Source organism: Sphingomonas sp. P2_B6 (assembly GCF_056404755.1).
This window is the reverse complement of record NZ_JBFUDK010000003.1, coordinates 274,271-318,869: the sequence shown is the minus strand read 5'-3', so window position 1 is coordinate 318,869 and position 44,599 is coordinate 274,271. Positions and strand designations below refer to the sequence as shown.

45 protein-coding genes (1 of these 45 only partly in view) are annotated in these 44,599 nt (G+C 66.6%); 16 read left to right on the top strand and 29 right to left on the bottom strand.

Annotated features, from left to right (window positions below):
- Window positions 1–412: 412 nt before the first annotated feature.
- A complete protein-coding gene (locus AC1DX5_RS06160) occupies window positions 413–808 on the top strand; it encodes a hypothetical protein (protein WP_478014569.1) in 396 nt (131 codons plus the stop codon).
- 375 nt (window positions 809–1,183) lie between these two features.
- Here the strand turns inward: AC1DX5_RS06160 and AC1DX5_RS06155 are convergent, their stop codons facing one another.
- Both AC1DX5_RS06155 and AC1DX5_RS06150 read right to left on the bottom strand, forming a co-directional pair.
- Window positions 1,184–2,002: an alpha/beta fold hydrolase gene (locus tag AC1DX5_RS06155; RefSeq protein ID WP_465171032.1), complete on the bottom strand. Its 819-nt coding sequence runs from the start codon at window positions 2,000–2,002 to the stop codon at window positions 1,184–1,186.
- Window positions 2,003–2,116: 114 nt separating this feature from the next.
- On the bottom strand, window positions 2,117–2,647 hold the full coding sequence (locus tag AC1DX5_RS06150) for a TetR/AcrR family transcriptional regulator (protein WP_478014568.1): 531 nt from the start codon (window positions 2,645–2,647) through the stop codon (window positions 2,117–2,119).
- 498 nt (window positions 2,648–3,145) lie between these two features.
- Here AC1DX5_RS06150 and AC1DX5_RS06145 point away from each other — a divergent pair, with 498 nt between their 5' ends.
- The gene (locus AC1DX5_RS06145) at window positions 3,146–3,424 is read left to right on the top strand and encodes a hypothetical protein (protein WP_478014567.1); all 279 of its coding nucleotides are present in this window, start codon (window positions 3,146–3,148) and stop codon (window positions 3,422–3,424) included.
- A gap of 68 nt (window positions 3,425–3,492) precedes the next feature.
- On the opposite strand, the gene AC1DX5_RS06140 is transcribed toward AC1DX5_RS06145, so the two are convergent.
- Window positions 3,493–4,440, bottom strand: coding sequence for an oxygenase MpaB family protein (locus AC1DX5_RS06140; protein ID WP_478014566.1), 948 nt, complete (start codon window positions 4,438–4,440; stop codon window positions 3,493–3,495).
- A 129-nt stretch (window positions 4,441–4,569) separates the two neighbouring features.
- On the opposite strand from AC1DX5_RS06140, the gene AC1DX5_RS06135 reads away from it, so the two are divergent.
- The 3 genes from AC1DX5_RS06135 (at window position 4,570) to AC1DX5_RS06125 (ending at window position 6,976) form a co-directional block, all read left to right on the top strand.
- Window positions 4,570–4,863 carry a plasmid stabilization protein gene (locus AC1DX5_RS06135; RefSeq protein ID WP_478014565.1) on the top strand — a complete coding sequence of 98 codons (294 nt, stop codon included), beginning with the start codon at window positions 4,570–4,572 and terminating at the stop codon, window positions 4,861–4,863.
- 47 nt (window positions 4,864–4,910) lie between these two features.
- Entirely contained in the window at window positions 4,911–5,606 is a 696-nt protein-coding gene (locus tag AC1DX5_RS06130; RefSeq protein WP_478014564.1) for a hypothetical protein, read from the top strand.
- Window positions 5,607–5,680: 74 nt separating this feature from the next.
- Window positions 5,681–6,976 (top strand): glycoside hydrolase family 130 protein, encoded by a 1,296-nt coding sequence (locus tag AC1DX5_RS06125; RefSeq protein WP_478014563.1) that lies wholly within the window; start codon window positions 5,681–5,683, stop codon window positions 6,974–6,976.
- A 301-nt stretch (window positions 6,977–7,277) separates the two neighbouring features.
- Here the strand turns inward: AC1DX5_RS06125 and AC1DX5_RS06120 are convergent, their stop codons facing one another.
- The 3 genes from AC1DX5_RS06120 to AC1DX5_RS06110 form a co-directional block, all read right to left on the bottom strand.
- Window positions 7,278–8,834: a PAS domain-containing sensor histidine kinase gene (locus AC1DX5_RS06120; RefSeq protein ID WP_465171024.1), complete on the bottom strand. Its 1,557-nt coding sequence runs from the start codon at window positions 8,832–8,834 to the stop codon at window positions 7,278–7,280.
- A gap of 24 nt (window positions 8,835–8,858) precedes the next feature.
- On the bottom strand, window positions 8,859–9,230 hold the full coding sequence (locus AC1DX5_RS06115; RefSeq protein WP_465171023.1) for a response regulator transcription factor: 372 nt from the start codon (window positions 9,228–9,230) through the stop codon (window positions 8,859–8,861).
- A 104-nt stretch (window positions 9,231–9,334) separates the two neighbouring features.
- A complete protein-coding gene (locus tag AC1DX5_RS06110) occupies window positions 9,335–9,976 on the bottom strand; it encodes a response regulator transcription factor (RefSeq protein WP_478014562.1) in 642 nt (213 codons plus the stop codon).
- A 116-nt stretch (window positions 9,977–10,092) separates the two neighbouring features.
- Here AC1DX5_RS06110 and AC1DX5_RS06105 point away from each other — a divergent pair, with 116 nt between their 5' ends.
- The gene (locus tag AC1DX5_RS06105; protein WP_465175153.1) at window positions 10,093–10,887 is read left to right on the top strand and encodes an alpha/beta fold hydrolase; all 795 of its coding nucleotides are present in this window, start codon (window positions 10,093–10,095) and stop codon (window positions 10,885–10,887) included.
- Window positions 10,888–10,914: 27 nt separating this feature from the next.
- Here AC1DX5_RS06105 and AC1DX5_RS06100 read toward each other — a convergent pair whose 3' ends face one another.
- The 5 genes from AC1DX5_RS06100 to AC1DX5_RS06080 all read right to left on the bottom strand — a co-directional run bounded on the left by AC1DX5_RS06100 (window position 10,915) and on the right by AC1DX5_RS06080 (window position 18,004).
- Window positions 10,915–13,023, bottom strand: a complete 2,109-nt coding sequence (locus AC1DX5_RS06100; protein WP_478014561.1) for a PQQ-dependent dehydrogenase, methanol/ethanol family — start codon at window positions 13,021–13,023, stop codon at window positions 10,915–10,917.
- A 38-nt stretch (window positions 13,024–13,061) separates the two neighbouring features.
- Window positions 13,062–13,946, bottom strand: a complete 885-nt coding sequence (locus tag AC1DX5_RS06095; RefSeq protein WP_478014560.1) for a helix-turn-helix transcriptional regulator — start codon at window positions 13,944–13,946, stop codon at window positions 13,062–13,064.
- A complete protein-coding gene (locus AC1DX5_RS06090) occupies window positions 13,943–15,127 on the bottom strand; it encodes an alpha/beta hydrolase (protein WP_478014559.1) in 1,185 nt (394 codons plus the stop codon). Before AC1DX5_RS06090 ends, AC1DX5_RS06095 begins: the two co-directional genes overlap by 4 nt.
- Window positions 15,128–15,141: 14 nt before the next feature.
- Window positions 15,142–16,362, bottom strand: coding sequence for an FAD-dependent monooxygenase (locus tag AC1DX5_RS06085; RefSeq protein WP_465171016.1), 1,221 nt, complete (start codon window positions 16,360–16,362; stop codon window positions 15,142–15,144).
- A 133-nt stretch (window positions 16,363–16,495) separates the two neighbouring features.
- Window positions 16,496–18,004 carry an aldehyde dehydrogenase family protein gene (locus AC1DX5_RS06080; RefSeq protein WP_478014558.1) on the bottom strand — a complete coding sequence of 503 codons (1,509 nt, stop codon included), beginning with the start codon at window positions 18,002–18,004 and terminating at the stop codon, window positions 16,496–16,498.
- Window positions 18,005–18,198: 194 nt separating this feature from the next.
- On the opposite strand from AC1DX5_RS06080, the gene AC1DX5_RS06075 reads away from it, so the two are divergent.
- The gene (locus AC1DX5_RS06075) at window positions 18,199–19,815 is read left to right on the top strand and encodes a GMC family oxidoreductase (RefSeq protein ID WP_478014557.1); all 1,617 of its coding nucleotides are present in this window, start codon (window positions 18,199–18,201) and stop codon (window positions 19,813–19,815) included.
- Window positions 19,816–19,826: 11 nt separating this feature from the next.
- On the opposite strand, the gene AC1DX5_RS06070 is transcribed toward AC1DX5_RS06075, so the two are convergent.
- The 3 genes from AC1DX5_RS06070 to AC1DX5_RS06060 are packed head-to-tail and all read right to left on the bottom strand — an operon-like array spanning window position 19,827 to window position 23,164.
- On the bottom strand, window positions 19,827–20,153 hold the full coding sequence (locus AC1DX5_RS06070) for a carboxymuconolactone decarboxylase family protein (protein WP_465175148.1): 327 nt from the start codon (window positions 20,151–20,153) through the stop codon (window positions 19,827–19,829).
- Window positions 20,154–20,158: 5 nt separating this feature from the next.
- The gene (locus AC1DX5_RS06065; RefSeq protein WP_478014556.1) at window positions 20,159–21,016 is read right to left on the bottom strand and encodes a p-hydroxycinnamoyl CoA hydratase/lyase; all 858 of its coding nucleotides are present in this window, start codon (window positions 21,014–21,016) and stop codon (window positions 20,159–20,161) included.
- Between the two features lie 21 nt (window positions 21,017–21,037).
- A complete protein-coding gene (locus tag AC1DX5_RS06060) occupies window positions 21,038–23,164 on the bottom strand; it encodes an acetate--CoA ligase family protein (RefSeq protein ID WP_478014555.1) in 2,127 nt (708 codons plus the stop codon).
- Window positions 23,165–23,451: 287 nt separating this feature from the next.
- Here AC1DX5_RS06060 and AC1DX5_RS06055 point away from each other — a divergent pair, with 287 nt between their 5' ends.
- The 3 genes from AC1DX5_RS06055 to AC1DX5_RS06045 are packed head-to-tail and all read left to right on the top strand — an operon-like array spanning window position 23,452 to window position 26,725.
- Window positions 23,452–24,384 carry a cupin domain-containing protein gene (locus AC1DX5_RS06055; RefSeq protein WP_478014554.1) on the top strand — a complete coding sequence of 311 codons (933 nt, stop codon included), beginning with the start codon at window positions 23,452–23,454 and terminating at the stop codon, window positions 24,382–24,384.
- A complete protein-coding gene (locus AC1DX5_RS06050) occupies window positions 24,381–25,307 on the top strand; it encodes a DUF6282 family protein (RefSeq protein ID WP_465171009.1) in 927 nt (308 codons plus the stop codon). The genes AC1DX5_RS06055 and AC1DX5_RS06050 overlap by 4 nt, the downstream gene beginning before the upstream one ends.
- Window positions 25,307–26,725: an aldehyde dehydrogenase family protein gene (locus AC1DX5_RS06045; RefSeq protein WP_465175144.1), complete on the top strand. Its 1,419-nt coding sequence runs from the start codon at window positions 25,307–25,309 to the stop codon at window positions 26,723–26,725. The genes AC1DX5_RS06050 and AC1DX5_RS06045 overlap by 1 nt, the downstream gene beginning before the upstream one ends.
- 181 nt (window positions 26,726–26,906) lie before the next feature.
- Here AC1DX5_RS06045 and AC1DX5_RS06040 read toward each other — a convergent pair whose 3' ends face one another.
- The 5 genes from AC1DX5_RS06040 to AC1DX5_RS06020 all read right to left on the bottom strand — a co-directional run bounded on the left by AC1DX5_RS06040 (window position 26,907) and on the right by AC1DX5_RS06020 (window position 31,445).
- Complete coding sequence (locus AC1DX5_RS06040) at window positions 26,907–27,725, bottom strand: amidohydrolase family protein (RefSeq protein WP_478014553.1); 819 nt, start codon at window positions 27,723–27,725, stop codon at window positions 26,907–26,909.
- A complete protein-coding gene (locus AC1DX5_RS06035; protein WP_465171006.1) occupies window positions 27,722–28,618 on the bottom strand; it encodes an amidohydrolase family protein in 897 nt (298 codons plus the stop codon). The genes AC1DX5_RS06040 and AC1DX5_RS06035 overlap by 4 nt, the downstream gene beginning before the upstream one ends.
- Window positions 28,599–29,972 carry an MFS transporter gene (locus AC1DX5_RS06030; protein WP_465171005.1) on the bottom strand — a complete coding sequence of 458 codons (1,374 nt, stop codon included), beginning with the start codon at window positions 29,970–29,972 and terminating at the stop codon, window positions 28,599–28,601. Before AC1DX5_RS06030 ends, AC1DX5_RS06035 begins: the two co-directional genes overlap by 20 nt.
- A 139-nt stretch (window positions 29,973–30,111) precedes the next feature.
- Window positions 30,112–30,501, bottom strand: a complete 390-nt coding sequence (locus AC1DX5_RS06025) for a carboxymuconolactone decarboxylase family protein (RefSeq protein ID WP_465171004.1) — start codon at window positions 30,499–30,501, stop codon at window positions 30,112–30,114.
- Complete coding sequence (locus AC1DX5_RS06020) at window positions 30,498–31,445, bottom strand: alpha/beta hydrolase (RefSeq protein ID WP_478014552.1); 948 nt, start codon at window positions 31,443–31,445, stop codon at window positions 30,498–30,500. Before AC1DX5_RS06020 ends, AC1DX5_RS06025 begins: the two co-directional genes overlap by 4 nt.
- A 193-nt stretch (window positions 31,446–31,638) precedes the next feature.
- Here AC1DX5_RS06020 and AC1DX5_RS06015 point away from each other — a divergent pair, with 193 nt between their 5' ends.
- Together AC1DX5_RS06015 and AC1DX5_RS06010 are read left to right on the top strand one after the other, a co-directional pair.
- On the top strand, window positions 31,639–32,418 hold the full coding sequence (locus AC1DX5_RS06015) for an HpcH/HpaI aldolase family protein (protein ID WP_478014551.1): 780 nt from the start codon (window positions 31,639–31,641) through the stop codon (window positions 32,416–32,418).
- Window positions 32,415–32,741, top strand: coding sequence for a carboxymuconolactone decarboxylase family protein (locus tag AC1DX5_RS06010; protein ID WP_465171001.1), 327 nt, complete (start codon window positions 32,415–32,417; stop codon window positions 32,739–32,741). The genes AC1DX5_RS06015 and AC1DX5_RS06010 overlap by 4 nt, the downstream gene beginning before the upstream one ends.
- An 82-nt stretch (window positions 32,742–32,823) precedes the next feature.
- Here AC1DX5_RS06010 and AC1DX5_RS06005 read toward each other — a convergent pair whose 3' ends face one another.
- Window positions 32,824–33,552: an SDR family oxidoreductase gene (locus tag AC1DX5_RS06005; protein ID WP_478014550.1), complete on the bottom strand. Its 729-nt coding sequence runs from the start codon at window positions 33,550–33,552 to the stop codon at window positions 32,824–32,826.
- A gap of 37 nt (window positions 33,553–33,589) precedes the next feature.
- Window positions 33,590–34,900, bottom strand: a complete 1,311-nt coding sequence (locus AC1DX5_RS06000; RefSeq protein WP_478014549.1) for an LLM class flavin-dependent oxidoreductase — start codon at window positions 34,898–34,900, stop codon at window positions 33,590–33,592.
- Between the two features lie 315 nt (window positions 34,901–35,215).
- On the opposite strand from AC1DX5_RS06000, the gene AC1DX5_RS05995 reads away from it, so the two are divergent.
- Entirely contained in the window at window positions 35,216–35,929 is a 714-nt protein-coding gene (locus AC1DX5_RS05995) for a DNA helicase (RefSeq protein WP_465175136.1), read from the top strand.
- 54 nt (window positions 35,930–35,983) lie between these two features.
- Here the strand turns inward: AC1DX5_RS05995 and AC1DX5_RS05990 are convergent, their stop codons facing one another.
- The 6 genes from AC1DX5_RS05990 to AC1DX5_RS05965 are packed head-to-tail and all read right to left on the bottom strand — an operon-like array spanning window position 35,984 to window position 40,986.
- A complete protein-coding gene (locus tag AC1DX5_RS05990; RefSeq protein ID WP_465170997.1) occupies window positions 35,984–36,499 on the bottom strand; it encodes a flavin reductase family protein in 516 nt (171 codons plus the stop codon).
- Window positions 36,492–37,637: a 3,4-dihydroxy-2-butanone-4-phosphate synthase gene (gene ribB / locus AC1DX5_RS05985; protein WP_478014548.1), complete on the bottom strand. Its 1,146-nt coding sequence runs from the start codon at window positions 37,635–37,637 to the stop codon at window positions 36,492–36,494. The genes AC1DX5_RS05990 and ribB overlap by 8 nt, the downstream gene beginning before the upstream one ends.
- Window positions 37,627–38,010: a carboxymuconolactone decarboxylase family protein gene (locus tag AC1DX5_RS05980; RefSeq protein WP_465181573.1), complete on the bottom strand. Its 384-nt coding sequence runs from the start codon at window positions 38,008–38,010 to the stop codon at window positions 37,627–37,629. The genes ribB and AC1DX5_RS05980 overlap by 11 nt, the downstream gene beginning before the upstream one ends.
- 8 nt (window positions 38,011–38,018) lie before the next feature.
- Complete coding sequence (locus AC1DX5_RS05975; RefSeq protein WP_478014547.1) at window positions 38,019–38,951, bottom strand: alpha/beta hydrolase fold domain-containing protein; 933 nt, start codon at window positions 38,949–38,951, stop codon at window positions 38,019–38,021.
- 7 nt (window positions 38,952–38,958) lie between these two features.
- On the bottom strand, window positions 38,959–40,149 hold the full coding sequence (locus AC1DX5_RS05970) for an LLM class flavin-dependent oxidoreductase (RefSeq protein WP_465170993.1): 1,191 nt from the start codon (window positions 40,147–40,149) through the stop codon (window positions 38,959–38,961).
- Window positions 40,150–40,170: 21 nt separating this feature from the next.
- Window positions 40,171–40,986 (bottom strand): alpha/beta fold hydrolase, encoded by an 816-nt coding sequence (locus AC1DX5_RS05965; protein WP_465170992.1) that lies wholly within the window; start codon window positions 40,984–40,986, stop codon window positions 40,171–40,173.
- A gap of 105 nt (window positions 40,987–41,091) precedes the next feature.
- Between AC1DX5_RS05965 and AC1DX5_RS05960 the strand changes: the two genes are divergently transcribed.
- The 3 genes from AC1DX5_RS05960 to AC1DX5_RS05950 all read left to right on the top strand — a co-directional run bounded on the left by AC1DX5_RS05960 (window position 41,092) and on the right by AC1DX5_RS05950 (window position 43,495).
- Window positions 41,092–41,997 carry a LysR family transcriptional regulator gene (locus tag AC1DX5_RS05960; RefSeq protein WP_478014546.1) on the top strand — a complete coding sequence of 302 codons (906 nt, stop codon included), beginning with the start codon at window positions 41,092–41,094 and terminating at the stop codon, window positions 41,995–41,997.
- A gap of 86 nt (window positions 41,998–42,083) precedes the next feature.
- The gene (locus tag AC1DX5_RS05955; protein ID WP_478014545.1) at window positions 42,084–42,590 is read left to right on the top strand and encodes a VOC family protein; all 507 of its coding nucleotides are present in this window, start codon (window positions 42,084–42,086) and stop codon (window positions 42,588–42,590) included.
- Between the two features lie 113 nt (window positions 42,591–42,703).
- On the top strand, window positions 42,704–43,495 hold the full coding sequence (locus tag AC1DX5_RS05950) for an IclR family transcriptional regulator (RefSeq protein WP_478014544.1): 792 nt from the start codon (window positions 42,704–42,706) through the stop codon (window positions 43,493–43,495).
- 4 nt (window positions 43,496–43,499) lie between these two features.
- On the opposite strand, the gene AC1DX5_RS05945 is transcribed toward AC1DX5_RS05950, so the two are convergent.
- Complete coding sequence (locus AC1DX5_RS05945; protein WP_478014543.1) at window positions 43,500–44,441, bottom strand: VOC family protein; 942 nt, start codon at window positions 44,439–44,441, stop codon at window positions 43,500–43,502.
- 80 nt (window positions 44,442–44,521) lie between these two features.
- Window positions 44,522–44,599 carry the final stretch of a MarR family winged helix-turn-helix transcriptional regulator gene (locus tag AC1DX5_RS05940; RefSeq protein ID WP_465170987.1) on the bottom strand. The gene runs 447 nt beyond the window's last position, so 78 of the gene's 525 nt are visible here — the last part of the coding sequence; its start codon lies beyond the right edge, outside the window; the stop codon is at window positions 44,522–44,524.

The following is a 44,599-nucleotide window of genomic DNA, read 5'->3' as shown; positions in this document are numbered from 1 at the left end:
CCCGCTCCGGTGCCTGGTGAAACGGTTCTTTTGAGCGCGCAGACGCGCGCCCCACCCCTCAACCCCTCCCCTTCAGGGAGGGCAATCACCTATGGCGCGGCACGGTGGGGAAGGGGGCAGAGCATGAGTTCACGCGAAGGCGCGAAGACGCAAAGATGTTCGAATGCGGTCAAGCGGACCGCTTATCACGGACAGACTATCTAAACTTCGCGTCTTCGCGCCTTCGCGTGAACCCGCTTTTCCTTCCTCCAAGCCGAAACAAACGTGATGCGCTGATAGGCGATTGCCCTGCCCTTCAGGGGAGGGGCTGTTCAGACCGGTCGGATTCGACTCTTCTGTGCTGAAGGTCGTTTGATGAATATTTGAATGCCGTCATGGAACGAACGTCCGGTTCGGGACACTGGAGCATGAGGTGTGGGGAGAATCCGGCGTGAATGGGTGCCTGCGCATTGCGATCCCGATCATCGTTCTGATCGCGCTCGCAATATATTGTTCCTTCCCGCACCCTATTCATGACCAGACGAAATTGATGGCAATAAAGGCCGAATCCCAACGCCTGATCGCGGCTTATCCGCTCATTCGGCCCGAGCAATCTGTTGACGTTCCGAAAGACAAATGGCCGCCCGTCATCGCTGGCCTGAAGCCTTTTTCGGTGATCGTCCGCCACGGGATGGTGGATATCACGACGAAGCCATATTTCGACGGCGGCTGGGGATATGGCTTCGCCTTGGACAAGCGGGACCTGCCCATGCTTGTAGAATGCTGGTCGGCGTTAGGCCAAGGCATATATTGGCACGGCCCCTGCTGATCAGACATTGGTGCGTCCTGCGGGCCGGAGGGCGGGGGCATCAATGCGCATGACCGATGATGCCTCACTTGCGCACGTTACGAGCCCATGTCCGCATACTCGATTGCGGACATGCAGCGGCGACTTGGCAGCGTAGCCAATCCCACATGCCAAGGTTGCCCTTCAATTCCCCTGGGCGGGCAGGGAGCGAGGCGCGAAGCCGACGGTGGAGGGACCTCCCCGAGCAACGCTGCCACGGCCGGCGGGAGACCTTGGCCGACGAATTTCGAGGAGGGTTCGAGCTTCCTTTCGTTCCTTCGCACTACGACGAAACCCGAACCCTCCTCAGTTACAACCAGAAATGTTCACCATAGACGATGATGAATGGAGATGTCTTCAAGACCTGATGAACGAGAGCAGGTCAGGGTTGAGAACATCTGCATATGTGGTCAGCATGCCATGGGGGTAGCCGGGATAAGTCTTCAGCGACCCGTGCTTGAGCAGGTCGACCGCGCGCGGCACGGAACTGGCGAACGGGACGACTTGATCGGCCTCGCCATGCATCACCAGCACCGGCACGGTGATCTTCTTGAGGTCTTCGGTATAATCTTCGAGCCAGGAGTCGACCGTCGCGTAATGTGCGAGAGCACCGCCGGCCATGCCTTGGCGCCACCAGTTCGCAATGACTGCCTCCGAAGGCTTGGCCCCATCCAGGTTGTAGCCGTAGAACGGATTCTCGGGGACGAAACGGTAGAACTCCGCCCGGTTGCCCAGCACGCCTGCCCGGATCGCGTCGAACCACTCCGGCGGTTGACCGGACGGGTTGTCCTCGCTCCGGTACATGTTTGGCGTCAGGGAAGCGACCAGTACCGCCTTCGCGACGCGCTCCTGGTGGCGAGCGACATAGCGGGCCACCTCACCGCCACCTGTCGAGTGCCCGATATGGATCGCGTCGCGCAGGTCGAGATGTTCGGTCAGGGCCGCGAGGTCGGCGACCCAGTGGTCCATGTCGTTGCCGGTGCCGGGCTGGTCTGACCGGCCGTGCCCGCGCCGGTCATGGGCGATCACCCGGTAGCCGTGACGAAGGAAGAAGGTCATTTGGGCGTCCCAGTCGTCGGCCGACAGCGGCCACCCGTGGCTGAAGACGATCGGCTGACCCGATCCCCAATCCTTGTAAAAGATGTTTACGCCGTCCGTTGTCGTGATCGTAGGCATTGCTCAGTCCTTCACAATGTGCCGCGGATGAGGATTCATCACTCGCTGGCGCGGCGTTCCAGCGATGATCCGGCAAAAGAACATGACCAGTCGTCTATTAATTGGTCAAAATATTTAGGCCAGCAAAGAGGGCAAAACAAAGCGCTCGAAGCTGTCAAAGGGCGCCCGGCTACGTTCGACCTTGGCCCGCATGACCGCCCCTTCGAACGTGTCGATCAGTGCGACAGCAAGCTGCTCAGGATCCTTTCCGGCCGATAATTCCCCTTTCTCCTGCGCTTCCTGCAAGCATGAGGCGAGCGCGGCGGACCACTCGCGATAGATCGCTGCGAGCTTGATCCGCACGTCCTCGCTCGTCGGCGTCACCTCCAGCGCCATGTTCCCGATCAGGCAGCCGACCGCATAACGGCGGCGCTCGTGAAACTCTGCCAGGCCCGCGAAATAGCGCGCGATACGCGCGAGCGGTACCATGTTGCGATCGGCCAGGATCGGGCCGTAGGTGGCAACCACCGAATCCCAATACTCGGTCAGCACTTCGACCGCGAAGGCTTCCTTGCTGTCGAAGTAATTATAGAACGACCCCTTGGGCACGCCGGCTGCCGCGGTGATCTCCTGCACGCCCGTCGCGTTGAAGCCTTGGGTGCTCACAAGGTCTCCCCCCTTTTCGAGGAGGCGCGATCGCGTTTCGGGATTGGCTGGTCTCGGCATGGGTTTATATATGACCGGTCGTCTTATAACCGTCAAGCTATTTTTTTTTAATGGTGCGGCGTCAGTTTGTAGGCCTGTCCCTTTGGGCTCAACGTAAACGGAAGCTGATCGACAGCGCCGATCCCGATGTCGAGTCTCCCGCCACCCTCCGCTGAAAGCCGACAGCCGCTTTTCCACCACTTCCGGCCATTCGCGATTCTTGAGTCTGCGGCTCAGGCCCTCGAGGTGACGAGATGTCCGAACACATAATCGGCCGGCAACACCATTCGCCGCGACCACTACCGCCGCGCTCGACGGCAGGATCGCGTTCCGCCGGCTCAGCTCGTGCGCATGATCGCTAGCGCCCGTTCGCCGGCAATCGCACACGCCCCGAAAGCCGCCACTGCTCTGGACTAGCTGCCCCCAGCCACCCATATTTCAAAGGGAAAGGGGACGACAATGGTCAGCACATCCAACGACGGCATCATGTCCGAATACCTCGTCAAATACGCTTTGGTGAAATCAAGCGAACGCGAGCGTCCGACGGAGCTTCTTGAGACGCTCTACATGTCCGAGCGCTTTCAAGCGGGTGACGATCTGAAGTCCGTTCGCGAAAACTATGATCACGCCGTATGGAATGGTGTTCCGGCATCGGAAATAGAGCGCCGCCTGGCCGCGCTGGACGATTTCATGAAGGACCTTGCCCGCAATCGGGCCGAGATGTGGGGCCTCAACTGATTGACCGACATTGACCGCTGACGGGCCCTTGCTCTCATAGTGGCCATCGCGGTTTACGAGTCTAGGGCTCAGGCCCCCGCGCCGGCGCTCCGCCGAAACAGATAATCCGCCGGCAACGCCATCCGCCGCGAGGCCTGCACCGCCGCGCTCGACGGCAGGATCAGCCGGTCGGACAGCCGCACCGCGCCCTTGAGCAAGGTCGCCTGGCCCGGCCGAAGCCCGTGTTCCGGCCCGAGGCCGACCCGATCCCGCACCCAGCCCGGCACCAGATCCACCGCGGCACGCACCAGCATGCGCTGCAACGGCCGCAGCGGTGCGGGGAAAGCCGGCGCCGCGCGGACGATGTCGAGAAACTCGAACAGGATCGGCGAGGCTTCGAGGCGCGGGCGCATCGTGCCGAACAGGGCGTAGAGCGCCGCTTCGTCCGCCGGCGGCGCCACCGCGCCGTAGAGCTGGGCGGAAGGCGCCGCCTCGGCGTAGAATCGATCGCGCTCCGCCTGGCTCAGCCTGTGCGCGTAACGATGATAGGCTTCGCAGAAACCGTAACTCGCGGTCGCCTGCACCCAGGTCAGCAGCACCGGATCGTTGGCCTGATACGCCTCGCCGCCGGGCGTGGCGCCCGACACAGCCGCATGCCGGCGCACCACGCCTGCGATCATCGCTTCGGCCTGGCTGCGCGCGCCATAGACCGTCATCATCGCCGCCAGGCCAGTGCGCTGCAGCCGCGTGACCGGGTCGCTGCGGAACGAAGAATGCTCCCACACCCCGGTACGTACCGCAGGTTCTGCCAGTTCGAGGATGACCGCCGCGACACCGCCGATGAACAGGCTCAGCGGGTTCTTGAACACCCGCCACGAGATCGAATCCGGCGGCACCAGCGCGGCTTCTCCCGGGGGCTGCGTGAAATCCACGTCAGGCCCGGAGGGCGGCCGCATCAGCGCCGATGCCGAGGCATCGAGCCGTCGCTGGACGGAGGGCAGGGCGATGATCGGGTCGATCAGCGACGGGTGAAACATGCGTGGTCCTTCATTGGCTTTCCCGTCCTCAACGCCCCGGCGCCGCTTTGGGCCCGGATGGTCGCGCCGCTGGGATATCGATCCCGCGCAACGCGTTGTTGCACCAGTCCATTTCACTAGGAGAAGATCATGCCTCGTGGAGACAATAGCGCCTATACCGACAAGCAGAAGCGCAAGGCCCAGCATATCGAGGAAGGCTATGAGCATCGCGGCGTGCCCAAGGAAGAGGCCGAGAGCCGCGCCTGGGCCACCGTCAACAAGGAATCGGGCGGCGGCAACAAATCCGGCTCGGGCCGGGGCAAGCCCGACACCCATGTGTCGTCGTCGCGCGGCGGCCGGGCGCACAAGTCCGGCTCGGCCGAGCAGCGCTCGGCGGCGGCGCGCAAGGGCTGGGACACGCGGCGCAGAAACGCATCGGCCTGACGGTCGCGGCGGTGGTGTCGGGCGGGGTCCGCGCGCTATGAAGGCGCGTGATCCGCACCCGAACCATCGCGGCCCTCGCTGCGCTCGCCCTTGCCTCCCCCGGCGTCGCCCGGGACAGGGACGTGCGGCCTCCCTGGCCTGACTCGCCGCTCGCACGGGCCGGCGCGCTGGCGCTGGTGCAGACGCTCAACGCCGAGCTGCTCAGCCATGACAGCGCGACCCTCACCTTGGACGGCTGGTGCGCCCGCCGCGCGCTCGCGCCGACGGGTAGCAGGATCGTCGCCGAGCGCGTTACCGGTCAGGACAAGCCGGTAACGCCGGAAGTGCGGGCGACCCTGCAGGTCGGCGCGGAAGAGTTGGTGCGCTATCGCCGCGTCCGGCTGCGCTGCGGTGACCGCGTGCTGTCCGAGGCCGACAATTGGTACGTCCCGTCGCGTCTCACGCCGGAAATGAACGCCGTGCTCGATACCAGCGACACCGTCTTCGGCCGCGCGGTGCAGGCACTGTACTTCCGCCGCCAGACCATCAGCGCGACGTTGCTATGGTCGCCCCTGCCCAATGACTGGGACGTCTCGCGCCTCGCCTTGCCGCGAGGCACCGGCGGCAGGCTGGCCATTCCGGACAAGGTGATCGAGCACCGCGCGGTGCTGCGCCTGCCGGACGGCACGCCGTTCAGCCAGCTGGTCGAAACCTATACCGGCGACGTGCTCGGTGCCACGCCCCCGATGGTCGCGCACCGATGATCTCGATCCGGTCATGATGGACCCTCCTGCCCCTGCGCACGTTCAGGCGCCCGACCCCCCAACAAGGAATCTTGATGCTTCAGGCTGAATCCGTGCTCGACCATCACGACCTGATCCTGCGGCCCGATCCGTCGCGCACCGTCGTCCGGCCGTTCGAGCTGGAATATCCGGGCCGGTTCCGCGTCGAGGGCCATCCGCGCGCCCAGGCGATCGTCGACCGGATCCTGACGCTGGACGAGGCGTCGCTCGAAAGCGAGCTCCAGCTGCTCACCCATTCACTCGACGAGCGGCACCGCGATGTCGACGACATGCTGCGCCGCCGCTTCGACGAGGTCGCTAGGCTCCTGCCCGGGCAGATCGCGGTCAACGATCCGCAACGGCGCCTGATCGGCGCCTATTTCAGCGAGGAATTCTCGTTCGAGGCGGCGGCTTTGTTCAATCCCAGCGCGGTGGCGGCGCCCGATCAGTCGGGCGTGCCGGAAGGCGCGGTGCGCTTCATCCTGTCGCTGCGCGGCATCGGGGAGGGCCATGTCTCCTCGGTCACCTTCCGCACCGGCGTCTGGATGCCGGGCAGCCAGATCAGCGTCGATCCTGCCAGTCCGGCCGCCGTGCCGCCGACCATCGACGATGCGCGGGACGATTCGATCGCCGCGGTGACGCTCAATTGCGGCGGCAGCCGCACGATCTCGGAAACCGTGCTGTTCCCGATGCTGCCGAGCCAGCGCCAGGGGATCGAGGATCTGCGCCTCGTCCGCTTCACCGACGATGACGGCAGCGTCCTTTATTACGGTACCTATACCGCGTTCAGCGGCGCGGCGGCGCGGCCGGAACTGCTGTCGGGCACCGATTTCCGCAGCTTCCGCATGTGTGCGCTCACCGGCGACGCGGCGGGTGCCAAGGGCATGGCGCTGTTCCCGCGCCGGATCGACGGGCGTTACGTCATGCTCGGCCGGCAGGACAGCGAGAGCATCTGGCTGCACAGCTCCGACAATATCCTCCACTGGGAGGGCGGCGGGAAAATCGTCTCGCCGCGCTACCCGTGGGAATTCGTCCAGATGGGCAATTGCGGCTCGCCGATCGAGGTCGACGAAGGCTGGCTGGTGCTCACGCACGGCGTCGGCACGGTGCGCAATTATTGCATGGGCGCCTGTCTTCTCGACAAGGCCGATCCGTCGAAGCTGCTGGCGCGCACGCCCGAGCCGATCCTGATCCCGAGCCCCGACGAGCGCGACGGCTATGTCCCGAACGTGGTCTATAGCTGCGGCGCGCTGCTCCAGGGCCGCGAGCTGATGATCCCTTATGGCGTGGCCGACAATTTCGCGGCCTTCGCGACGACCACGGTCGATCGGCTGCTCAAGTGCATGGAGTAGCGGTCGATTCAAACGGCCGGCGGCTTCGGGCAGCGTCGCACCGCCCCGACCATCATCAGCCAGTCCCGGCGGCTCTTTGACATGACTGGAATGTTGGACGGAATCTCGCGTCCTAACAGCGGTAAATAGCGCTGTTTTGCCGCACTTTTTCCGCTGTTATGGCCGTTCGGTTCATAACAGCGAAAACGCCGCGTAAGGGGCTGATCCTGTTCGGGAAAAAAACCGGCCGAAATCCAACATAACAGCGGACGAAAAAAACGAGTCGGAAAAACGGCGGAATGTTGGAGGGTTCGGCGGGCCCTCAGCCCAGCGCCGGCAGGGTCACGACGAACCGGGCGCCGCCCGCCGCATTCTCGCCGCCGATCTCCCCGCCATGCGCTTCGACGATGGTGCGGCAGATCGGCAGGCCCATGCCCATGCCGTTCGCCTTGGTGGTGAAAAAGCTGTCGAACAGCCGGGCGGGGTCGGGCGGCAGGCCCGGGCCGCTATCCTCGACGGTCAGCGTCACCCGGCCGTCGGGCAGCGTGCCCGTCGCGAAGCGCAGCATGCGCTCCGGCACGCCTGCCTCGGCCATCGCCTGGACCGCATTGACCGCGAGGTTGACGATGACCTGCTGCAACTGAGTCCGGTCGCCCGACACCGTGGCGAGGTCGGGCTGCAGGTTCAGCTCGATGCCCACGTCCTGCGCACGCAGCTCGTGCGCCAGGAAGGTGCGGACGTCCTCGACCAGCGCGTTGAGCGACAACGCGATGCGCTCTGGTTCGCGCCGCTCCGCCATCGCCCGCACCCGCGCGATGATCGATGCCGCGCGCCGCGCATCGGCGACCATGCGGCCGGCAAGCCCGCGCACCTCCTCCAGGTCGGGTTCGTCATTGGCCAGCCAGCGCAGGCTCGCCTCGCCGCTGGTGGTGATCGCGGCGAGGGGCTGGTTCACCTCATGCGCGATCGACGCGGTCAGCTCGCCGAGCATCGAGACGCGCGCGGCATGCGCGAACTCCGCCTGGAGCCGCTGCAGTGCGCCCTCCGCCTGCTTGCGCGCGGAGATGTCGACCACCCCGATCAGCAACACGCCGCGCCGCCGGTTCTCCTGCGACAGCGATACGGTGAACAGCACGTCGATCGGCATGCCGTCGAGGCGGAGCAATTGAGTCTCGGTGACGAGGTGCGGCTCGCGCGTCATGGTCGCGACCAGCGCGTCGATATAGGCGGGCTCGCTGTCGCGCGGCCAGAAGCGCGCCGCAGGCTGGCCGACCACGCTGTTCGCGTCGGTCGCGCCGAACAGTTCCAGCGCCTTGGTGTTGACGTCGGCGACGATCGCCTGCTCCATCGTCGCGCGCACGAAGTCGCGATTGGCGTGGAGATAGGCGCCCAGATCGGTCACGCCCTGGTCGCGCAGCGGAATCAGCATTGCGCCGACGCCGGTGAAGTCGACCTCCCAGAAAGCGACCGCCATCGCCTCGAACATGTTGCGATAGCGATATTCGCTGATCCGCAGCGCATCCTCGGCGGCCTTGCGCCGGGTGATGTCGCGGGCCGTTTCGATGATCCGCACCAGCGTGCCCGCTACGTCGCGCTCCGCGCTCCAGCGGATGTCGACCACCCGTTCCTCGCCGGTGGCGGTGGTCCGCACGACCTCGCCTTCCCAGCGCCCCTCGGCCAGCAGCCGCGCCTCCACCTCCTCAACCGGCAGGTCATGGCGCGATTTCAGCAGCATGTGAAGGTTGCGGCCCAAAGCGTCGACGCGGGGCCAGCCATACAGCTCCTCCGATGCCGCGTTCCAGGAGAGCACGCGCCCGCCCGCATCGCGCGTCACGACGCTCTCATGGATCAGATCGAGGATGTCGGCCGGTGCCCCCACCAGGGCCTTGTCGGCAAAGCGCGCTCAGGAGTCCAGCGCGCGCCGGATGCAGGAGACGAGATCGTCGGCTTCGAACGGCTTGCGCAGCAGGCAGAACAGCCCGGCCGCTTCGCCGCGCTCGTCGATCGATTTCTCGGTGCGCGCCGTGACCAGGATCACCGGCAGCGGCCGCACCCGCGCCCCGCCCAGCCGCGCGGCGAGGTCGAGACCGCTGATGCCCGGAAGCTGGAAATCGGTAACGAGGCAATCGGCCCGCTCGAGGGCGTCCGCCGCCAGGAACGCCTCGGCCGAGGCGAAGCCCGCGCCGTCATAGTTGAGCGACCGCATCAGCCCCACCAGCGCGGGACGCAGCGATTCGTCGTCCTCGACGATGGCGATCAGGGGTTTGCCGGGCACGCTATTCGATCCTTCCACTCGGGGAAGCTCGACACACCGCCATCCCTGCCGCCATCCCTGCCAGAGCGGGCGGGACCGCGCCATAATCCGATCGTATTACGGACCTAGGGCGCCTTCACGCCCAGCTTTTCCGCCATGCGCACCAGATCGGGGAGGGTGCGGGCGCCCATCTTGCGCATCGCCGCGCCGCGATGGATCTTCACCGTGACCTCGCTCAGGCCGAGCTCATAGGCGGCCTGTTTGTTCATTCGCCCGGCGGTGACCAATGCCATCACCTCGCGCTCGCGCGGCGACAGGGTGGCGTGGAGCGTCTTCAGCCCCGCATCGTCGCTTTGTGCCGCCCGGCGCGCGCTGTCCCGCTCGATCGCGATGGCGACCGCGTCGAGCATGTCCTGATCGCGGAACGGCTTGACCAGGAAGTCGATCGCGCCGGCCTTCATTGCGCGCACCGACATCGGGATGTCGCCATGCCCGCTCATCAGCACCGCCGGCAGGGTTATGCCCAGCTCGTCGAGCCGGTCCTGGAAATCGAGCCCGCTGATCCCGGGCAGGCGTACGTCGAGCACCAGGCAGCCCGGCGCATCGTCGCGCGGGGCATCGAGGAACGCGGCAACCGAGCCATGGCCGCGCGCCTTCAGCCCGACCGACCGGAACAGACTCTCCAGCGCACTGCGCAGCGACTCGTCGTCATCGACGATATGGATGATCGCGGTTTCCCCCATATCGGACGAATAGTGTGGCCCCATCGGAGCGGCAAGGCAGCTTTGGGGCGCTGCCGTCATACCAATGGTTGACTGGCCAGGAGCCTGCCGGTCGACGAAATGAGGGCACGCAGCGATCCACCTCACTGAAAGGCTCTCCGATGTTCACTCGCGTCAAACTCTCGGCCGCGCTCACGCTCGGCATCCTCGGTTTCGCCGCGACGGCGCAGGCGCAGTCCGCGGACTCGGCGGTCAAGCCCACCATCGTGCTGGTACACGGCGCCTTTGCCGACTCCTCAAGCTGGAATGGTGTGATCGCGAAACTCATCCATGACGGCTACCGCGTCACGGCGGCTGACAACCAGTTGCGCAGCGTTCACGGCGATGCCGCCGAGGTCTCGGCGATCCTGAACAGCATCACCGGGCCGGTGGTGCTGGTCGGCCATTCCTATGGTGGCACCGTGATCAGTGAGGCTGCCGCGGGTCACGCCAATGTGAAGGCGCTGGTCTATGTCGCGGCGTTCATGCCGGCAGCCGGCGAGACCAGCCTCGGTCTCAGCGGCAAGTTCCCGGGATCGACGCTGGGTGGCACCCTGGCGCCGCCGGTGCCGGTCGCTGACGGCAACCAGGACCTGTATATCAGCCAGGACAAGTTCCCGGCCCAGTTCGCAGCGGATGTGCCGCACGACCAGGCCGTTCTGATGGCCGCGACGCAACGTCCCGTCACCCAGGCTGCCTTGACCGAGCCGTCGAAAAACGCTGCCTGGCAGGCGATCCCGTCCTGGTCGATCTACGGCGCGGCCGATCTCAACATCCCCGCCGCGGCCCATGCCTTCATGGCCGAACGCGCCCATGTCCGGCGGGTCGTCGTGGTGCCGGGCGCTTCGCATGTCGTGATGATATCGCACCCGGCCGAAGTCGCGGCACTGATCGAGGATGCTGCCCTGGCGAAATAACGGGATCGGGCCGGACTGTCGGGCTGGCTAGTTCCCGCTCGACAGGTCGGCCCAGTCCTGATTGGTGCGACGGACCAGCCAGGCGTGGATCGCTTCCGCATCCTCGTTGCCCAGCACGTCGCCGAAGCTCGCCATGCCCTTTTCGCGCCGCTTGCCGTGCAGCACGATGTCGAGGAACTCGGCATGGGTGGCGGGGCTCATGCGGCGCAGGTCCTTGATGCCGCCACGCGCCTGCTCGGCATGGCAGGTCGCGCAATGCTGGGCATAGAGTTGCTCGCCGCGCGCAATGGTCTCGGGGCTTGCGGTCGTGTCGGCGGGTTTCACCAGCGCGGGGCTCGCGCCTGCCAGCGCCGGCAGCCTGGCGGTCCCGCCCAGCTTGAACACCAGTAGGCGCGGCGTCGAGAGCGGGAAGCCGAGCGACTTGGCGCTGGTCGAATGGGCCAGCCCGCCGCCCCAGCCGGCATTGACCGCCACATATTGCTCGCCGTCGAGCATATAGCTGATCGGCGCCGCGATCGGCACCTGCTGGACGGGTGTTTCCCACAGCTTCTTGCCGGTGTCGGCGCTGTAGGCAGCGAAGGTGCCGCCGACCGTGCCCTGGAAGACGAGGTTGCCCGCGGTCGCCAGCAGCCCGCCGCTGCCGCGCTGCGGATAGGGTACGCGCCAGCGTTCCTTCTGCGCGACCGGATCCCAGGCGGTCAGCCAGGTCTTGTTGTTCGCCGCCGCGTAATCGGCCGCCGCCTTGCGGGTCAGGTCATAACCGGTGGTCGAGATACCGAGCTGGCTCATATTGCCCGGCGACTGCTTGAACGCCGGGTTGAGCGAATAGGCCATGGACATCTCCGTTACCGGAAAATAGGCGAGGCCGGTCTGCGGGCTGTACGCCATCGGGTTCCAGTTATGCCCGCCGCCCGGGCCGGGCGTGACGATCACCGGAACCTCGCCATAATGCGCCTCCGGGTTCATGTTGGGCCGGCCAGTCGCCATGTCGATGCCGTTCGCCCAGTTCATCGCGACGAAGGGCTTGGCCGAGATCAGCTTCCCCGTCGCGCGGTCGAGCACGTAAAAGAAACCGTTCTTGGGGGCCTGCATCAGCACCTTGCGGACCTGGCCGCCGATGGTGAGGTCGGCGAGGATCATCGACTGGGTGGCGGTATAATCCCACTGTTCGCCGGGCGTGGTCTGATAGTGCCAGACATAATCGCCCGTATCGGCCTTCAGCGCGACGATCGAGGACAGGAACAGATTGTCGCCGCCGCCCGGGCTGCGATAGGCCTGCACCCAGGGGCCGCCATTGCCGACCCCGAGATAGACCAGGTCGAGATCGGGATCATAGACGATCGAATCCCACACCGTGCCGCCACCGCCGCGTTTCCACCATTCGCCGGTCCAGGTCTTCGCGGCCATGTCGAGGATCTTGTTGGGCTGTGGCTTGGACGGGTCGCCGGGCACGGTGTAGAAACGCCAGAGCTGTTTGCCTGTGTCGGCGTCATACGCCGTCACATAGCCGCGCGCCGCGCCCTCCGCCCCGGCATTGCCGATCAGGACCTTGCCGTCGAACACGCGCGGTGCGCCGGTGATGGTGTAGGGCCAGACCGGCTCGAAGGTGTTCACGCTCCACACCGGCTTGCCGGTGCGGGCATCGAGCGCGATCAGCCGCCCGTCGAGCGTGGCGAGGATGATCCTGCCATTCCACGCCGCGACGCCGCGCGTCACGATGTCGCAACAGGCGAGCTTGCCCGTGTCGCGATCGACCTTCGGGTCGAAGCGCCACAGCTCCCTGCCGGTCCTGGCGTCATAGGCGACGGTGACGTTCCACGGCTCGATATTGTAGAGCACGCCGCCGATCATCAGCGGCGACGCCTCGACGCCGCGATCGACCGGCAGGTCGGCATACCAGGCAAGTCCCAGCCCGGCGACGTTGCTGTCCCTGATCCGGTCGAGCGGGCTGAAGCGCTGCTCGTCATAGGTGCGCCCGGGTGCCATCCACTCGCCCGGCGTGCGATCAGCGGAAAGCAGGCGCGCCTGATCGACATTGGCGGGCTTGCCGCGCTGCGGGGCAGCCTGGCTCAATCCCTGGGCGGCGACCGCCGCGCAGCCGAATGCGAGCGCGATACGCCAGAAGGTCAATGCCATCCCCAATTCCCTCCTGTCGAACCGCGCACGGCCCTTTATCAGCCTGTATGATATTTGGACGAGTCCGGCCGGTCAACGAGCCGCCCGTCCGGATCGGCGAGCAGCCGCCGGTGCAGCGCCACCAGTTCGTGCCGGCTGCCGACGCCCAGTTTGCCATAAGCGCGCCGGCGATAGGTGATGATCGTGGCGAGCGAGAGCTGCCTGGCCTGGGCGATCCGCTCCTGCGTCTCGCCCAGGATCATCGCGGCGGCGACCTCGGCCTCGCGCGTGCTCAGCCCGCATTCGAGCGCGAGCAGGGTCTCGACCAGGGCCCCCTCGTTGAGCAAATGCCCCGCCGAGGCGTCGGCGCGGAGATGCTGTTTGAGCGTCGCGATCAGCAGCCCGGCATAGCGTTCCAGCCGCGTGACGTCGCTGGTCGAAAAGGGTGCGCTGGCCACGGTGCGATAGCCATTGGCGATGAAGCCGGGCTGTCCGGGCCAGAGGATCGACAGGCGCTCGATCACGCCCGCGCGGTCGTAACAGGCGGCTCGATAGTCCGGGTCGGCGATCTCGGCGGCGCGGCGGCGCACGATCACCGGCACCCGGCCCCGGCTGCGCGCCAGCCGCGTCAATTGCGCATCGGAGCGCCAATAGCCGCGCGCATAGTCACGCGAGGCCTTGAGCGGGAAATCCGGCAGCGGCGAACGCTCGCCCTCGGCAAAGATCAGTCGCACGCCTTCGCGATCGCGCCGGAATACCGAGCAGAGCTCGACCCCGGCCAGCACGCGCATCGCCGCAAGGAAACGCGCCGGGAAGGCGCCGCTGCCGATCGCCGCGACCAGATCGGCCAGCGCGTCCGCCGTCGCGCGCTCGTCCGGCTCGCCCCGCCCGCGCCACCGGGCGCCGGCTTCCGGACCGCTGGGGTGAGCGAGCGTCGCCATCATGCCTCGAGCAGCGCCTTGCGCCGGCTCCAGTCGATCACGGCGTCGATGCAGCGCGCGAGCAAATCGGGCTGGCCGAGATAATAGTGCGTGGCACCTTCGAGCCGGAGATATTCCTTGTCGGGCGTCGCCAGCGCCGCGAAGATCGCCGGGTTGTGCGTCGACGGCACTGCTTCGTCGGCGGTGTTCTCGATCAGCAGCACCGGCGTCTTATGGATCTTCGCGGCATTGAGCGGACCCTTGGCGTTCGACTTGTCATAGCTCCACTGGCTCAGCCAGGAGCGAAGCGTGGTGTAGCGCGCCAGCCCGACCGGGCCGACATTCACCGCGAGCGGATCGCCCATATAGGTCCAGTTGGGCCGCCGGTCCGACGGATCGACCGTCGGATCGAGCCAGCGCACGTCACACATCGTGCGGTGCACGACGAAAGCGCGTTCCTGCTCGGCGGTGCCCAAGGCCTTCAGGCGGGCCAACTGGCTTTCGGCCCAGCTGGTGATCCGCCGGTTGCGCGCGCGCTGCGCCTCGCGGAAGCGCGCGACGAACTCGGGCGTATAAGGCGGCTGATGGGGGCAATCCGGCGAGTAGATGTCGAATTCGGGATCGCGGTGGTCGGGATCGAGCTCGTCGGTTACCGACGGGTCGAGCCATTCAGTCAGGGTTTCCGCGCGCGAGAGATGCGCGGCGATGAAGATCACGCCGTCGGCCGGCTGGAGGCCGGCGGAGATCAGGTCGACCGGATCGCCCGCCGGCGTGTGCGTGATGCTCGGGCTTTCGGCCTGCGCCTGGTAGAACAGCGACAGCGACCCGCCGCCCGACCAGCCGAGCAGCACGACCTTGTCATAGCCGAGCGCGGTGCGCGCATGCGCGATCCATTTGCCGAGATCGATCGCCACCTTTTCCTGGATCAGCGCGCTGTCGTTGCGCGGATAGCGGCTGGCCGCGCACAGCACGTCGAGCCCGGCATCGGCCAGCGCGATCGGCATCGGCAGGAGGTGCAGCACCGAAGTGGGGTGCATGAAGACATAGACGGTGCGCGATGTGGAGTCGGGACTGCGCATCAGCTGCCCCTCGAGGTTCACATGCCCCGAATTCCCGGCAAAGCCATAGGTTTCGTTGAATTTCGGATTGTCCGGGAAGGACAGGATCAGCGGGGTGCGCGTCCACGCGGCTCGACTTCCGCTCAAGGGCACCACCGCGCTCACGCCGTCGTCACCGGGCTGTCGGCGAGCGGCACGCGCGTCGCGTCGTAGCGAAACAGCCATTCATAGCGGTCGACCACCTTGTCGGCGGCCCATTGCTCGTCGACATAGATTTGCGCGCCTGCCGGGTCGGCGAGCGTCGGATTGTGGAAGCGCTCGGTATTGGCATAGGCGCCCTGCACCGCGCGCGTGGTGCGCGGGATGCGTGCCTGCTGGTACCGGTCGAGCGCTTCGTCGATAGTGTCGAATTCCTCGAACGCGCGCGCCAGGATGCAGGCGTCCTCCAGCGCCATCACCGCGCCCTGCGCCAGGAACGGCAGCGAGGGGTGGCAGGCGTCGCCCAGCAGCGCGATGCGGCCCTTGACCCATTGCTGCATCGGTGGCCGCGCGATCAGCGCCCATTTGAAGGGCTGGGGGATCGCCGCGATATAGGCGTGCACATCGGCATGCCAGCCGGGATAATCGTCATGATATTCCTGGTTGGTACCGGGCGTCGACCAGGATTCGATCGTCCAGTCCTGCCGCTCGATCACGCTGGTGAAGTTGATCAGCTCGCCGCGCCGGATGGGGTAGTGGATGACATGGCCGCCCGGCCCGACCCAGTTGGTGCCGATCGGCCGGGTCAGCCGCTCGGGCAGCAATTCGGCGGGGATGACGCCGCGCCAGGCGACGATGCCGGTGAACTTGGCCGGACCCGATCCGAACAACAACTCGCGCATCTTCGAATGCACGCCGTCCGCGCCGATGACCACGTCGAAACTGGCTGAAGGCTTGCCGTCAAAGGCGATCGTCACCCGGCCGTCATTGCGGTCGACGCTGGTGAAGCGATGGTCGAGATGGATCGATCCCGGCGCTGCCTGCTCCACCGCCTTGACCAGGATCTGGTGCAGGTCGTTGCGATGGATGGTGATGTAGGGGAAGCCGTAACGCGCCTGCGATTCGACGCCCAGGTCGAAGAGCTTCCAGGTGTCGCCCGTGTTCCAGAGGCGGATTTCCTTGCCCTCGGGCTCGAAGCAGACCTGGCGAATCTCGCGTTCGAGCCCAAGCTCGAACAGCACGCGCACGCCGTTGGGACTGATCTGCAGGCCGGCCCCCACTTCCTGCAACTGGCTGGCCTGTTCGTAGATCGAAACCTCGTGGCCCTTGCGCAGCAGTGCGAGCGCCGCGGTCAATCCGCCAATGCCGCCGCCAACGATTCCGATCCCCGTGCTCTTAGTCAAAACGGATACCCCTTAGTTTTTATGCGCACTCGATATTTCTGACGAATGGCATTCGTCAATAACAGATGTGGCGAAAACCGGCCCTTTCTGTCGTCGTGCTGCTCATGGTGATGGGAAAACGGTCGTGTCGCGTTCAGAGCGCGATCGCGATCGCCTTGGTTTCGGTATAGGCGTCGATGCCCTCGCGCCCATTCTCGCGCCCCCAGCCCGATTGCTTGAAGCCCCCGAATGGTAGCGCCGGATCCAGCCCGCCGCCGTTAACGCGCACCGTGCCCGCCTTGAGCTTGCGCGCGAGCCGGTGCGCGGCGGACAGGTTGTTGGTCCAGATCACCGCGCCCAGGCCATAGTCGGTCGCATTGGCGTCGGCGGCGATTCGGTCGAGATCCTCGTCGCCGAACGACATGGCGCAGAGCACGGGCCCGAAAATCTCCTCATGGCGCACCGCCATGGCCGGTTCGGTGCCGGTAAGGATGGTTGGCGAGACGAAATAGCCGTCGCCGCCGATCTCGCGTCCTCCCGCGCGCAGGGTTGCGCCGGCATCGACGCCCTGGCGCACATAACCGCGCACACGGTCGCGCTGCGCCTGGGAGATGACGGGCCCCATCTGCGTGTCGGTGTCGAGTCCCGACCCGATCTTCATCGAGTCGGCGATCCGTGCCACGCCCTCGACCACTTCGTCGAAATGCCGCTCATGGATGAACAGTCGGGAGCCCGCGTTGCAGACCTGGCCCGCATTGGTGAAGATCGACCGTGCCGCGCCCTCCACCGCGCGGGCGGCATCGGCGTCGGGCAGCACGATCACTGGTGTCTTCCCGCCCAGTTCCAGTGTCACGCGCTTGAAGTTGCCGCCCGCGGCGCGAAGGATCAGCCTGCCGACTTCCGTCGATCCAGTGAAGGTCACCTTGTCCACCCCCGGATGCGCGGTCAGCGCCGCGCCGGCGGTCTCGCCGAAGCCGGTGAGCAGGTTGAACACACCGTCCGGGAAGCCGATCTCGGCGACCACATGCGCCAGACGCAGTGCGGTCAGCGGCGTCTCTTCCGCCGGCTTGAGGATTACCGCGCAGCCCGCCGCGAGCGCCGGTGCGATCTTCGATGCGGCCATGGCCAGCGGCGCGTTCCACGGCACGATCTGCGCCACCACGCCGACCGGCTCGCGCACGGTATAGGCATGCCAGGTACCGGGACCGGAGAGCGAGATCGACTCGCCGTCGAGCTTGGTCGCCCAGCCGGCATTGTAGCGCAGCACCTCGATCGCGTGCGGAATGTGGAAGAAGCGCGCGTCACGCACCGGCATGCCGTTGTCGAGCGTCTCGAGCGCGGCGAACTCGTCGATATTCGCCTCCAGCGCGTCGGCGAGGCGATTGATCAGCCGCGCGCGGACCGCTGGCTTCATCTCGGTCCATTCGGGATTTTCCATCGCGCGCCGCGCGGCGGCGACCGCCGCATCGGCGTCCGCCTCGCGCGCCTCGGCGATATCGGCAAGGCGCGCGCCGGTCGCCGGGTCGTGCGTCTCGAAACGCCCGCCGTCGAGCGGTTCGACCCACTGCCCGCCAATGAACAGCTGATGCCGGCTCGCGGCAAAGGCCCGTGCCTTGTCCAGCGCAGGCACAAGCGGTCGATCCAGTATTGCGGCACCCGTCATCGTAGAAACCTCTCCCAGAGCCACCCGGATTCGTGGTCCGAGCCGGCGTCGCGACATGCATCATAACCAACGGCATTATATCTTGTCGAACGCTATTTGTCATGTCACAACGCTGTTCAACAAATTGCCGGGGGCATGGATGCCGGAAATCGGATTGGAATCGGTGGCAGTTGCGGCGAAACAGCGACGCTGAGATGCAACAGGAATTCGACTATATCATCGTTGGCGCCGGCTCGGCCGGTTGCGTGCTCGCCAACAGGCTGAGCGAAGACGGCCGGGTGTCGGTGCTGCTGATCGAAGCGGGCGGCAAGGACGACAGCTGGCTGTTCCGCATGCCGCTCGGCTTCATGATGACCGCGGCCAACCCGACCTATGACTGGGGCTATGCGAGCGAGCCCGACCCCAAGCTGGCGGGCCGCTCGCTGCCAGTCCCGCGTGGCCGGGTCCATGGCGGGTCGTCCTCGGTGAACGGCATGATCTACATGCGTGGCCACTCGAGCGATTATGACGGCTGGCGCCAGATGGGCGCCGCTGGCTGGAGCTATGCCGATGTGCTCCCCTATTTCCGGCGGATGGAATCGAGCTGGCGCGGGGCCGGGCGTTATCATGGCGATAACGGGCCGCTCGCGGTTACGCCGGTCGATGGCAGGCATTTGCTCGGCGACCCGATCCGCCGGTCAGTGGTGGCTGCCGGGCATGAGGAAAGCGACGATCTCAGCGGCGCGCGGCAGGAAGGGTTTTCGGCATGCGAAGTGACGGTCGACCGCCGCGGCCGCCGTGCCAGCACGGCCGCCGCCTATTTGCGCCCTGCGCTCGCGCGGTCCAATCTGACGATATTGTCGGGCGCGCTGGTGACCCGGGTACTGATCGAGCATGGCCGTGCGGTCGGCGTCGAATATCGGCAGGGAACGGCGCCGGCGCCGGCGCAGGTGCGCGCGCGCAAGGAAGTGGTGCTGAGCGGCGGGGCCTATAATTCGCCCCAGCTGCTGATGCTCTCCGGCATCGGGCCGGCCGCGCAGCTGGCGCGGCACGGCATCCCCGTGCTGGTCGACGCGCCGGGTGTCGGCCGCGACCTTTCCGAACATCCCCTGGTCTATATGACCTTCGCCGCACGCGAGCCGAGAAGCTTCCTGAACGCGCTGCGCTTCGATCGTGCCGCGCTGTCGGTGCTGCGCTGGGCGATGACCGGCAAGGGCGCCTTTGCCAGCCAGATCACCAGCGGCGTGCTGATGCTGCGCACCCGGCCCGAGCTCGAACGGCCCGACATCCAGCTCGTCTTCCTGCCCGTCAGGCTCGATGCGAAGCTGTGGTATCCGTTCGGCAAGCGGCAGTCGCACGTGCTCTCGGTGATGGTGATGCAGCTCCATCCCGAGAGCCGCGGCACGGTCGAACTGCGCTCGGCCGATCCGCTCGACAAGCCGCGCATCGACCTCAACCTGCTCTCGACGCCGACCGATTTCGCCGACATCCGCGGCGGCATCGCCGCGGTGCGTCGCATCTTCGCGCAACCGCCGCTCAGCGATATGGTCGAGGCCGAGATCGCGCCGGGGAGTCAGGCGGACCTCGACGATTTCATCCGCAACAATCTGAAGATCACCCAGCATCCGACGGGCACCTGCCGCATGGGCGAGGATCCGGCGGCGGTGGTCGACAGCCATCTCCGGGTGAAGGGCGTATCGGGCCTGCGCGTGGTCGACGCTTCCGTAATGCCGAGCGTGCCCGGCGCCAATATCAACGCGGCCGTGATCATGGTCGCCGAGCGCGCGTCCGATCTGATCCGCGGCATCGCGCCGCTGTCGCCCGAGGCCTGAGCCTCGGAGACTCAGCCCTGACGCCTGGTGACGACGTCGAGCAGAAGGCGGGAGGCGGTCACCGAAGCGGGCCAGGACGCGTAGAAAGCGAGGTGGAGCAGCGCCTCGCCCAGTTCCTCCTGCGTGACCCCATTGTCGAGCGCCAGGCCCAGATGTGCCTCGAGCTGCTGGTGCCGATTGGCGGTCATCAGCGCCGCCACCGTGAGCAAGGACCGGTCGCGCTTCGACAGGCCCTCGCGCTCCCAGACCTCGCCGTACAGGATTCGGTCTGTCATCTCGACGAACGCCGGCACGACGCTGGCGAGTTCGCTGCCCTTGGCGGCGCTGGGTCGCTCCACCGCGTCTATTCCTTGTCGCGCGAATAATTGCCCATGCCGGGCTTGAACGTCTTTTCGTCGAGGAACTGAGTCAGCCCCTTTTCGCGCCCGCGCTCGGGGTCGACGAAATGAGTCTGGTCGCCCTTGGCGGTGAGATATTCGGCTGCCTGCTCCCAGTTCATCTCGCGGGCATATTTATAGGCCATGCGCGCCTGGCGCAGCACCGTCGGGTTCTTGCCCAGCAGGTTGCGGGCGAGCTCGCGGGTGCGCTCCTTCAGTTCGGCCCCGGGCACCGCCTGGTTGACCAGGCCGAGCTCGGCGGCACGACGCCCGTCGAACTTCTCGCCGGTCATGACGTAATATAGCGCCTCGCGGTCGCCCATCAGGGTCGAGATCGCCTTGGAGACGACGCCGCCGGGGATGATACCCCAGTTGATCTCCGACAGGCCGAACACCGCGTCCTCGTCGGTGATGGCGAGATCGCAGCAGATCAGCGGCGTGAAGGCGCCGCCGAAGCACCAGCCATTGACCATCGCGATGGTCGGCTTGGCGTAATACATCAGGGTGCGCCACTGCCAGGCGCGCGTCTCGCGATAGGCGCGGTGGCGTTCGACGTCCGACACCTTGTCGGTGGCGCGGAAGAAATCCTTCAGGTCCATGCCGGCCGAAAAGGCCTCGCCGCTGCCAGTGAGCACGATCACGCCACAGCGATCATCGATCTCCAGCGCGTCGAACACGGCGTTCATCTCGCGCGCCAGGCCGACGCTCATCGCGTTGCGCTTGTCGGGCCGGTTGAGATGGACCCAGGCGATTCCGTCCTCGAATTCGACCAGCACGTCCTTGCCGCCCGGGATCGGCCTCGTGTCGCTATCCTGCATCGTCATGTCCATTTTGTTCCTCAGCCTTCATGCACCGGTGACGATCAGCGCGTCGAGCGCGATCGCGCCCTCGCCTTCCGCCATCACCATCAGCGGATTAATGTCGATTTCCTCGATCTTCAGCCCGGCGCGCATCGCCGCGCCGACCTTGACCACCACATCGGCGACGGCATCGACGTCGCGCGCCGGCCGGCCGCGAAAGGCGCCGAGCATTCTGGCGCCGCGCAGGCCGCGGATGCGCTCGACCGCCCGCGCGTGCGAGATGTCGGCGGGCAGCAGCTCGGCGGCATCGAGCGCTTCGATCAGCACGCCGCCCAGCCCGACCATCACGGACGGTCCCCATTGGGGGTGATTGCGCGCGCCGACGACCAGTTCGAGCCCCGGCGCGGACATCTGTTCGACCAGCACGCCATCCAGCACGACGGTGCCGAGATTGCCCATCAGCCGATCCCAGCCGGCGCGCAGTTGCGCCTCATCGGCCAGGCCCAGGATCACCCCGCCGGCATCGCTCTTGTGGCTGAGCGCCACGGCCTGCGCCTTGAGCACGACCGGAAAGCCGATCCGCGCTGCGATACCGATCGCGTCTTCCAGCGTGGGGGCAAGCCCGCCCTCGGGCGTCCGCACGCCGATCTGCCGGAGGAATTCCTTGCCGGCATATTCGGGCTTCACGCCAGCCTCCGCCCAGCCCGACAGGCCGGTCGCGACGGGCGTCCGGTCGCCGACCTCGGCCAGCGCCGCAGCGTAGCGACCCACCGCCGCCAAGGCGCGCATCGCGCGCTCGGGCGACCGGAACAACGGCGTCTCGCTGTCGCGCATCGCCGCGACGAAGTCGGGGTCGAGCGGTGAATCGTCGCCGGTGATCGCGACGGCGAGCGGCTTGGTCGCGGCCAGTGCCTCGGGAATGATCGCCTCGGCCTTGGCGCGTTGCTGCGACGGGCCGCCGCCCGCCATCGGCAACAGCACCCCGCCGACCGCCGGATCGGCGAGCATCGCCGCGGTCGACAGGCCGAAAATGTCCGCCTTGGCGAAGCCGGTGGTACCGACATCGAGCGGATTGTCGATCTCCATGCCCGCCGGCAGCAGCGCGGCGAGCCGTTCGCGCGTGACGTCGGCGATATCGGCGATCGGCAGTCCGATCGCCTCGGCAAAGTCGAAGGCCATGCCGCGGATCGCGCCCGAATTGGTCACCACGCCCAGCGCACCCGGCGGCGGGGCGGGGAAGCGGTGGAGGATCGCGACGGCGTCGAACAGCTCGTCCATCGTGGCGACGGTGACCACGGCCTCGTTCTCGACCGAGGTCTGCATCAGCGCATAGTCGCCGACCATCGATCCGGTATGCGATTGCGCCGCTTCCTGCCCGCGCTTGCTGCGCCCCGGATGCATCATCACGACCGGGATGCCGGCATCGCGCGCCTTGCGCACGGCGGAAAGGAATGCGGCGGGATCGCGGATCTGCTCGACATAGAGCGCGATCGCGCTGGCCTGCCGCTCGGCGACGATGAGGTCGATCAGGTCGCTGGCGCGGACGACGGCCTCATTGCCCGTCGCCACCTGCAGCGCGACCGCAATGCCCCGGCCCTGCATGGCGGCGCGAATGCCCGACGCGGTGGCGCCGCTCTGCGCGATGACGGCCACGCTGCGGCGCTTGCCCATCGGTTGGGGATGGACCGGCTCGAAGGTCAGCGCCGCGCCGCCGGCATAATTCGCATAGCCCATGCAATTGGGCCCGAGCAGCGCCATGCCTGCGGCGTGGCAGATCGCGGCGATCTCGTCCTGTTCGCGCCGCCCGTCCTCGCTGCCCTCGGCGAAACCGGACGCGAAGACGATCACGCCGCCGACACCGCGCCGCGCGGCTGCTTCCACCGCCGGGAGGATCGCGGCGCGCGGCACGTTCAGCACGAGCGCGTCGAGGCCGTCGGGCAGGTCGTCGACCGACCGCACACAGGGGCGTCCGTCGATCTCGTCGCGGGTCGGGCTGATCAGGTGGATCTCGCCGGCAAAACCGAAGCGATCACAATTGGCCAGGATCACACCGCCCATCGTCGCCGGATCGGGCGAAGCGCCCGCGATGGCGATCGAGCGGGGGCGCAGCAGCCGCGCCAGTCCCGCCGCGCCGTCGCGGGTCGGATCGACCGGCCGGTCGGCTACCGACACGCTGCCATCATCGAATGGATCCCTTTGCGGCAAACCTGTCCTCCCCGGCGCGGCCGAGAATTCGGCTCGCGGCCAATTTGGCGCTCGGCGGCGTCAGGTCCAATGCCAATTTTAGCGGCTTACGATAGGATCACGATATGAGTCTCATCCAGGTAATCCGATACTTCCACGGTATTGGGCGTCCCCCGATAAGGAATTAGACGGCGGGCGTCCGGCCGCTGTAGATATAAGCCATGGTGCGAACGACTTGCCGGCAACACGGGGAGCGAATCGCGTGAGGAGAGCCGATGTACGGGCGTGACGATCTGAGGACCAGCCTCGTTCCTTTGGCAAAGGCGCCGGCACCGACCAGCTTCAAACAGGCAAGTTATGCCCGTTTCTACGCAGAGCCGCCCCGGGAACGATCCGACCTGGCCGAGACCTGGTATGCGCGCGGGCAGACGATGATCGTCGCCTATAGCGAGGCGAAGGCAGGCGCGACCTTCAGCCGGACCGACCAGCCCGACGAATATGCCATCGTCCTGCCCGACGACGATGCCGAGATCGAGATCAGCATCGACGAAGGCACTGAAGTGGCGAGGGGCCGCAGCGTCGTGTTCGTGCCGGCCGGGGCCAGCGCGGTCACCGTGCTGAAGGGCGGCCGGGTGCTCCGGCTGTTCACCACCCGGTCCGCCGACCTGGTCGATCTGTGCTCCAACGCGGGCGATTATGCCGTGGCCGATCCCAACGTGCCGCCGCTCCAGGCCTGGCCCGAGCCGGTCGGCGGGCGCAAGGTCCGGGTCTATCCGGGCGATGTCGCGCCGGAACAGGGGCGGTTCGGGCGGATTTATCGCGGCCAGAATATCATGGTGAATTTCGGCGACGGGCGCGTGGGGCCGCGCGCGGCGGACAATCTCTCGCCGCATCATCATGACGATTTCGAGCAATATTCGATCGCGCTCGACGGCGACTATATCCACCATCTGCGCTGGCCCTGGATCAGCGATTCGACCAAGTGGCTGGAGGACGATCACGAGCGCTGCGCCGCCCCGTCGGTCGCGGTGATCCCGCCTCCTTCCACCCATACCTCGCAGGGCATCGCGCCGGGGCTGAACCGGCTGCTCGACGCCTTTTGCCCCCCGCGCATGGATTTTTCGGCCAAACCCGGCTGGGTGCTCAACGCGGCCGATTATCCGATGCCCGAGCACGGAGACCTCCAGTCCAAGGAAGACGCACAATGAGCGACCGGATCTCCGAGCTGTTGAAGGGCGCGATCGACCTTCATTGCCATAGCGGGCCTTCGGTGATGCCGCGCCGGCTGAACCATGTCGAGGCGATCAAGGAGGGAGAGGCAGCCGGGCTGCGCGCGATCCTGTTCAAGGACCATTATTATTCGGTCACGCCGGTCGCCGCTTTGCTCGACGAGATCATGCCGGGCAAGGTCAAGCTGCTCACCGGCGTGCCGTGCAACAACACGACCGGCGGCCTCAACCCCTATGCGGTGGAGCATGGCTTCAAGCTGGGTGCGCGGCTGGTATGGATGCCGACCTTCTCGGCCGCGAACCATATCCGCCATTCGCATCGCCGGCAGTTCCTGCCGACCAAGGAGAAGATGCTCGACCCGACCATGCTCACCGTGGTCGACGAGCGCGGCAAGCTGAAGGACGAAGTGAAGCTGATCCTCGACCAGATCGCCGACTATGACGCTGTGCTGTCGGCCGGGCACCTCCATATCAGCGAGATCTGGCCGTTGTTCGCCGAGGCCAAGGCGCGCGGCGTCACCCGCCTGCTGGTCAACCATCCGACCTTCCTGATCGACTGCAGTACCACGGACATGGCCGAACTGGCGAAGATGGGGGCCTATCTCGAACATAGCTGCTGCATGTGGGCGGGCGTCCAGGGCAGGAACTACACCAAGGACAGCCTCAAGATGTGCATCGAGGCGGGGGGCGTGCCCAATACGATCATCGGATCGGACCTCGGCCAAGTGGGCAATCCCACCCCGGTCGAGGGGCTGCGCTACGTGATCCAGATGCTGATCGACCTGGACTATGACGACGCCGCCATCCGCCTGCTGATCGGCGGCAATGCGGCGAAGCTGGTCGGGCTCGAGGATATCGAGACCGCCGACGTCGCGCCCTCGCACGAGACGGTGTCGGCCTGATGGCGCGGGACTATCATTTGCTGATCGACGGCGCGCTGGTCCCCGGCGCGTCCAGCTTCGACGTCATCAATCCCGCCACGGCGGCGCCCTTCGCGCAATGCCCCAAGGCGGATGCGACCCTGATGGAAAGCGCCGTGGCGGCGGCCAAACGGGCCTTTCCCGCCTGGGCGGCGACGCCGATCGGGGAACGCGCCGCGCTGGTCGAGGCGCTCGCCGGCGCGCTCGAGGCGCGCGTCACCGAATTCGCCGCCCTGCTCACCGCGGAACAGGGCAAGCCGCTCGACCAGGCGACCAAGGAAATCCTCGGCGGCGTATTCGTGCTGCGCGCCTTTGCCGGCATGCGGATCGAGCCGCGCGTGCTGCGCGATCAGGGCGGCAATCTCATCACCGAGCATCGCACCCCGCTGGGCGTGGTCGCCGCGATCACGCCGTGGAACTTCCCGCTGATGCTGCTGGTCAACAAGGTCGGGCCGGCGCTCGTCGCGGGCAACACCATGATATGCAAACCGGCGCCGACCACGCCGCTCACTACCTGCCTGTTCGGCGAACTCTGCCAGTCGATCCTGCCGCCCGGCGTGGTCAATATCCTCTGCGACGAGAACGAGCTCGGCCCGGCGCTGACGGCGCATCCCGATATCGCCAAGATCGCCTTCACCGGGTCGACCGCCACGGGCAAGAAAGTGCTGGCGACGGCCTCGGGCACGCTCAAGCGGGTCACGCTGGAACTGGGCGGCAATGACGCGGCGATCGTGCTCGACGATGTCGACGCGATTCAGATCGCCGGCAAGGTCTTCGAAGGCGCGATGCGCAATGCCGGGCAGATTTGCGTGGCGATCAAGCGTGCCTATGTGCCCGAGCCGCTCTACGACGAATTTTGCGGCGAACTTGCACGGCTGGCGGACGAGATGGTGATCGACGACGGCGCCAATCAGGGCGCGCAGATCGGGCCGGTACAGAACCGACTCCAGTACGAGAAGGTCTCGGCACTGATCGAGGACAGCCGCACGCGCGGCACAGTGATCGCCGGCGGCGAGCCGCTCGATCGGCCGGGCTATTTCATCCGGCCGACGATCGTGCGCGACATCGACGACGATGCGCCGCTGGTCCGTGACGAGCAGTTCGGGCCGGTGCTGCCGGTGCTCAAATATGGCGATCTGGACTCGCTGATCGAGCGGGTGAACGGAACCGATTACGGGCTCGGTGGCACGGTGTGGGGCACCGACCTTGCCCGCGCGACCCAAGTGGCGCAGCGCGTCACGTCGGGCACGGTATGGATCAACCAGCTGATGGCGATCGATCCGCGCATTCCGTTTCGCGGGCTGAAACAGTCCGGCATGGGCACCGAGATGGGGCAGGAAGGTTTGGAGGAATATACCCAGGCGCAGGTCATCAACGCGGTGCCGCTCGCCGCGGCTTGACCCTCCTGCCGGCATGTCCGGGTGCGATGCCACGGCGGCGGAATAGCTCCGTGAAAGGGCCGTTTGAATCGACCCGAACGGTTGTCAGAATGTCATGAGGGTCACTGACATTTTGGCCGAACATTGTACAAGTTCCTGTACAGTGTTCGGCGCCGTACCCTGGTCTTCGCCGGCGAACGGGTCAGAAAAAATAGAAGCGTAGCGCGGCGTCGGACATCAGCCGCCGGTCGCGTGCGTCGGGGACGATGCGGTAGAAGGTGGCGAGCGTGTCCGCGAACGACACACGGTCCTCCGCGCCGACGAAGGGCGCGTCGCTGCCCCAGAACAGGAGCTCGGGTCCAGCCTCCGCCAATAGCCGCCGCGCATAACCTTCCAGCCGGTCGGCGGGCAGGCGGAAGCCGGCCGATATCTTCACCCGGGTGCGGCCGATCGCGACCGAGCGCAGCAGCGCGGTAAAGCCCGGGCCTTCCATCTCGCCTTCGCCGCGGAGCAGACCGAAATGATCGACCACGACCGGCACCGGATGGTCGGCCAGCGCGGGCAGCATCTGCGACAGCTGTTCGCCCCCGAGATTGAGCTCGAGGTGCATCCCCGCATCCGCCAAACGGGTGACGAAGCGGCGGAAACCATATCCCTTCACATCGGGCAGTGGCGCGCTCAGCGGAATCTGGAACCGTACCCCGCACACCCCTTGCGCCTTCAGCGCCGACAGTTCGGCCGCGCCGGTGCCGGGATCGAGCATCACGGTCGCGCGCAGCCTTTTGTGCCGGGCCAGCGCGGCGAGGCTATAGTCGTTATAGTCGCCGAACAGGCTCGCCGCCGTGATCACCCCGAACGAGATGCCGTGCGCATCGAGATCGGCGAGATAGGCGTCGACCGGATAATCATAATCGGGCCGGGTCCAGGCCGTGTCGGTGAACGGCATCGCCCGGGTGAAGACATGGGCGTGCGCGTCGATGACGGGCGGTTCGGGCGCCGGCTGTCCGGGGGACGCGCTCACCGCGCGGGGCGGCCGGCGAACAACCGGCGGCCATTGGTCTCCAGCATCTTCTCGCGTTCGGCGTCGGTCAGCAGCCAGGTCGCCGCGAGGGCCTGCTCGACCATCTCGAGATAGGTCGTCTTGGTATTGCCGAAGTCCGACCCCCACATCACCCGGTCAGCGCCATAGGTATCGACCAGCAGGCGAACGAACTCGGCCGAATCGATCCCGGTTTCGGCGAAGCGGTTGACGTTGATCTGCGTGAATTTGAAATGGACGTTCGGCACGTCGACCAGTTCGAGATGCTCGGGCCCGATCGTGCCCTTCACGCCGCCTTCCACCCCGGGCCATCCGCAATGATCGAGCGCGATCACCGTGTCGGGAAAGCGCCGCGCCAGCGCGATGATCCGCCGCAGCGCGGCGTGCGACGGCTTGCCCGGCGCGTACATCACGATCATGCGAAGGCCGAGCGACGCGGCCACTTCCCAGGTCTCGATCGCCGCGGGCGAATCGAGCCACGGGTAATTGCCCGCCTCGTCGGGATAGCCGAACAGCCTGAGGCCGCTGACATTGTGGCGCGTCGCGAGCAGGCGCAGCTGTTCGGGCGTGCCGGGTGCCGCGGCGTTGAGGATCAGCACCGCGGAGACGCGGTCGTGATGCGCATCGGCCACGGCCAGGGTGTAGCTGTTGTCGGTCTTGTAGACGGTGTTGTACTGCACCGCCGCGCCGCCGGTGACGCCGCATTCGTCCCACAGGGCCAGCACGCGCTCGGCCGTCGCCGGATCGCTTTCCAGCCGCTTGAGCATGGCCTCGCTGCCTTCGCGCGCGCCGGTCAGGTCGACCGGATAGCGGGTCGTGTCGCTGGTAAAGAAATGGGCATGGGTATCGAACAGTTTAAAGTGCGGGCTCGGCATCAAGGGCTCCTGGCGAGAAAGTATCGGCGGACCGTGGCCTGCGCGCCATGGCGCGATTGGCGAAATGCATCGCGACAACCGGGATCACCGCGATCGCCGAGAAGACGAAATAGGTGTCCATCCGGGTGAGGCCGGCGCTCAGCAGGAACCCGCCGATGATCGGCCCGACGATCGCGCCGATCCGCCCGAACCCCACCATGAAGCCGACCCCGGCATTCTGGATGCGCGGCGGATACATCACCACCGCGACCAGGAAGAGCCCGGTATAGGCGCCTACCACGAAGAAGGTCGTGATGCCCGCCGTCGCGAGCAGCGGAATCGGGTCGGGCGGCTGGATCCCGAAAATCACCAGGGTGATCGCCGCCATGCCGAAGAAGATCACGGTCAGCCTGCCTTCGCCGACGCGGCGGCCGAACACGCCCATGGCGAGATGCCCCATCGCGCCGCACGCGCCGGTGATGATGCCGCTGGCCGCCGCCAGCGTCGGGGTCAGCCCGGCATTGGCGAGGATCGTCGGTTTCCAGTTGAGCAGGAAATAGCCGACGATCGCATAAGTAAGCGAGGCGACCCAGAACAGAATGGTCTGGGTACGCATCTCGGGCAGCAGCATTGTGCGCACCGCGGCACCGCGATCCCTCGTCTTCGCCGGCTTGGGCGGCATCGCGGTGAGCTCGGCGATCCGCATGCGGCGGTGAATCCGATTGAGCCAGGCCAGGTCGCCCCGGGCCTGGCGGCGGAGCAGGAACTCGCGCGATTCGCCGAGCAGGAACAGGCTGACCAGGAAAGTCACGACGTTGAGCGCGCCGGCGAAGAAGAAGATCGGGCGCCATCCCCCGGTTTCCTGAAGCACCAGGGCGGCAATGCCGCTGCCCAGCATCATGCCCAGGGTGAAGCCGAGATGAACCAGGGCCATCGCGATGTTGCGCGCCTTCTCGCTCGCATTCTCGGCGGCGGTGGTATTGAGGCAGACGACCAGGGTGCCGAGTCCGATCCCGGTGACGAAGCGCAGGAGCAGCAGCTGCCAGATGGTCGCGCTGATGCCGGTGAGCAGCAGCATCGCCGCCAGCGTGCCGAGCGCGCCCAGCATGATCGGACGCCGCCCGATCCGGTCGGCGAAGGGGGCGACGACGAACGCACCGATCACCAGCCCGACGGCGACCGCGCTGAACATGGTGCCCAGTACCGCCGGATCGACATGCCAGTCCTTCGACAGCACCGGCGCGGCGACCGAGAGCGACACCACGTCGAACCCGTCCGCCACGTTGGTGAGACAGCACAGGATCACGATCGCCCATTGATACGGGCTCATCCGGTCGGGGGCTTCCGCCATCCTGTCCTGATCATTGGCAGCCAATGTCGCTCTCCTGTCCCGCGCATTCCGGGCTTTGCGTTCCACCATCCCATGCGCTTATATCTAATGACGTTCGTCAATAACCGATTTTTTGAGTGTCGCCTAGCGGGATCTGCGGCTTGCGCCACCCCGCAGCCCCAGCTCAATAGGCGTCGATTTCCTTCAGCGCCTCGGCGGCGAGCGCCCAGCTTTCGACGCCGCCCGCGACGCCGATATAGAGCGTGGTCTGGAGCAGCACCTCGCGGATTTCCTCTTTGGTCGCGCCGTTGACGACCGCGCATTTGACCAGGCGCTTGAGCGGGGTGTGGCGGTTGAGCGCGGCGCAGATCGCCATGGTGACGAGGCTCCGTTCACGCAGCGTCAGGCCGGGGCGAGTCCAGGTTTCGCCGAAACACGCCGAGGTGACGTAATTTTCCAGCGGCTCGTGGAAATCGTCCGCCGCGTCGAGGCGCTCGATGCTGGCATCGCCAAACAGCTGCCGGCGCAGCTCGCGGCCGGCCTGGAATGCGGGGTCGTCGGTCTTGAGAGTCATGAGCCTGTCCTTGCGTTGAGATGGTGTCGAAATGCCGCGCCCAGCCACTGCATCTCGTCGCGCGCCGGCTGGGAGAAACGAACGGCGCGCAGGAAGCCGTGGCACATGCCCGGGGCGATTCGCTCCTCGACGGCGATGCCGGCGTCGCGCAACCGCGCCGCATAGTCGCCTCCCTCGGCCAGCAGCGCGTCGTGCTCGGCACCGAGCAGGATCGCGGGCGCCAGGCCCGAAAGATCGTCGAGATGCAGCGGCGCGGGCAAGGGTTCCCGGCTGCGCGCGTCGCAGGCGCGATAGGTCGCGATCATCGACTCGATGACCGGGCGCGCCAGGGCGGGGTCGCGTGCCGCCGCATAGGCCGGACGGTCCGGATGGAGATCGTACAGGCCATAGCAGAGCAGCTGGCAGGCCAGGGTCGGGTCGCCGCGATCGCGCGCCAGCACGGCAAGCTGCGTGGCGAGGAAGGCGCCGGCGCTGTCACCCGCGACCGCGATCCGCGTGGCGTCGATCCCGAGGGTGTCGGCCAGGCGGAAAGCCCAGCGCAGCACGGCGTGACATTGCTCGATCGTCTCGCGCGGCGTTGCCTCGGGCAGGCGGGCATAATGGACGCTGATAACCGTCGCGCCCGTCGCGTCGGCCAGCGCGGATGCCAGGCAATCATAGCTTTCGATGCTGCCGGTGGTGAAGCCGCCGCCATGAAAATAGAGAATGGCCGGACTCAGCCCTTCGCCCGTCGGGCGATAAAGCCGGACGGGCGTCTCCATGCCGCGATCGACGACATAGCTGTTCGATACCGTCATGCCCGCAGGGCGGGGCCAGGCGATGCGGTGCGCGTCGCGATCGGCGATCAGGCGCGCCGTTTCGAGCGGCGGCGGCGGGCCGGCCGGCCGGCGTACGGCGGCGAGATACTCGGCCAGTCCTTCGGCAAGCAGGGGGCCGTCGGTCACGATCAGCCCGGGACGCGCATCGCGGGCAATGCGGCCCCGTCGATCTGCGTCACGCTGCGATCCAGGCTGCCCTTCACCTACTCTCCTGTCGTGGCCTGCGCCGGCCTCTGCTATCAACGCTTGGCTTATACCGGTGGCGGTGCCATGCTGAATGGCGTTTGTAAATAGCAACTGAAGGCGGAGGGAAGAGGCGTTGTTCAACAGCATGGTGAAGCAGAAGCTGGAGGCCGGCGAGACGGTGTTCGGCAGTTTCTTCAAGGTCGATTCGCCGCAGCTCGCGGAGCTGTTCGGCCTTGCCGGTTTCGACTTCCTGATCGTCGATGCCGAGCATGGCTGCTTCACCCACGGGCAGATCGAGAATCTGATCCGCACCTGCGAACGGATGGGCATGAGCAGCGTGATTCGCACTCCCGACGCCGAGGAAGCGAACATCCTGCACGTGCTCGACAGTGGCGCGAGCGGCATCCAGGTACCCTCGCTGAATAGCGCCGTGGAGGTCCGCGAGGTGATCCGCAAGGCCAAATACTGGCCGCTCGGCGAGCGTGGTTCGGCGCGCGCGTGCCGCGCGGCGGGCTATGGCACCGTCGCCGATTACGAGCAGCGCGCCAATCGCGAGACGCTGGTCAGCGTGCATGTCGAGAACAAGGAAATGGTCGAGGATATCGAGGCGCTGTGCGCCGTCGACGAACTCGACGTGCTGTTCATCGGACCGGGCGACCTCAGCGCGTCGCTGGGCCATCCCGGCAATGCCGGCCATCCCGATGTGGTCGCGGCGATCGACCGGGTGATCGAGGTCGCGGCGGGGCGCAAGCATATCGGGACGGTGGTCGGCAATGCGGCCCAGCTCGAATCCTATGTCGCGCGCGGCGTGCACTATATCGCCTGGCTGTCGGACCTGGGCATGCTGCGCGGGGCATTGAGCGCCGCGGCGGGCAACTTCGCCCGTTATCGCGCGTCGGGAGAGACGAAATGAAGAGACCCTCGGGCGGCCGCGGCCGCGAACTGGCCGGCGTCGCGCCACTGCTCGACGAACTTACCCAGGACATCCTGTACGACAAGGTCTGGGAGCGTAGCGAACTTTCCCCGCGCGATCGCAGCCTGATCACGGTGACGTGCCTGATCGCGCTCAACCGGGAGCAGGCGCAGGGCCATATGGAGCTCGGGCTGGAGAACGGCCTTACCGTGGAGGAACTGGGCGAGGCGATCGCCCATATCGCCTTTTATGCCGGCTGGCCGGTGGCGGTGAGCGCGGCGCGCAAGCTGAAGAACATCGTCGATGCGAAGGGGAAGGAATAGCGGGGATGGGCTATCGCCAGGCTCCCCTCTTTTTTGCTCCCCGGCCTTCGCCGGGGAACATGAGGAGCTTGCGGCTTCTGCCTTATCCCCGGCCGAGGAACGGGATCTTGTTCTGGACGAGCAGCGCTTCGTAGAAATTGAGGTGATCGGGAATGTCGGCCATGTGCACGACGATGCCGGCCGCATCCTCGGGCTGCGCGACGAGATCGTCGGGCAGGCTCCGCACGCCGCCTGACAGCTCGGTCGCGACGATGCCGGGATGGAAGACCGAGACGGCGATGTTGTGCGCCCGCCCGTCGATCGCCAGCGCCCGGGTGAGCCCGTCCAGGCCCCATTTGCTCGCGGTATAGGCCGGGCTCTCCGCGCGCGGGACGCGGGCGGAGATCGACCCGACATTGATGATCCGGCCATGCCCCTGCTGCTTCATGAGGCGGAACGCCGAGCGCGCGCACAGAAAGGCCGAGGTCAGGTTGGTATCGATGACCCGGTGCCACAGCGCGAGTTCAAGCGAGTCGACCGCCGTGCTGTCGGCGATGCCCGCATTGTTGACCAGCACATCGACCCGGCCGAACCGTTCGACCGCGCGGGCAAAGAGATGCGCGACCGCCGCTTCGTCGGTGACGTCGGTCGCCACCGCCAGCGCGTCGCAACCCATGGCCTCGATCCTGGCCACCAGCGCCTCCAGCCGTTCGGCGCGCCGCGCCGCCAGCACGACCCTGGCGCCCTTTTCGGCAAAAGCGATCGCACAGGCTTCGCCGATGCCCGAACTCGCGCCGGTGATCACCACCACCCGCTCGCGCAAGATGCTCAATGCCGTTCCTCCCGTCCCTATAAAGGATCGCGGCCGGTTACTGGCCCGCCGCCTTTTCCGCCTGATTCGATACCAGAGCGAGCGGATCATCGGCGACCACGGCGAGCCCGCCGCCGCGATCCGAGCGCACATTCTCGAACGTCCCGGCTTCCTTCTTGCGCAGGCCATAGGAGCGGACCAGTTCGATCTCGTCCTTCTCGATCGGCGCCATGCGCGGCTTCCGGGCGAGCGCCGCCTCGATATAAGGTGCCAGCTCGGCCTGCTTCGTCGCCAGCCGCTCCTCTTCGCCCTGTTTCAGCCGCGGCATCGCGGTGGTGGCGAACAGCTCGAGCGACTCGCAGATATGGTCGTGATTGGCCGGGCCGGTCTGCTGGACGAAGATGATCTGGTCGACGCCGACATCGGCATAGGCCTTGCAGTGCTGATAGACCTGTTCGGGCGTGCCGATGCCGCCATTGCCATGATTGTCCTCGATCGAGGCCTCGGCCTTTTTGAAGTCCTCCCACAGCGTCGAATGGCCAGGCTTCAGCTTACCGAACGACGCGTAGAAGCCGAGCGAATAGCCGAAATATTTGAACCCCTCGGTGCCGCGGCCGATCGCGACCTGCTCGTCCTCGTTCACCGACAGGGCGGTGACGATCGCGAAGTTCGCGTTCACCGCATGGCCGATCGGCACGCATTCGTCCGACTTGATGATGTCGTAATATTCCTGGACCCATTTGCCGGCCTGTTCGGGCGCGGCGAAGCCGAAAACCAGGGCGCCCATGCCGTTGCGCGCGGCATGCAGGATGGTGTCGCGGCGCGAGCAGGCGACCCAGAGCGGCGGGTGCGGCGCCTGGACCGGCTTGGGCACGATGTTGCGCGTCGGCATCGAGAAATGCTCGCCCTGGAAACCGGGATAGGGCGTCATGGCGAGCATATTGGCGCATTGCTCGGTCGCCTCGCGCCACATGCCCTTTTTCAGGTCGGGATCGACGCCGAAGCCTTCCAGCTCCATCGCGGTACCGCTTTCGCCGGTGCCCCATTCGACCCGGCCGTTGGACAGCAGGTCGAGCGTCGCGATCCGCTCGGCGACGCGGGCGGGGTGGTTGATCCTGGGCGGCATGACGCAGATGCCATGGCCGAGCCGCATCCTTTTAGTCCGCTGGCTGAGCGCGCCGAGGAACACTTCGGGTGCGGAGCTGTGCGAATATTCCTCGAGGAAATGATGCTCGACCAGCCAGGCATAGTCGTAGCCGAGCCGGTCGGCGAGCTCGAGCTCGTCGAGCGCGTTGTGGAAGATCTGGCGATCCTTTTCGGCGGTGAAGGGCGCGGGCGACTGATGCTCGTAAAACAGGCCGAATTGCATGGCGACTTCCCTCGTTCCTCTCCCGCCCCGGCTCTTGCGGCCACGAGCGTGACTGTAGATGACAGCCGGTCTTATAACAGCCTAGCTGATATAAAGGAAGAGTAGTTGTGACGCCGCCCGGGGCGCTGTCACGGGTCGACCGCAGCTTGTCGCCGTCGGGTCGATTTGCTATCGATCCGGCAAGGCACGGCTCGTGCCTCCCCCCACCAACGGGGAAGCATGCGACATGCGGGGCGCCTTGGTCTTTCGAACCATCCCGTTCGGGCATGCGCATGAGGTGGGATTGCGAACATCGCTCGAAAGAGGAGGTTCTCGATGACGTTATCCGCCCCGATCTTCCGACTGAAGCGTCAGGCCAGGTTGCTTGCGCGCATGTCCGACGTTCCGCTTCACGCAGCGCTCGACCAGCTGGCCCGAAAGGAAGGCTTCCGAAGCTGGAGCCATCTGTCCGCGTCGGTACCCGGCCAGCGACCGACCGGCAAAATGCTCGCGCAGTTCGATCCAGGCGATCTGGTGCTGCTGGGCGCGCGTCCCGGCCATGGCAAGACGCTGATGGGCCTCGAGATCGCGGTCGAGGCGGTCCGGACCGGCAGGCCAGCCTTTTTCTTCACGCTGGAAGACCATGAAGGCGTGGTGTTCGATCGCCTGCAAGGACTCGGCAACCACGATGAAAGGATCAGGGACAGGCTGATCGTCGATACGTCCGATGCGATCTGCGCCGAGCATATCATCGATCGGATCGGCAGCGGCAACAGCGGCGCCGTGGCGATCATCGACTATCTCCAGCTGCTGGATCAGCGGCGGCGCAACCCGGAACTAGCCGTCCAGGTGCAGGCATTGAAGCTGTTCGCGGCCGCGACGGGATGCATCATCGTGGCGCTGTCCCAGATCGATCGCGCTTTCGAGACGACGGGGAGAAACCTCCCGGCGCTGGCGGACATCCGTTTGCCGAATCCGTTCGACACCAGCGCCTTCACCAAGGCGTGCTTCCTGCACAATGGCGAAGCCCGTCTCGAGCAACTGGCCTGACGTCGTCGGCGGAGCGGCCCCGCGGGCGTCTCGGCATGATTCCAGGCTCGATCGTCAGGAAAGCCGGGCCGCCCGCGCATAGCCGCCGTCGAGATAGATCAGCGGATCGACCTCCCCCGAGTAGTCGACCTCACGCACCGCGCCGATCACCACGGCGTGCGTGCCATATTCGACATGCGTCTCATATTCGCAGATGAAATGGGCCTGTGCCTCGTGCAGATAGGGCGTGCCGCAGGCGCCCGATCCCCAGCTGCCCTCGCTGAACCGTTCCTCGCCCTTCATCGCGCCGCTACAGGCCTTCGATACGTCGAGCTGATCGGCGTGCAGGATGTTGACGCAGAAATTGGCGCCGGCGGTGAGCGGCCCGTACAGGCTGGCGTTCCTGTTGACGCAGACGAGCAGCGACGGCGGATCCATGCTGAGCTCGCTCACCGCGGTCGCGGTCATCGCCCAGCGTCGTTCTTCGTGCCAGCAGGTGATCACCACCACTGCCTTGCCGAGCCGGCGCAGCCCGGCGCGCAGCTGCTCCGCGATACTCGGCGCGCTTGCCAGTTCCGTCAGGTCAGTCATGTCCGCCCAGCCCTTCCCTGCCGACGATGCGTAGTCCGTATCCCTCGATGCCCGACAGGCGCGCTTCGCTCTCGGTGAGCAGCACGATATCCTTGACGCCCAGATCGAGCAGGATCTGGGCGCCGACGCCGTAATCGCGGATGCGCTGGTCGCGCGTCGGCGTGGATCCGTTGCTGCGCCGCTCGGAGATCGCGCTGGTCGAGGGATCGCGGATGAAGACGATCACCCCCGGGCTGTCGCTCAGCCCGATCCGGGTCAGCGCGCGCTCGACATAATGGCGCCGCTCGGTCGGCGGGCCGAGCATGTCGGACACGAAATCGAGCCGGTGCATGCGCACCAGGGTCGGCAGTTCGGGCGCGATCCGCCCGCGCCAGAGCGCGACATGCTCGACATGGTCGATCATGTTGCGGAACACGGTGAGGCGGAAATCCGTGCCGTAGATCGTTTCGAACGCTTCCTCATGGACTCGCTCGACGCAGCGTTCGGTGCGGCGGCGATAGCTGATCAGGTCGGCGATCGTGCCGATCGGCATGTCGTGCGCTTCCGAGAAGCGGATCAGATCCGGCAGGCGCGCCATGGTGCCGTCGTCGTTGAGGATCTCGCAGATCACGCCGGCGGGCATCAGCCCGGCGAGGCGTGACACGTCGACCGCGGCCTCGGTATGACCCGCGCGCACCAGCACGCCGCCGGCACGCGCAACGAGCGGGAAGACATGGCCGGGCGAGACGATGTCGGCGGCACCCTTGGAAGGGTCCATCGCGACGGCGATGGTATGCGCGCGGTCCTGCGCCGAGATGCCGGTGGTTACGCCTTCGCGCGCCTCGATCGTGACGGTGAAGGCAGTGCGGTGGCCAGAGAGATTCTCGGCGACCATCGGCGGCAGGCGCAGTTCGCTCGCGCGCTCCTCGGTGATCGCGACGCAGATCAGGCCGCGGGCGTGGCGCGCCATGAAATTGATCTGGTCGGGCGTGGCGAACTGGGCGGGGATGATGACGTCGCCCTCATTCTCCCGGTCCTCGGCGTCGACCAGGATATAGGGGCGGCCGTTGCGCGCCGCCGCGATGATGTCCTCGATCGGCGAGATCGCACGGTGGATGCTCGCCGGTGTCGGGTCGAGCAGGGCGGACTCAATAGGCATCGGCGTCCTGCAATGTCTCGCGTGCGTGGCGCCAGCTGTCCGACCCGGCGGGCAGGCCGACATAGAGCGTGGTGTGGAGCAGGATCTCACGGATCTCGTCCTTGGTCACGCCATTGGCCAGCGCGCCGTTGATATGGTTGCGCAGCTGGTCGGGGCGCGACTGGCCGATCAGGATCGCGATGGTGAGCATGCTGCGGGTCTTGCGATCGAGCCCGGGGCGGCTCCACACATCGCCGAAGCACAGGCGCGTCACCAGGTCCTGCAGCGGCTCCTGGAAATCGTCGGTATTGTCGAGGCTGCGAACCCCGGGCTCGCCGAACATCTCGAAGCGCATTGCGCGGCCGCGGTCGTAGGAATCGTCTTTTTCCATCATCTGGTCTTTCAGCTGTCGGTGGGATGCAGCAGCGGCCGTACCGCGTCGGCCGCCCGGGCAAGTTCGGCACGCGCATCGGGCGAGACGCCGACGGCGCGCAGGAACCCATGGATCATGCCGGATGCGCGCTGGAACGAGGTGGGCACGCCGGCCGCGTCGAGCCGGTCGGCGAGCTCCCGCGCTTCGCCGTACAAGGGGTCGAGCGCGGCGGCGACGATATGCGTGAAGGGCAGGCCGGCCAGGTCTTCGCGGTCGACCGGTGCCGGGTAGCGGTCGAGCCCGCCGCACCGCCGGAACAGTGCGATATAGGAGCGGACGCGGTCGTCGGTGAGCAGCGGATCGCGGCTGGCGGCATAGTCGGCCCGGGCCGGGTCCATCGCGAAGGTGCCGTAGAACAGCATCAGGCAGGCGGGCATCGCACCGCCCGCATCCCGCGCCTTGGCGGCGCAGGCGAGCGCGAGCAGCGCCCCGGCGCTGTCTCCGGCCAGCGCGAGGCGTGCGGGATCGACGTTCAGCGCGTCGGCCTGGCGCGCGAGCCAGGCAAGGGCCCGGTCGCAATCGTCCTGCGCGGCGGCGTAATCCGCCTCGGGCAGCCGGCGATAGCCGATGCTCGCGACCAGCGCGCCGGTCGCGTCGGCAAGCGCGGCGCAGGCGATGTCGAAGCTCTCGATGCTGCCCAGTGCGAAGCCGCCGCCATGAACATAGCAGATCGCCGGGCGCGGCCGATCCCCGCCCGGATCGTAGAGGCGCAGCGGAATCTCGCGGCCCGGCGCCGCGATGGCGCTGTCGAAGCGCGCGACCCCGTGCGCCAGGCCCTGGGCGAAGCGGTGCGCGCTCAGGTCGCCGGCCAGCCGCATCGTCTCCAAATCGGCCGCCAGAGGCTGGGCGCGGAACAGCTCGACATAGCGCGCGATGCCCGGTCCGGGCTCGTCTGCAATCACGCGCGAATCAGCCCACGGCCTCATAACGAACCTCGAGCGGCAGCTCGGTCAGCTCGGCCAGCCGCGGCGCGACCTCGCGTGCCACCAGGGTGAGATTGTCGACCGTGTCCTGATGGTCGAGCTCGCCCGCCTGGCCCATCATCAGCAAATTGCCGAAGCCGCCGGTCTCGCCATGGAATTGCGCGAGCTGGTCATAGACGTCGTCGGGCGTGCCGACGAAGAACAGGCCGGCGTCCATATATTGTTCGATCGAGCCGTCGACCGGCAGCGGCTGCCCGTTGCGCATCCGCGGGCGCATCGCCGAGGAGCCGGCCTGCAGCATGCGGATATTGGCCTCGACCGGGTTGAAGCCCCAGGGATTGCGGAACTGCGGTTCGAGCCGCGCGGCGGTGGTGAAATAGCTCTTCATTTCCTCGGCGCGGCGGAACGCGGTGGCGCGGTCGTCGGCGCAGGCGACCAGCGCCAGATAGGCGAGCTTGTCCTGCCCCGGCTGCCGGCCATGCGCCGCGGCATAGGCTTCGCGATAGCCAGTGAAGACCGATCGCGCGACGGCGCCGGAGAGGAAGGTCGCGCAGGTATAGCCGCGCAGCCCATAATCGCGCGCGCTGGTCGCGCTCGAGGCGGTCATCCAGAGCGGCGGATGCGGCTGCTGGATCGGGCGCGGCCACATGCTGACCGTGCGGTAATGGAAATGCTCGCCTTCCCAGGAGAAGACCTCGCCCTGGTTCGACAGGGCGGCGAGGATCAGGTCGTGCGCTTCCCAGAACCGGTCCATGAAGCCGGTCGGCTGGCGGTTCGACATGAACAGCTCATAGGCCGCGCCCTTGACCAGCCCGACCTCGAGCCGCCCCCCCGAGAGCGCATCGACCATCGCGATCTCCTCCGCCACGCGTAGCGGGTTGGACCGGTTGGCGAGCGGGATGCCGAGCGCGAGCAGCCGCGCCTTGCTGGTCTGGCGCGCGAGGATCGCGAGCGTGGTCATGCAGGAAGTCGACATGCAGGTGGCGGCGGCATGGTGCTCGTTCACCATGATGTTCAGCCCCAGCTCGTCGGCCAGCATATATTCGTCGAGATAGCGGTTGAGCAGCCGCCCCGCCTCGTTCGGGTCGCAATGATGCTGCGGCAGGGTGACTCGCATCGAGCCCGGTACCGGGAAGGCGGGGTGATAGGCCTGTTCAGTGAAATGCCAGATCTTCATGCTTGGTCTCCGGCCGCGCGGTCAGGCGGCGGCAAAGGCCGCGATACGGGCGGCGAGCGTGGCGGGCTGATCGGCATGGAGCCGGTGGCCGGCGCCGGCGAATGTCTCGACCTCGGCCTGGGGCAATGCCTCGCGCCAGGCCGCGCGATAGGTGTCACTGACGATCGCATCCTCGGCGCCCCAGGCGACCAGCGTCGGCACGCCGATCCGGTGCAGCCGGTCGACCAGCTTCGGGTTCGACATATAGGGGGTCCAGCCATAGAGGCTCGCGGCTTCGTCGTTGCGCATCAGCCGGCGGATCCGCTCCTCGGGCAGCCTGGTGAGCCTGGCCATGTCATTGCCGGCCTCGGCCGGGCCGACCTGCAGGCGGGCGCCCAGTTCCTGGCGCGAGAGCATGAAGATATCGGCGACATGCTGCTCGCGGCGATGCGCGGTGGGCAGGCCCAGCGGCGAGACCAGCACGAGCCGCGCGGCGCGGTCCGGCTCCTTGGTCAGCGTCTCGGCCGCCACCCAGGCGCCGAACGAGCTGCCCACCACCACCGGCTGCGCCAGCGACAGCAAGTTCATCATGTCGAGATAGAAATAGCCAAGGTCGTCGACCCGATCGAGCCGCGCGGGCCGGGCGGAATTGCCGAAGCCGGGGTGCGAGGGCGCATGGACGGTGAAGTCCCGCGCCAGGTCGCGCAGCAGCGGCGCGGCGCCTTCGAGGCCATCGAGCCCGTGCAGAAACAGCAGCGGCGCGCCGCTCCCGGCGGTGAACAGCTCGACCTCGGTGCCGAGCACGTCGATCGACGACAGCGTGCCGAAATTCAGCTCGTCAAGGCACCCCGTTTCCATCGCTCTCCACTCGTCCTGTTCGTGCCATGGACAGTGTTTCCCGGGGACTGATACGTCCAATTCTTTGTTCTTGAGCGTCCGATACCCTGCAAGTATGGGTTGCCGATGGAACTGAGGCATTTGCGATATTTCCGCGCGATCGGCCGCGAGCAGCATTTCGGGCGTGCCGCGGTCACGCTCCGCGTGGCGCAGCCGGCGCTTACCCGCCAGATCCGCGACCTCGAGGCCGAGCTGGGGGTCGAGCTGTTCGAACGGCTGCCCCGCGGCGTGCGCCTGTCCAGCGCCGGCCGCGTGTTCCTCGACGAGGTCGAGGAGATCCTCTCGCAGGTCGATCGCGCGGTCGACCGCGCGCGGCGGATGGGCAGCGGGCATCTCGGCACGATCCGGGTCGGGCTGAGCGAGATCATCACGGCGTACGATTTCATTTCCTACGGCCTGCTGCATTTTCGCGAGAACGAGCCGCTGGTCGCGCTCGACCTGCGTTCGATGGGGTCGATGGCCCAGATCGCCGCGCTCCGGGAAGGCACGCTCGATGTCGGCCTGGTCTATGACGCGCACATCGACGAGCGCGATGACGAGGGGCTCGACCGCGCGCCGATCGGCACGGGCAAGACGATGCTGGCGGTGCATGAGAGCCACCGGCTCGCGGGCCGCGCCTCGATCACCATGGCCGAGATCGTCGAGGAGCCCGTGCTCGGCCCGGCGCGCGCCACCGCGCCCGGCTATTATGATCGGCTGATGGCGGCCTGCATCAGCAGCGGCAGCGCGCCGCGCTTCGTACAGGAATGCACGACCAATTCGATCCTGTTCAGTCTTGTCGCGGTCGGCATGGGGGTCGGCCTGGTGACGGCGGGCGGGCCGCTGTCGCCCGGCCACAATATCCGGCTGATCCCGATCGCCGATCTCGGGCTCGAGCTTCAGGTCCTGCTCGTCTGGCGCGCGCGGGACCGCTCGGCGGCGCTGCACCGGTTCATCGACATGATGGTGAAGCACGCCGCAACCGCCGGCTGAACGCGACGGCCTGTCGCCTCGTCCTCCCGGCAGGATGACGGCGCTCGGTTTCGATCCTGCTATCATCCAGTGGAGAGGAGCGCATCATGACTGACGCACGGCCGCTGAACGGCTTGTACCATTTCGCCTATCCCTGCCGCGATGCGGAGGAGACGCGCCATTTCTATGAAGATATTCTGGGGCTGCCGCTGGTCAATTGCATGATGTCCGAGCGCGTGCCGAGCACGGGCGAGGAACAGCCCTATGTCCATTTCTTCTTCGAGCTCGGCGACGGATCGTACATCGCCTTTTTCGACCTGGGCGGTGAGGAGAAACCCGCCCCGTCGCCCAACACGCCCGAATGGGTCCAGCATTTCGCGATCGAGACCAATTCGGTGGCGGATGTCGACGCGATGCGCCTGCGGCTCGCCGAACATGGCGTAAAGACCACGCCGCTGGTCGATCATGAATTCGTGCGCTCGATCTATTTCTTCGACCCGAACGGCCTCAGGCTCGAAATCGCGGCGCGGACCGAGGAGCCGGGCTTCCTGGCACAGGCAGCAAGCGAGGCACACGCCACGCTGGCGACCTGGGACAAGCGCAAGCACGGCTGACCTTGTCGGTCCCAGGTCTTCGATCGGCCGGCGTCCATTACCTGTCGCATGGACAGAAGGGCGCCCGGTTGGCAGGAAGATCGCCGGGAAAATGACAAAAGGTTGAGCATCGCATGGCAGACACCGAACAATCGCGCCGGCGAGTCCAGTCGATCGAAGTCGGGTTTAGAGTGCTCAGGGTCCTGCGCATGGCGGAAGGCGCACTGCCGCTGCGCGAGATCGCCGCGCGCGCGAGCATGCCGCCGAGCAAGGTGCACCTCTATCTGGTCAGCTTCGTTCGCGAGAACATGGCCTATCAGGATCCGCAGAACGGCTATTACGGGCTTGGCTCCTTTGCCATCCAGCTCGGCCTCGCCGCGATTCGGCAGCTCGACGTGGTGACGATCGCCGCCGACTCGATGACCGAGTTGCGCGACAAGACCGATTGCGCGATCTATCTTTCGCTCTGGGGCGATCGCGGGCCGTGCATCGTGGCCAAGGCCGACGGCAGGCTCCAGGGCGCCTTTTCGGTGCGCCTCGGCTATATCCTGCCGATGACGAGCACGGCGACCGGCCTCGTCTTCCGGACGCATTTGCCGCCATATGAAACCGCGCGCGCTCTGGAGGCACAGGCGGCGTACGACGCCTCGGGCAACGCCCGCCTGCCCAGCGAAGAAGAGGTGGCGGAGAGCATCGAGAAGATCCGCAGCCTGGGCTATGCGTCGACGGTCGGCATGCTCAACCGCAACTTTGCCGGCATGGCCGCGCCGATCTTCGATTACAGCAACAAGATCGCCGCCACGCTGACCCTGCTGGGTCCAAGCGAGTTCATGAGTCGTCCGCGCCACAAGGAGTTCGTCAAGCTGCTGCTCGACGCGACTCAGGGCATATCGCAGCGGCTGGGCGCAGCGCCGGGCAAGGAATAAAGCCCTAGGTGCGGACGAAATCGGGCGCGCGGCGGCCCGCGGCGGCGGCGTCGAGCCGCAGCCTGCGGGCCTCGGCACGTTTAGCGTCATCGAGCCACGCGCGCTCATGGCCCCACAGGCTCGGGCCGTAATCGCATTCGAACGGCTCCCACCGCGCCGGATCGATCGATCGCCCGCCCCAGCCATATTCGATCATGAAGCCGGACGGCGTGCGCGCGTAGAAGGAAGTCATGAAATCATTGGTGTGGCGCCCGAGCGTCACGCCGATGCGCCCCTCTTCGAGCTGCGCCAGGTCGTAGCCCTGGCCGACATCGTCGAGCGAATCGAGTTCGACCATCAGATGATGGAAGCCGTTCACCCCGGTCTCGATCGCCGCGAAGCTGTGGTGGCGGCTGTTGAGATGGAAGAAGAACGCCTTGAACGGGCGCAGCGCATAATCGCTGAGCCGAAAGCCGAGCAGGTCGGTGTAGAAAGGCAGTATCGCATCGATCGACGTGACCGTCAGCACGACATGGCCGAGCCCGAGCGGCCCGGTGCGGAACCCGCTGATCGCGCGACCCGGCGTGAAGGGGGTGGCCGCGGCGGCGGCGCCATGGAAGAATTCGATCCGGTTGCCCGCCGGATCCTCGCCAATGATCAGTGCGGCCACGCGGCGCTGCTCCGCTTCGATCCGGGTTCCCGGGCGGACCGGGTGACCGGCATCGGAGAGCTGCGCCGCGAGCTGTGCGAGCGCAGCGGCATCGGCGACTTCCCACCCCGTCGCGCTCACCCCTTCCCGCGCGCCTTTCTCGACGAACAGCCGCCCCGCGCGCCCGTCGGTGCGTAGGGCAAAACCGCTCCCATTCCGGTCAGCGACCTGCATCCCGAGCAGGCCCGTCGAGAAATCCGCCCAGGCATCGGCCTGTGCCGTCGAGACTCCGATATAGCCGAGCGACTGCAGCAGCATGGGCGTGAGCAATCCAGCAGAAACGAATGACGCTCGACATTACCGGATGCTGGGCCGCCCGCTAGCCCAAAAGAGCGACTTCAGAGGCGCTGCACGCCCGGGCGGCGATATTCCGGCGTCAATTCCTCGATGTCGCCCCCTTCGTCCGGGGCAGTGGA

What these genes read in the sequence shown, in the direction of transcription:
- AC1DX5_RS06155 (WP_465171032.1), bottom strand. Translation starts at nt 2,002, where the DNA reads ATGCCTACGATCACGACAACGGACGGCGTAAACATCTTTTACAAGGAT.
- AC1DX5_RS06145 (WP_478014567.1), top strand. Translation starts at nt 3,146, where the DNA reads ATGGTCAGCACATCCAACGACGGCATCATGTCCGAATACCTCGTCAAA.
- AC1DX5_RS06140 (WP_478014566.1), bottom strand. Translation starts at nt 4,440, where the DNA reads ATGTTTCACCCGTCGCTGATCGACCCGATCATCGCCCTGCCCTCCGTC.
- AC1DX5_RS06135 (WP_478014565.1), top strand. Translation starts at nt 4,570, where the DNA reads ATGCCTCGTGGAGACAATAGCGCCTATACCGACAAGCAGAAGCGCAAG.
- AC1DX5_RS06125 (WP_478014563.1), top strand. Translation starts at nt 5,681, where the DNA reads ATGCTTCAGGCTGAATCCGTGCTCGACCATCACGACCTGATCCTGCGG.
- AC1DX5_RS06110 (WP_478014562.1), bottom strand. Translation starts at nt 9,976, where the DNA reads ATGGGGCCACACTATTCGTCCGATATGGGGGAAACCGCGATCATCCAT.
- AC1DX5_RS06105 (WP_465175153.1), top strand. Translation starts at nt 10,093, where the DNA reads ATGTTCACTCGCGTCAAACTCTCGGCCGCGCTCACGCTCGGCATCCTC.
- AC1DX5_RS06100 (WP_478014561.1), bottom strand. Translation starts at nt 13,023, where the DNA reads ATGGCATTGACCTTCTGGCGTATCGCGCTCGCATTCGGCTGCGCGGCG.
- AC1DX5_RS06095 (WP_478014560.1), bottom strand. Translation starts at nt 13,946, where the DNA reads ATGATGGCGACGCTCGCTCACCCCAGCGGTCCGGAAGCCGGCGCCCGG.
- AC1DX5_RS06080 (WP_478014558.1), bottom strand. Translation starts at nt 18,004, where the DNA reads ATGACGGGTGCCGCAATACTGGATCGACCGCTTGTGCCTGCGCTGGAC.
- AC1DX5_RS06075 (WP_478014557.1), top strand. Translation starts at nt 18,199, where the DNA reads ATGCAACAGGAATTCGACTATATCATCGTTGGCGCCGGCTCGGCCGGT.
- AC1DX5_RS06065 (WP_478014556.1), bottom strand. Translation starts at nt 21,016, where the DNA reads ATGACGATGCAGGATAGCGACACGAGGCCGATCCCGGGCGGCAAGGAC.
- AC1DX5_RS06055 (WP_478014554.1), top strand. Translation starts at nt 23,452, where the DNA reads ATGTACGGGCGTGACGATCTGAGGACCAGCCTCGTTCCTTTGGCAAAG.
- AC1DX5_RS06050 (WP_465171009.1), top strand. Translation starts at nt 24,381, where the DNA reads ATGAGCGACCGGATCTCCGAGCTGTTGAAGGGCGCGATCGACCTTCAT.
- AC1DX5_RS06045 (WP_465175144.1), top strand. Translation starts at nt 25,307, where the DNA reads ATGGCGCGGGACTATCATTTGCTGATCGACGGCGCGCTGGTCCCCGGC.
- AC1DX5_RS06035 (WP_465171006.1), bottom strand. Translation starts at nt 28,618, where the DNA reads ATGCCGAGCCCGCACTTTAAACTGTTCGATACCCATGCCCATTTCTTT.
- AC1DX5_RS06025 (WP_465171004.1), bottom strand. Translation starts at nt 30,501, where the DNA reads ATGACTCTCAAGACCGACGACCCCGCATTCCAGGCCGGCCGCGAGCTG.
- AC1DX5_RS06010 (WP_465171001.1), top strand. Translation starts at nt 32,415, where the DNA reads ATGAAGAGACCCTCGGGCGGCCGCGGCCGCGAACTGGCCGGCGTCGCG.
- AC1DX5_RS06000 (WP_478014549.1), bottom strand. Translation starts at nt 34,900, where the DNA reads ATGCAATTCGGCCTGTTTTACGAGCATCAGTCGCCCGCGCCCTTCACC.
- AC1DX5_RS05995 (WP_465175136.1), top strand. Translation starts at nt 35,216, where the DNA reads ATGACGTTATCCGCCCCGATCTTCCGACTGAAGCGTCAGGCCAGGTTG.
- AC1DX5_RS05990 (WP_465170997.1), bottom strand. Translation starts at nt 36,499, where the DNA reads ATGACTGACCTGACGGAACTGGCAAGCGCGCCGAGTATCGCGGAGCAG.
- ribB (WP_478014548.1), bottom strand. Translation starts at nt 37,637, where the DNA reads ATGCCTATTGAGTCCGCCCTGCTCGACCCGACACCGGCGAGCATCCAC.
- AC1DX5_RS05980 (WP_465181573.1), bottom strand. Translation starts at nt 38,010, where the DNA reads ATGATGGAAAAAGACGATTCCTACGACCGCGGCCGCGCAATGCGCTTC.
- AC1DX5_RS05970 (WP_465170993.1), bottom strand. Translation starts at nt 40,149, where the DNA reads ATGAAGATCTGGCATTTCACTGAACAGGCCTATCACCCCGCCTTCCCG.
- AC1DX5_RS05965 (WP_465170992.1), bottom strand. Translation starts at nt 40,986, where the DNA reads ATGGAAACGGGGTGCCTTGACGAGCTGAATTTCGGCACGCTGTCGTCG.
- AC1DX5_RS05960 (WP_478014546.1), top strand. Translation starts at nt 41,092, where the DNA reads ATGGAACTGAGGCATTTGCGATATTTCCGCGCGATCGGCCGCGAGCAG.
- AC1DX5_RS05955 (WP_478014545.1), top strand. Translation starts at nt 42,084, where the DNA reads ATGACTGACGCACGGCCGCTGAACGGCTTGTACCATTTCGCCTATCCC.
- AC1DX5_RS05950 (WP_478014544.1), top strand. Translation starts at nt 42,704, where the DNA reads ATGGCAGACACCGAACAATCGCGCCGGCGAGTCCAGTCGATCGAAGTC.
- AC1DX5_RS05945 (WP_478014543.1), bottom strand. Translation starts at nt 44,441, where the DNA reads ATGCTGCTGCAGTCGCTCGGCTATATCGGAGTCTCGACGGCACAGGCC.